Here is a 55,446-nt window from a genome sequence, read left to right on the forward strand (position 1 = left end):
GATTGGCCGACGATGTTCGGCAGCGACAAAACCTTTGTCGTCCATTTCAGCGGCACCAACGATTCGATTCGTAACAGCCAGTTCGGCGCGCTGAAAGTTAAAGATGCCATCGTGGACAGCTTTACCCGTCAGAACCTCGAACGACCCAACGTCGATCGTGAGCAGGCAGATATCCGTGTCAACGTCTGGCTGAATGACGATCGCGCCAGCATTGCGCTGGATCTCAGCGGCAGCTCGCTGCATCAGCGTGGTTATCGCCAGCAGACCGGTCAGGCACCGTTAAAAGAGACCCTGGCGGCGGCCATCGTGCTGCGTTCTGGCTGGGAGCCGACGACACCGCTGATCGATCCGATGTGTGGTTCCGGTACGCTGCTGATTGAAGCCGCGCTAATCGCCTGCGATCGTGCGCCTGGCCTGCTGCGCAAGCACTGGGGCTTCACCGCCTGGAGCCAGTTTAACGCTGCGTTGTGGCAGGACGTTAAAACTGAGGCGCAGAACCGTGCCCGCACTGGCACGGCTGCCACCCAGGCGCGCTTCTTTGGCTACGACAATAATGGTCGGGTGCTGGAGTGGGCGCAGGCGAATGCCCGCCGCGCTGGGGTCTTTGAACTTTTCACCTTCGGCCAGCAGGATCTGCTGAAGCTGACTAATCCGGTCGACCCGGCGGTTCACGGTACGGTGCTGAGTAATCCTCCTTACGGTGAACGTCTGGAGAGCGAGCCAGCCCTGATTGCGCTGCACAGCCAGCTCGGACGTCTGATGAAGCAGCATTTTGGCGGCTGGAACCTGTCGCTGTTCAGCGCCTCGCCTGAACTGCTGAGCTGCCTGCAACTGCGTGCCGATCGCCAGTTTAAAGCGAAGAACGGTCCGCTGGATTGCGTGCAGAAAAACTATAAGCTGGCGGTTAACAGTCATGAAAGCGCCGGACAGATTGCGGAAGATTACGCTAACCGCCTGCGTAAAAACGTGAAGAAACTGGAGAAGTGGGCGCGTCAGGAAGGCATTGAATGCTACCGTATTTACGATGCCGATCTGCCAGACTACAACGTTGCTGTTGATCGCTATGGCGACTGGGTGATTATCCAGGAGTACGCGCCACCAAAAACCATCGATCCTGATAAAGCGCGTCAGCGTCTGTTCGATGTCATCAGCGCGACGCTGAGCGTGCTGCAACTGCCTGCTGACCGTCTGATTATGAAAACGCGTGAACGCCAGAAAGGCAAAGCGCAGTATCAGAAGCTCAGCGAGAAGGGCGACTATTTCGAAGTTAAAGAGTTTAATGCGCGTTTCTGGGTGAATCTGACCGACTATCTCGATACCGGCCTGTTCCTCGATCACCGCATTGCCCGTAAAATGCTGGGCCAGATGAGTCAGGGCAAAGATTTCCTGAACCTGTTTGCCTATACCGGTACCGCCAGTGTGCATGCCGGTCTGGGTGGCGCGCGTTCAACCACCACGGTAGATATGTCGCGTACCTATCTGGAGTGGGCGGAGCGCAACCTGCGTCTCAACGGACTGACCGGGCGTCAGCACCGTCTGATGCAGGCGGACTGCCTGAGCTGGCTGAATGAGAGTGATGAGAACTTTGACCTGATCTTTATCGATCCGCCAACTTTCTCCAACTCAAAACGTATGGAAGAGAGCTTCGACGTTCAGCGCGATCATATGATGCTGATGCGTAACCTGAAGCGCCTGCTGCGTCGCGGCGGCACCATCATGTTCTCCAATAACAAACGCGGTTTCAAAATGGACATGGATGGCCTGAAATCACTGGGCCTGCAGGCGCAGGATATTACCCAGAAAACGCAGTCGCAGGACTTCGCGCGTAACCGTCAAATTCACAACTGCTGGCTGATCACTCACGCCGGTAAGGAATAAGCTTACATGTCATTAATCAGTATCCACGGCGCTTATCTCTCCTTCAGCGATGCGCCGCTGTTAGACAACACCGAACTGCACATCGAAGAGAACGAACGCGTCTGTCTGGTGGGCCGTAACGGTGCGGGTAAATCCACGCTGATGAAAATCATCAATGGCGAACAGCCACTGGATGATGGCCGCATTATTTATGAAACCGATCTGGTCGTGGCGCGTCTGCAACAGGATCCGCCGCGCAATATTACCGGTTCGGTGTATGACTTCGTGGCCGAGGGCGTTGAAGAGCAGGCTGAGCATCTGAAAGCCTATCACGCCATTTCCCATGTGGTGATGGAAGATCCCAGCGATAAAAACCTCAACGAGATGGCGCGTCTGCAGAGCATTCTCGACCATCAGAATCTGTGGCAGCTGGAGAGCCGCATCCATGACGTGCTGGAGCAGATTGGACTGCAGCCCGATACCGAGCTGTCGTCGCTCTCGGGCGGCTGGCTGCGTAAAGCGGCACTGGGCCGGGCGCTGGTGAGTAACCCGCGCGTCCTGATGCTGGATGAGCCAACCAACCACCTCGATATCGAAACCATCGACTGGCTGGAAACGTTCCTGAAGAACTTTACCGGCAGTATCATCTTTATTTCCCATGACCGTTCGTTTATCCGCAACATGGCGACGCGCATTGTCGATCTGGACCGTGGCAAGCTGGTCTCCTGGCCGGGCAACTACGATCTCTATCTGGAAGGTAAAGAGGAAGCGCTGCGCGTTGAAGAGATGCAGAACGCCGAATTCGACCGCAAACTGGCGCAGGAAGAGGTATGGATCCGTCAGGGCATCAAAGCTCGTCGTACCCGCAACGAAGGTCGTGTGCGTGCGCTGAAAGCGCTGCGTCGTGAACATTCAGAACGCCGCGAAGTGATGGGCAAAGCCAATATGCAGGTGGGCGAAGCGTCCCGTTCCGGCAAGATTGTGTTTGAGCTGGAAAATGTCGACTACGCGGTCGATGGCAAAGTGCTGGTAAAGGATTTCTCAACCCAGGTGCAGCGTGGCGACAAAATTGCGCTGATCGGACCGAACGGCTGCGGGAAAACCACCTTACTGCGCCTGATGCTGCAGCAGCTTAAAGCCGATCATGGCCGCGTGCATTCCGGCACCAAACTGGAAGTGGCCTACTTTGACCAGCATCGCGCTGAACTGGATCCGGACCGCACCGTGATGGACAACCTGGCCGAAGGCAAGCAGGAAGTGCTGGTCAACGGCAAACCGCGCCACGTGCTGGGCTATCTGCAGGACTTCCTGTTCCATCCAAAACGTGCCATGACGCCGGTGCGCGCCCTTTCGGGCGGTGAACGTAACCGTCTGCTGCTGGCACGCCTGTTCCTGCGTCCCAGCAACCTGATGATTCTGGATGAACCGACTAACGACCTCGACGTCGAAACGCTGGAACTACTGGAAGAGCTGATTGATGGCTATCAGGGCACCGTCTTACTGGTGAGCCACGATCGTCAGTTCGTCGATAATACCGTTACCGAGTGCTGGATTTTTGAAGGCAACGGTGAGATTGGTACCTTTGTTGGCGGTTATCACGATGCTCAGCAGCAGCGCGCCGCCTACCGGCAGCACAAGGCGGCAGCACCGGCGAAAGCGACGGGTAACGCCTCTAAGCCTGCAGCAGAGAAGGGTGATGCGAAGCGTAGCGTGAATAAACTCAGCTACAATCTGGCGCGTGAGCTGGAACAGCTGCCGCAAAAACTGGAGCAGCTGGAAGCGCGTATCGGAGAACTGCAGGCGAAGATGAGTCATCCCGACTTCTTCAGTCAGGCACACGATCAGACGCAACCGGTGCTGGATAATCTGGCTCAGACTGAGCAGGAGCTGGAAACCGCTTTTGCGCGCTGGGAAGAGCTAGAGTCACTGAAAAACGGCGCGTAGGGCAGGGCTAACGGATGTGTTCAGCAGTGAAAAGTAACGCGTGGATGCTCTGTCCACAATGCGATTTAATGATTAAGCTGCCGGACATTCCCGTTGGCAGCCGTGCGTCATGCCCGCGCTGCCACACCTCCCTGACGGCCAACTGGCACGAACCGCGTAAACGACCAACGGGCTATGCGCTGGCAGCGCTGTTTATGCTGCTGCTGGCGAATCTGTTTCCTTTTGTCTCAATGAAGGTGGCGGGGCTGACCAGCCAGATCACCCTGGCGCAGATCCCTCAGGTGATGGTGACGGAAGACTACAGCAGTCTGGCGACGCTGTTCCTTCTCTTTGTGCAGGCGGTTCCGGCCTTCTGCATGATCACCATTATCCTGCTGGTCAATCCGGTCCCGTTGCCGACGCGCCTCAAAATCGGTCTGGCACGTATCCTGTTTCAGCTGCGTAACTGGGGCATGTCAGAAATCTTTATGGCGGGCGTGCTGGTCAGTTTCGTTAAGCTGATGGCCTATGGTGAGATCGGCCTGGAGACCAGTTTCTGGCCGTGGGTCCTGTTCTGTCTGCTGCAGTTGCGGGCCTTTCAGTGCGTTGATCGACGTGGCTTGTGGGACAGTCTGTCACCCCGACCTGCGCTGCCCCATCCGCCCGAAGTGGGCATTAGTGGTTTAGAGCAGGGTCTGCGCTCCTGTCCCTGCTGTACGGCCATTCTGCCGGAAGCAGAGCATAAGTGTCCCCGCTGCGGCGTCACGGCCGAGGCACGGCGTAAGCACAGCCTGCAGTGGACGCTGGCGCTGTTGTTCACCTCAATACTGCTTTATATCCCGGCCAACTTGTTGCCGATCATGGTGACGGAAACCCTCGGCACAGCCTATCCCTCCAATATTATGGCGGGGGTGATTGTGCTGTGGGGCGATGGCTCCTATCCGGTGGCGCTGGTGATCTTTATCGCCAGTATCATGGTGCCTACGCTGAAAATGCTGGCGATTGGCTGGCTTTGCTGGGATGCCAGCGGACGCGGACAGCGTGACAGCCACAGGATGCACAAAATTTATGAAGTGGTCGAATTTGTTGGCCGCTGGTCAATGATCGACGTGTTTGTTATTGCCGTGCTCTCTGCGCTGGTGCGCATGGGGCAATTAATGAATGTTTATCCCGCGTGGGGGGCAGTATTGTTTGCAATGGTGGTGATTATCACCATGATTGCTGCCATGACCTTTGACCCGCGATTAACCTGGGATCGTGTACGCGAAAACAATATGAAGGAGTCGCGCCTTGACGGAAACTAATCACGGCCATGCAAAGGTGGAACAGATTAAGCGCTGGTCGCCGGTCTGGATTGTCCCCATCGTTACGCTGTTAATCGGCGGATGGATCCTCTTTTATCACTTCAGCCATCAGGGGCCGGAAGTCACCCTCATCACCGAAAACGCCGAAGGCATTGTTGCGGGTAAAACCACGATTAAAAGCCGTAGCGTGGATGTCGGTGTGGTGGAAAGCGCGGTGTTAAGCGACGATCTCCACCATGTGGAAATCAAAGCGCGCCTGAATGCCGGCATGGGAAAATTGCTGCATAGTGACAGCGTTTTCTGGGTGGTGAAACCGCAGGTGGGTCGCGAAGGGATCAGCGGTCTCGGTACTCTGTTATCCGGTGCCTATATCGAATTGCAGCCTGGCACTAAAAGCCAGGCACCCGAGCAGTTTAAGCTGCTGGATGCGCCGCCGTTAGCGCCACCGGATGCCAAAGGCATTCGCATCGTGCTGGACAGCAAGAAAGCGGGTCAGCTCAATCCGGGGGATCCGGTGCTGTTCCGTGGCTATCGCGTCGGTACGGTCGAGACCAGCGCTTTTGATACCGAAAAACGTATGATGACCTATCAGCTGTTCGTCGCTGCGCCTTACGATCGCCTGATTACAACCAACGTTCGCTTCTGGAAGGACAGCGGCATCGCCGTGGATATGTCCGCTTCAGGAATGCGAGTGGAAATGGGATCGCTGACCACGCTGTTCAGTGGCGGCGTCAGTTTTGACGTGCCGGATGGCTGGGAGTTGGGTCAGCCTGCGAAGAATCAGTCTGACTATCATCTGTTTGACGATCAGCGCAGCATTCAGGACTCGCTCTACACCAACCATATTGATTACCTGATGTTCTTCACCGACTCCATTCGTGGTCTGCAGGCGGGTGCGCCGGTTGAGTTCCGCGGCATTCGCCTGGGTACCGTATCGGAAGCGCCATTGATGAAAGCCGGTCTGGACCAGGCGCTGAATAATGATTACCGCGTGCCGGTGCTGATTCGCATCGAGCCGGATCGCTTTATCAGCCGACTGGGTGAGAACTTCGATCTGCAACAGCATCTGCAGGATGGTAAAAAACGTGGCCTGCGTGCGACGCTGAAAACCGGCAGTCTGTTGTCGGGTGCGCTCTATGTCGATCTCGACTTCTATGACAATGCACCGCCTTACAAAGGTCCGCAGAAAGTCTCTGGCTATGAAGTTATCCCAACGGTTAGCGGTGGCCTGAGCCAGATTCAGCAGAAGCTGATGGCGGCGCTGGATAAGATCAACAGTCTGCCACTGAACGGTATGGTCAATGAAGCGACAGGTACGCTGAAAGAGAGCCAGAAAACGATGCGTGATCTGCAGCGCACCATCGACAACATCAACAAAGTCACCGCCAGTCCGGCTATGAAAACCCTGCCGGAAGACCTGCAGCAGACATTGCGCGAGCTGAACCGCAGCATGAAAGGCCTGCAGCCAGGTTCACCAGCCTACAGCAAGCTGGTGGGGGATATGCAGCGCCTGGATAAGGTTCTGCGTGAACTCCAGCCGGTGTTAAGAACGCTTAACACCAAGAGCAATGCGCTGGTATTTGAGGCAAAACCGGGACAGGATCCCCAGCCGAAGAGGGCGAAACAGTGAATAAAGGATTAATACTTTGTGCCGCGCTGGTGTTGAGTGCGTGCAGTAGCAGCGTTGACAATACCTGGTATCAGCTGCCCTCCGGGGCGGCTTCCATGCAGGTCAGCAGCAGCCAGCTGAATGAAGCGCAACCGATGTTGTGGGTGCAGCAGGTGACGGTGCCGGACTATCTGGCAGGCAACGGACTGGTTTATCAGACCAGCGATGTCAAATACGTTATCGCCGCGAATAATCTCTGGGCCAGCCCGCTCGATCAGCAGTTGCAGCAGACATTGATTACTAACCTGAGCAAGGCGCTGCCAGGCCGGCTGGTAGCCGGTTCACCTTTGGGCGCGCAGCACGATACGCTGAATGTGACCGTGACAGGCTTCCAGGGACGCTATGATGGCAAAGCAATCGTCAGTGGCGAATGGACGCTGGAACATCAGGGCCGGCTGACTAAACAGGCGTTTAACCTGGTACTGCCGCAGACCGAAGATGGCTACGATGCGATGGTCAGAACGCTGGCGGCGGGCTGGCAACAGACGGCGCAGAAAATTGCCAATAGTGTGGTTGCGTTAAATTAAGATTGATGTGAATAAATAAGCTAAGCCCCTGACCGATTGTCGTGCTTTTTCGACAGGGGTCAGGGGCTTTTTTATGAGCTTAATCATAAAGATAGTGCTGTCGCATGCATCACAAAACGCCGTTATTTTTACCGATTAAGGTCACATTTATGACACTGGCATGAAGATTGGGCATTGATCTTTGGGTGCGCAGGAGGTAGAACATAAGGGTGGTTGAACATTAATTCACCACTTTTCTTTCCACCAGATTCCACAGACCTTACATGAGGGACACGGAGTATGAAGAGACAGAAACGAGACCGCCTCGAACGCGCCCATTCACGTGGTTATCAGGCAGGCATTACTGGACGCTCAAAAGAGATGTGTCCGTATCAGTTGATTGACGCTAAGTCTCACTGGTTGGGAGGTTGGCGACAAGCCATGGAGGACAGGTCGGTAGCTGCATAACCGGATGTCACTGAAAAGGGAATATAACCTCCGCCATGCGCGGAGGTTTTTGTTTCCGGGGGAAACGCTTAGAAAGCAGCGGTATCTTTAAACAGGCCGACTTTAAGATCGCTGGCGTTATAGATCAGATTACCGTCAACCAGCACTTCACCATCTGCCACGCCCATAACCAGTTTGCGGTTAATAACGCGTTTGAAGTGAATGCGGTAAGTCACTTTTTTCGCATCTGGCAGGACCTGCCCGGTGAATTTCACTTCACCCACGCCCAGCGCACGACCTTTACCTTCGCCGCCCAGCCAGCCCAGATAGAAACCAACCAGCTGCCACATGGCATCAAGGCCCAGACAACCCGGCATCACCGGATCGCCAATAAAGTGACAGCCGAAGAACCAGAGATCAGGATTGATATCCAGCTCCGCTTCAACAAAGCCTTTGTCATATTTGCCGCCGTCTTCGGTCATTTTGACCACGCGGTCCATCATCAGCATGTTGCCGGATGGAAGCGGCGGACCATTTTCGCCAAACAGTTCACCACGACCTGACAGAATCAGATCTTCTTTGGTATAGGATTCGCGTTTATCTACCATGTTTTCAATAAGCCTTGTTTTAGTGAATCACGAATATTAGCGAACAGTTGTACGCTGAGCAAATCGGATTAACGGTGGTTGAACCAGTTAAGCCAGCGCAGCGCCCAGGGACGTTGCGGACCGTCCGGCTGGTTGAACAGGCTAATGCGTTCCTGGATGGTATTCAGCAGGCAATCGCCCAGGCCATCCTCGGTACTCCAGATTTTACCGGTCAGCAGCGGTAGCGCTTCATCAGCACGGTCAATAGCCCAGATATGGAAATGACCCTGTTCAACTGCACTGACAACCGCCTGGCTGAGACTGAGATGACGGACATTGCTGGCGGGAATAATCACACCCTGCTGACCTGTCAGTTCTCGCTGATGGCAGATATCAAAGAAGCCTTCGATTTTCTCATTCAGTCCGCCCACCGGTTGTACGTTGCCGAACTGATCAACCGAGCCGGTCACCGCAATTTGCTGATTGATGGGCTGATTAGCCAGCGCGCTGATTAAGGCACAGAGTTCAGCCAGTGAAGCACTGTCACCATCCACCTCGGAGTAAGATTGCTCAAAGACCATTGAGGCCGAGAAGGGCAGTTGCTGATCGAGTTCCAGCTCGGCAATCAGGTAAGCCTGCATAATCATCATGCCTTTAGCATGAATATTACCGCCCAGCTCCGCTTTGCGCTCGATATCCATGAATTCACCATCGCCGGGATGTACCACGCAGGTAATACGCGAGGGATCGCCCCAGGCACGGGGATGGCCAGGATATTCAACGACCGACAGGCCATTAATCTGACCGACCACTTCGCCTTCGGTTTCAATCAGAATCTGTCGCAGCAGGATCTCGTCACGCATCCGCTCATTGAGATAATTCTCGCGCCACAAACGCGCTTCCAGCGCATCACGCAGCGCTTCAGCGTTCAGTTCATCGCCCATCAGGGCCGATTCGCGCATCTGGCGTTGGAGCCAGCGGGGGCAGAGTGGCAGCGTTTCCTGATCGCCGCTGTAGCGGACGCCTTCTTTAATCAGTTCTGGCCAGAAGTCCGCTTCCGGCTGGGGCAGACCCGCCTGTTGCGCCAGTTCGATGTTCCAGCGACACCAGGCAAGCATGTCATCTTCATCCAGAATCTGAATATTCTCTTCAAATTCAGTATAGATGGCCATTTCGTGAGCTTCGGGATCCAGCTCCTGAAATTCTGCCAGCGCTTCCCGATCGCCACACAGGACCAGTTTCAGATTGAGCGGCAAGGGAGGAATCGAAACTGGCAGCGGCCGGCGTTCATCCTGAGATGTCCACTCAACATAGCCCTGCTCAATACACTTTTTCAGGCGCAACCAGAGAATCGGCTGCGTCATCAGGCTACGCAGGGAAAGCAGCAGCGTGCCGCCATTAGCTTGATGGATCAGGCCCGGTTCCAGCTGGATGCGATCTTTATACTGGCGCACGCAACCAAACAACTGCTCCATCTCAATCCATTCAGCAAAGTGAATACCACCCTGACTGGTGAATGGGCGTTGAGGATCGGAGGGGGGCTGGAGCGTGACGTTGTCGGCCATGATATGGTAATCACCGCCGAATAGAGTGGTACTGTCGGCCATAACCCGCTCTGCGGCCTGGGCAATGAATGTCAGATAATCGCGGTTCTCCTGGCTACGAACCAGCAGTAACGGGAACCCCTGCGTCTGATGGTGTAAATGCGCCAGTGCATTCAGCAACCGGGGCTGTACCGTTGCCAGAGCATCAGTTTCTTCATCAGCAATTCGGGAGAAAACGGATTGGTATTGCGCGCTATCTGGCTGTAAGGTCTGCCACGTAAGTTGAGTGCTGGTCAAAATAATCGCATTTGTCTGTTTTAAGAAAAGCGAGATTATACAGGATTCACCCTTGTTAAGCACTGCAGACTTCCTGTTGAAGATGTGATGGTGACAGCATGTTTTTCGTTGCTGCATCCGGGAAAAAAGCTGTTATTCTTAGTTCGTTACGTGATCACGATGAGATTCCGATGAAATACCAGCAACTCGAAAATCTTGAATGTGGATGGAAGTGGAAATACCTGGTGAAAAAACATCGGGAAGGTGAACTGATCACGCGTCACCTTGAATTAAGCGCGGCGCAGGCAGCAGTGGATAAGCTGCTGGCAATGGAAAATAATCCGGTTACAGTGAATGAATGGATCGCAGAACATATTCACGCTGATCTGGATAACCGACTGAAGCAAACCATCCGTGCCCGACGGAAACGCCATTTCAACGCTGAGCATCAGCATACGCGAAAAAAATCGATAGACCTGGAGTATCTGGTCTGGCAGCGACTGGCAGGTCTGGCACAGCGGCGCGGCTGCACGCTCTCTGAAACGATTGTTCAGCTGATAGAAGATGCAGAACGTAAAGAGAAATATGCCACTCAGATGTCGAGTCTGAAGCAGGATTTGCAGGCGATTCTGGGTAACTCCGGTTCAGAGAGCGAATAATCGGGCAGGGTAATCAGAGCCTTTACTTTTCAGTCCGGTTTTATTACCGGCATAAAAAAACCCCGCCTTAGCGGGGTTTTTTATTACGTGTAAACTTAAGCCTGTGGCTGAGTTACAACGTCTTTGATACCTTTAACGTCGATTTCTACACGACGGTCCGGCGCCAGGCAGTCGATCAGGGCATTACGGCCTTTCACGCTGTCACAGGTGTTGCCGGTAACTGGGTTAGATTCACCCATGCCACGTGCAGAGATCTTGTTAGAAGGAATACCTTTAGATACCAGGTAATCTACGACTGACTGAGCACGTTTCTCAGACAGTTTCTGGTTGTACTGCTCTGAACCGATGCGATCGGTGAAGCCCAGTACGACAACGGAACCATCTTTAGGATCCATTGAGCTCAGCTGGCTGTACAGCTGATCCAGAGCCTGCTGGCCTTCTGGCTTCAGGGTAGATTTGTTGAAGGTGAACAGAACGTCAGACTTCAGAGTGAAACGCTTGGTTTCAACAACTGGAGCTGGTGCCGGAGCCGGAGCTGGCGCCGGAGCAGCGACGTCATCCTGACCGAAGCGGTATGAAACGCCTACGCTCAGCATGCCGTTGTCTGGACGAGTACCAACGGTCTGTGCATCACCGATGTTGTTAACCCACTGGTAATCCAGGCGGGTAGCCCAGTTTTTGGTCAGCGCATATTCAACACCAACAGCAGCCAGCGGAGATACGCCGGTGTCGTGGTCGCTGATGCGGCCAGTAGTTGGGTTAGTCTGCGTTGAGTCTGCACGCCATACCATGCCGCCCAGACGAGTATACACGTCCAGATCGTCATAGATTGGGTAGCTCAGTTTAGCAGCCAGCTGAACGCCCTGTGCTTTGAATGCGCCGTTAGTCACGTTGCCTTTGTTAGGCATGCGACCCAGCCAGTCATAGCCCAGCTCGAAGCCCAGGTATGGATTTGCCTGGTAACCAACGAATGCACCTGCACCCAGCTGGCTTTCATGAGTTGGACCGTCATTGTTTTCGTAACCGTTACCGTAGTAACCAGTGTCGTGATACTGAGACCAGCCCAGTTTAGCACCGGTGTACCAGGTGTCATCTTTCGGAGCGGCCTGCGCTACGGTAGCGAAGCCAGCCAGTGCCACTGCAATTGCGATAGCTGTCTTTTTCATTTTGCGCCTCGTTATCATCCAAATAGGCAATGAGCAAAAAGGTTGCTCTTGGTTTAAATCCTTCGCCGGGTCAAAACGCTCGCTTATGACTCTACCGCAAAAAACGGAGGTTATTGAGCACCCTGGCGAGCTAAAGTCTACAACGAGATTGGAAACTTACAAGTATGATGTGAGGCGCTTATGTAAAAAAACAGCGATTTATACACAATTTCTAACAATTAGGCTGGTCTTATTGCCGCGGCAAAAAGCCTTAAAAACTTGCTAAACCATTGTCAACGCTCGAACTAACAGAATCAGTGGTTTAGCTGCGACAGATAAGAAAAATAGCTTGGGAAACTTCTGATTTTTACTTAATGAAACAAATCCGACTGAATTTTTATCGCAGTTTGCGGTCTGAGAGGCGCTTCCGATGTCCCGCTTGCACGCAAAATCAATCCCAGCGCTTCACCCTCTGCCGCCGCATTTTCAAGTTGACGTCGTTCATCTTCGTCAAGATCGTAAGGAATCCATGCCAGAACGACACTGTAATTTCCTGTACGCAATGCTTTGACCATCGCTTCAACCGCATTCAGACGTTCAGAATCGGCGATATGCATACTTTTATCCAGTGGTAATCCTGATTCCTGCAGCCAGGTGCGATTCAGTTTATATGCCGGTGTTAACCACAACTGCCAGCGCGATTGCTGACTCAGCTGCTGCAATAATGGCAACAGCAACATCTGCATCATACCCGGCTGTTCGCTGTAGCGTAACTCAGTAATTCCACCGCCCTGAGAGGCCGGAACGGAAGAGGACGCATAATGATGAGCATAGCGTGAATTATTAGGATGTTGTGTTCGCATAAGTTAATCACCAGCAGTAGACTGTATGAATATACAGTACTGTCATCCTGGATAAAGATCAACCCAAATTTCGGAAAACGCCTCGCAAAATCGCGACAAGATTAGTTGAAACGCTATTTATTCGTTGAACCCGCTGAAGCTTTTTTTTATCTTCTAATTACCTGATACCCAAGGTAATTTACGATATATTTCTTACATGGAGGTGGTGCAATGAAAAAGGTGAATCCGGTTGTAGAGCGCTCCAGAGCGCGCCTGGCCCCATTAGGAACAATAGAGTCGCGCACCCAGTTCGGAGGCTATGCCCTGGCTGTAGAAAGTGTGGTTTTTGCCTTAATTAATAAAGACGAACTCTATCTGCGCGCCAGTGAACCTCTGCGGGAATACCTTACAGATCGTCCGCTGCAACCCCTGATTTTTCGCAAGCGGGGCAAGCTGGTGAGTCTCAATTACTTTCGGGTCGATGAGGCGTTATGGCGCGACCCTGATCATCTGCTGGCGCTCTCCGCTGCCTCTTTAGAAACGGCGCAGCTGGAGTTGCAGGACCGCCAATCCTCACCGCGGTTAAAAGATCTGCCAAATCTCAGCGTACGTATGGAGATGATGCTGTACGAGGCGGGCGTCATGAGCGTCAATCATCTTTACCAGATGGGGGCTAAACAGTGCTGGCTGAAGCTAAAAGCGATCAACCAGCACGTTGGGTTCCAGACGTTACTTGCGCTGCAAGGGGCCATCACGGGCCACCATGCCGCCGCGTTGCCGCAGGCGACACGGGCGGAGCTGAATGCGTGGTTCCAGCGCACGCTTTTATCAAACCCCAATCTCAGCGGCGGTGAAGGCTAATCAGTGATTAGCGTGCGGCGCAGGCGAGCCACATCGGGCATTAATGCCACCAGCAGACCGAGTTGCTGGAGCACCAGCGGCGCACGCGTATCCGCATCTGCGGCCAGTTGGCTGATTCGCTGAGCCAGTTGATGGCGCATCGTTTCAACGTGCTCATCGCTGACAACTTCCGTCTGAAGGACATCCTCCACATAGCAAACCGTATCATCCAGCAATGTCAGCAGTTCGGGTGCGGTAATTTTATCGCGATGGGCGCCCAGCGCAGAAATGTAACTCAGAAACGAATGGTTGGAGCAAAGCAGCTGAAAAGCCGAATCGCGCAGCTTCTGGCTGGTGCGGCTTTCACTGCTCATATTTGAGACCACCGACGCCAGTTCAGCATCCGCGTTATGCGCATCACGCCGTGCAATGCGATAGGCGAGACGGTTATCTTTGCCCTGATGATATTGCTCCATGATCGCGTCCAGATAGCGACAATTCGCTTTCAGCGTTCGTTCTGCCACGGCAGGTAACTGACGAAAGCGCCAGTCAGGCCAGATAAACGCGACAGCCAGCCAGGCCAGGCCACAGCCCAGTAAGGTATCCACTACCCGTGGCAGGGCAACTTCAAACCCTTCACCCAGCAGGTTAAAGCAGAGCAGCACCAGCAGAGTGATAAACAGCGTGGCCTGTGCATACTGCACCTGCCTGAAAGCGAAGAACAGTACGCCCGTGATCACTATCAGGATTAACTGACCTTCAATCGAAGGCACCAGCCATAAAACGGGCAGACCAATGGCAATCCCCGCCAGCGTTCCGCCGATGCGCAAGGCCAGTCGTCGCTGCGTTGCATTGTAGTTGGGCTGGCAGACAAACAGGCTGGTCAGCAAAATCCAGTATCCCCGCTCCAGTCCGGTTACCTGAATAAAACCATATCCAATACAGAGCACCACTGACATGCGAACCGCATGCCGGAACAGCGCCGATGCGGGAGAAAGGTGGCGGCTGAAGCGCAGTCGGATATCACTCCAGCCACTCAATCCTTCGCGTGACAGCAGATTGTCACTGTGCTGAGGATCTTCACCGGCCAGCGTCTGTTCTGATTCAATCGAAGCAAGCTGTGCGTCGATGGCGCGCAGGTTGCGCAGCAGCCAGAAAAGAGCACGGGTATGCGTAGCGTCGGGATCATGCTGCTCCAGACGTTCTATCGCTTTCTGTAATCGTTCAAATGCACGCTCAAAACGGCTGTCATGCACCCACCTTTGACGCATCAGAATGCAATGTGCCAGCTGGCGACAGGCCTGAGCCTGCATATTCAGCAGGCGCTGAAAGCGAAACAGAATTTCGTTGTAGCGCCAGTCGCCGCGCAGCAGATGATATTGCAGATGGGAAGAGCTGGCCCGTTCATGAATATCCTGCGCCACAAAGTAGTAGTGCAGACTACGGCGGGTGCCGCGCGACCCGCGATCGCCGCGCAGACGACTCTGCAGTGTGGTCTTGGTCAGATTAAGTTGCGCCACTAGCTGGCTGTTGACCATCGCCGCATCGATAAACGCGGCATCATCCTGATCGCCCGCGTCGGGATCGAAAAGATTCGCTTTGGCATCAAGGTAACGCGCCAGTTGTGAAAAACTCCCGGCCAGCTGTTCCTGCACCGGCCGGACCGGAAACATCAGATGGCCCAGTAATGTCAGCAGGTTGTACCACAGCGCGCCGACCAGCAGCAGCATCGGCTGCATATACCACTGGCTGAACAGTCCAATGCCGAGCATGGTATAGACCGCAATCAGCAGAGCACCAAAGGCGATAGTCGCGTAGCGCTGGCCAAGGGCGCCCAGCAGAATAAAGCCCCAGGTCGAGATTGCCAGCCCGATAATAAAGGCGAACGGATAGGGAAACAGTAACTCGACTGAAACCGAGGCGATGCAGAAGCAGAGCAGGGTAATCAGCAGATTCTTCAGGCGACCGGCCAGGCGATCATCGAGATCGGCCAGCGCAGCAGCGACCACTCCCAGCGTCAGAGGGATCGTCCACTCAATCTGATGCAGCCACCAGGGAATGGCGGCGCAGCCACTCAGTGCAAACAGGATCCGCAGCAGATAGCGCCACGTACTGTTAAACAGATATTTGCGCCAGCCTGGCACGGCATCCGACATCATATTAGTAGCGGCGGGCATTGGCTTCGCGTGCGGCACGCGCCTCTTCCACCGACACCACCCTGCGCCCAACCGGCCAGAGCGCGATAGCGGCGATCTTAAAGTTCGCAATTCCTACCGGAATACCGATGATACTGATGCACTGCACAATCCCTACGGAGATATGGGAAAGGCAGAGCCACCAGCCGAAGAAAATCAGCCAGAAGATATTCAGAAAGGTGCCGCCGGTATTCAGAATATGACTCTTACTTTCCGGACGCAGCACATCAATATGCACCGCCTCGTTGCCAAACGGCAGCAGCGAGAGTTTGGTGATTTCCCAGCAGGAGCGGGTCAGTGGCAGGGTAAAAATCAGCACGATGCTGATTAACGTGGCAAACAGCCAGCTCAGGGTGGTGAAAAAACCGCCCAGAACAAAATTAAGAATATTTAAAACGGTGCGCATGATCTTCTTTTCCTTTTGCATTCCGCAAGATGTGACGCCAAGTTTAGCCTGTTTTAAGGCTGGAGCGCTAAGGGTCTGACAGGTAAACTCCCCCTAATCCTATTCTCTGACGTTGGTGTCGGCGTGGAACTGAAAGCAACCTCGATGGGCAAACGGCTTGCCCAGCATCCTTATAATCGTGTCCGTTTAATGGCGGCAGGCGTCGAAGTCAGCGGCGATAAGCATGAGTATCTGATCCCCTTTAACCAGTTACTGGATATCGCCTGCAAGCGCGGGCTGGTGTGGGGCGAGCTGGAGTTTTTGCTGGCCGATGAAAAAGTGGTCCGCCTGCATGGCACGGAATGGCAGGAAACGCAGCGCTTTCACCACTATCTGCTGCAGGCCTGGCAGAGCTGGAGTCTGGAGATGAGCGCAGTGTGCCGCGAGGTGCTGCAGACGCTACGCGACGAAATCGAGGCGTTTGGCGCGCAGGATCGCTGGCTGAACCGCCACGAGTTGCAGGCGCTGAAAACCAACATCCTCAAACAGTTCGATGCGTTGCCGATGCCGCTCTCCCGCTTAAAAGATTTTGCTGACTGCCGGGATAACTGGCAATTCTGTCAGCGCTGGCTGGAGCAGGGCGAAACGGCGTTGCGGCAGCGAAACCGCGACTGGACGGCCGCCATGCTGACCCGCTATCAGGATTTCTTTGCCAGCGTCGAGAGCACGCCACTCAATCAGTCGCAATGTGAGGCGGTGGTTAATGGCGAGAATTCTCTGCTGGTGCTGGCAGGCGCAGGCAGCGGTAAAACCTCGGTGCTGGTGGCCCGCGCAGGCTGGTTAATGCAGCGCAAGCTGGCCAGCGCCGATCAAATCCTGTTACTGGCATTTGGCCGCCAGGCGGCTGAAGAGATGAACGCACGTATCCAGTCGCGGCTCTCCGCCGCTGACATCCAGGCGCGGACCTTTCATTCTCTGGCGCTGCATATTATTCGTGAAGGCAGTAATAAGCAGCCGGTTATCAGCAAACTTGAGAGTGATGCCGATGCGCGTCGCACGCTGCTGATCCAGCAGTGGCGGCAGCAGTGTCATGAGAAGAAGGCGCAGGCAAACGGCTGGCGTCAGTGGCTGCGTGATGAACTGGAGTGGGAGTTGCCCGATGGGCCATTCTGGGAGGACGACAGGCTGGCAAACCGGCTGGCGTCACGACTGGAGCGCTGGCTCGGTCTGATGCGTATGCATGGCGGTGCGCAGCCAGCGATGATCGCCGACGTGCCCGAAGAGATCCGCGATCTCTTCAGTAAGCGCATTAAACTGATGGCACCGTTGCTGAAAGCGTGGAAGAGCGCATTAAAAGAGGAGGGCGCGGTCGATTTCTCGGGTCTGATTCACCAGGCGATTGCCATTCTGGAAAAAGGACGGTTTATCAGTCCGTGGAAACACATTCTGGTGGATGAATTCCAGGATATCTCGCCTCAGCGTGCCGCGTTGCTGAGCGCATTGCGCCAGCAGAATAAGCGTACCGCACTGTTTGCTGTTGGCGATGACTGGCAGGCCATCTACCGCTTTAGTGGGGCGGAGATGACGCTGACGACGGCATTCCATCACTATTTTGGTGAGGGAGACCGCTGCGTACTGGACACAACCTACCGTTTTAACGACCGCATCGGCGACATTGCTAACCGGTTTATACAACAAAATCCGCAGCAGCTGGCAAAACCGCTGAACAGCATTACCAAAGGCAATAAAAAGTCGATTTCGCTGCTGGCGCAGGATCAGCTGGAAGCCTTGCTGAACAAACTCAGCGGTTACGCGAAGCCTGATGAGCGAATTCTGCTGCTGGCGCGTTATCACTATCTGCGACCGGATTTACTGGATAAAGCCAGAACCCGCTGGCCAAAGCTCAATCTGGAATTTATGACGATTCATGCCAGCAAAGGTCAGCAGGCAGATTACGTCATTCTGCTGGGATTACAGCAGGGTAAAGAGGGCTTCCCGGCAGAGGCGCGCGAATCGATTATTGAACAGGGCTTATTACCGCAGCCAGAAGCGTTCCCTGATGCAGAAGAGCGCCGTCTGGCCTATGTGGCACTGACGCGTGCGCGTCAGCAGGTTTTTCTGATGTTCGATAAGGCAGCCCCGTCACCGTTTGTCGATCACTTCCGCGAGCTGGGTGTGCCGGTGTTGCGTAAAGCCTGAGTTACTTCAGACGATCGGCCAGATAGCGCTGATAGTCGGGGATCATAATCTCAACGCTTTGCGCAAACAGTGGCGACTGAATGATAAAGTCAGCCGTGGAGCGGTTAGTGGCTACCGGGATATTCCATACGGTAGCCAGACGCAGCAGCGCTTTGACATCCGGATCGTGCGGCACTGCGTTGAGTGGATCCCAGAAGAAAATCAGTGCATCGATCTTCCCTTCCGAAATCAGCGCACCCACCTGCTGATCGCCGCCCATCGGGCCGCTCAGCATGGCTGTCACATTCAGACCGGTATCGCGATTGATCAGATTACCGGTAGTGCCGGTAGCATAGAGGATGTGCGATTCCAGCGCGGGCTGGTTTTGTTTCACCCAGTCAAGCAGGGCGGCTTTGCAGTGGTCGTGGGCGACCAGCGCGATATGTTTTGTGGTGCCGAGGGTACGAACAGTCTGTTCCATAAAGGCGTCCTGGTAAGGCTCATGCGCAAGAAGAGAGAGCACGAGTGTACCTCTGGCCTTTCGACTCTATCAACTCGTACGTAGCATTTTGACCAGCGTCAGAAGCTGCTGACGCGTGGCTTCATCGAAGCGGTGAAACCAGCGGTGCAGCGAGGGCAGTTCGGCCTGAGTGGTCCAGTCCAGATCGGCGGTAAGCCGGACGGAAGAGGGCGTAGCAGAAGTGGTATTTGCAAACCGGGGCACAGAGGCAATCTGGCGGGTGCGATTATAATTCAGCATCGCTTTTTCCATATCTGCGGATGTGGTGACCGGCAGGTGGTCGCGCACGCTGGTAATCTCCGTGCCTTTTTCATCCACCAGCTGAAAGTTCAGGCTGCGGTCAAAATGATAACGCTCGCGTTTTGTCTCCAGCGCAGGCAACCGAATGGTGATGGTTTTGGCTACCGCGGTGAACGTGACGATCATCGGCACCGATTGATAAGCGATGACGTTCTCTTTCTGACCTTTGCGCTGCTGCTCTACCCGAAACAGAAACTGATGCTGACCGCGGTCCAGCTCCAGGCTGTCTGCGCCTTTGAGGAGGGAGCCTGAAATTTTTCGACCATCCAGCACCAGCAAATCGATCTGAGGATCGAGCTTTAATGTGATGGCAGAACAGGACGCCGAAACGAGGAGGGTAAGTAACCCCGTTACAGCCAGCGACAGCTTCATTTCAACTCCGGTAACTGAAGACACAAAGGATGGTGTGTAGCAAATTCTTACATTATGGCAGTTAATTTACATTTAAACATATTTATTCGTGCGCGGGTTCAATTAATTTCGCTGAGGGCTTACCCGCTAAAGGGCACGCCAATCTACACTCAACACTGGCCTGAAAGGAGATAAACATGAACGATCAGACAATTCGTGAGGTGCTGACGCGCACCCAACGTATCGCCTTAGTCGGGGCAAGCGACCGCCCCGAACGTCCCAGTTACGGTGTGATGAAATATCTGCTCGATCAGGGGTATGAGGTGATCCCGGTCAGCCCGAAACTGGCAGGGAAAACGCTGCTGGGGCAGCAGGGGTATGCCAGCCTGGCGGATGTACCGGGCAAGATTGATATGGTGGATGTCTTTCGCAATTCTGAAGCCGCGTGGGGCGTGGCCCAGGAGGCTATCGCCGTGGGGGCAAAAACATTATGGCTGCAGCTGGGTGTGATTAATGAGCAGGCGGCGGTACTGGCACAGGATGCGGGCATGACGGTGATTATGGATCGCTGCCCGAAGATTGAAATTCCGCGTCTGGGAATAACGCGTCAGAAATGATGAGTGTGGCGGCAGAGCGTGCCGCCACTAATTAGTGTCGCAGATGAGGTGCCTGTAATTGCTGACGTACCGATGCTGCCAGCTCATCCATTGAAGGCTGTTCAGGGTGTTCAATGCTGGTTTCGCCGGAAAGCTGAATCTCAGCAACATAGGTATGTACCTGATCGCCTTCCTCATCTTCCATCACCACATGATACCAGGGTGCGGTGCGCATTTTCTCTTCCGCGCCAACATCTTCAATTTTAGGCTCATCTAACGAGTATTCAGGATCGACATCGACGATAACGCCCAGTACGCCGGACAAACGATGACGAACCTGCTGACCAATACCAAATTTACTGGCAATCATTGTGACCTCCCAAAAAAAAGCTCTCTTACCAATATGGGGGCAGGAGCCGTTTTTTCAAGTCACATTACGCGGCAGGCGAAACCTTTCAGGTAGAGACCTTCCGGATAGCTGGCGATCACCGGATGATCCGCGGCCTGGCGGAACTGTTCGATAAACTGTACTTCACGGCCCGCATCCAGCGCGGCATCAGCGATGATCTTCTGAAACAGATCGGTGGCCATCAGACCGGAGCAGGAGAAGGTCATTAATACGCCGCCCGGATTCAGTAACTGAATGGCAAGCATATTAATGTCTTTATAGCCGCGACAGGCGCCCATCAACTGGCTTTTGTTTTCAACGAACTTTGGCGGATCCATAATGATCAGATCGAATTTCTCGCCACTGTCCCGATAACGGCGCAGCAGTTTGAAAACATCATCACGCTCAAATTGCGCGCGGGAGAGATCCAGCTCATTGAGTTCAACGTTCTGACGGGCAACGTCCAGCGCCTCCTGTGAGGTATCCACGCTGATCACTTCTTTACAGCCACCCATCAGCGCAGAAACCGCGAATCCGCCGGTGTAAGAGAAGCAGTTAAGGACGCGGGCATCCTGCGCGTAACGACGCGTGGCGAGACGGCTGTCACGCTGATCAAGGTAATAGCCGGTTTTGTGACCGCCCTGGATATCCACCAGCAGCTTCATGCCATGTTCGGTAATCGGCAGCAGCGGCGGTGGCAGTTCACCGGTAACGGTGCCCTGCGTCAGCGCCAGCCCCTCTTTCTTACGAACGGCGACGTCAGAACGGTCATAGATGGCGCAGCCAGGGAAACAGTGCTGCAGGGCGGTGATGATCGCTGCACGCTGATATTCAGCGCCTGCTGAGAGCAGTTGCATCACTAAAAAGTTGCCAAAGCGGTCGATGGTGACGCCCGGTAAACCATCAGATTCACCGGCGATCAGGCGATAGCTGTCCAGACCATCGCGGGCCGCCAGCCATTCGCGCCACTGCTGCGCCTGTTCAAACCGGCGGACAAAGAAGGCGATATCGATGGATTCATCGGCCTGCCAGCTCCAGACGCGGGCGCGGATCTGCGACTCGGGTGAATAAGCGGCGCGAGCCAGCCATTTACCGTTGCTGTCACAAACGTCAATGGTTTCACCCAGTTGCGCTTTACCTTCCAGACGCGCAACGGCACCTGAAAAGACCCATGGATGGCGACGGAGCAGGGACTTTTCACGTCCCTTTGCGAGAATCAATCTGACTGTCATAGTTTGCTATGCTTACCTGAAAAAATGAGGCGCCATTGTCCGGTGGATAACGGGAAATTGCAACGAACAGCAGCAGGAGAGAATAATGTCAGCAGCCTGTTTTAAAGCATGGGTTCATGGCCGCGTCCAGGGCGTCGGGTTTCGTTACAGTACTCAGGCAGAAGCCAGGACGCTGGGCGTACTGGGCTATGCGCGAAATCTGGATGACGGCAGTGTCGAGGTGCTGGCCTGGGGTGAGGCGGAGCAGGTCGATGCGCTGATCGCCTGGCTTAAAGCGGGCGGGCCACGCAGCGCGCGCGTTGAAAAGGTGCTGGTGGAGCCGCACCAGCCCGCAGAGCTGCCCCGCGATTTTACGACCGGTTAATTACAGACATTTCGCCGGCTTAGGCAGGCCGGCGATTTTTGTCGCCTGTTTAGCCGGCCCTTCAGGGAACAGGCGGAACAGATAGCGGCTATTGCCTTTCTCTTCCCCATATTTCTGCGCCATCGCCTTCACCAGCATTCGCACGGCAGGGGAGGTGTTATATTCCAGATAAAAGGCGCGCACAAAATGGACCACTTCCCAGTGTGCTTCGGTCAGGGTCAGGCCTTCCTGATCGGCGATGTGGACAGCCAGTGCTTCACTCCAGTCGCCGGGATGCTTCAGATAGCCTTCGGCATCAACGGCGATTTCGTTACCGTTAAAATTCACGTGACATCCTCTTAGTAAATGACGGCGCAGTTTATCAAACCTGGCGGGCAGTAAAAGCAAAAACCCCGCCGAAGCGGGGTTTTACAGGCTACTGTCACTGCGGATTAGTTACTGCGGGCAAACCCCAGCAGGCTCAGCAGGCTGACAAAGATGTTATAGAGCGAAACATAGAGGCTAACCGTCGCCCGGATGTAGTTGGTTTCGCCACCATGAATGATGTTGCTGGTTTCCCACAAAATCGCACCGGCTGAAAACAGAATGAACAGGGCGCTGATGGCCAGATGCAATGCAGGCAGCTGCAGGAAGATATTGGCTACGACAGCAACCAGCAACACAACGAAACCTGCCATCATCATGCCGCCGAGGAAGGACATATCACGACGGGTGGTCAGCACGTAGGCCGAACAGCAGAAGAACACCAGCGCCGTGCCGCCCAGCGCCAGCGCTATCACGTCACCCATGCCTGCGGTTAAGAATGAGCTCAGGATAGGCCCCAGGCAATAACCCAGGAAGCCCGTAAAGGCAAAAGCGGCCAGGATGCCCATCGGGCTGTTAGCCAGACGGTAAGTTAAAAACATCAAGCCATAGAAGCCAACCAGCATCAGGATTAAACCCGGCGCAGGCAGGGCCAGCAGGGTGCTGGCGGTAGCCGTAACGGCTGAGAAGGCCAGAGTCAGTCCGAGAAGAAAATAGGTATTGCGCAGAACTCTGTGCGTAGACAGCAGTGAGGACTGCGATGAGGTGACAATTCTTTCCATGTTGCGCTCCTTTAAGCAGAACACCAAATATGTGCCGAGAATACGCAGGCCATTAAAGAGGGAAAAGGCGTTTTACCCTTCTTTACGCGCTAAACTGCTAATTGTTTGAGCAGAGTGGCGATTTTGACACCGAAAAATCACAATCTGGCTGTTTTTCAGGCGAATAGACAGATAGGTGCTTTACATCCCTAAACGGGGTGTTTATAGTGCGCGTCATTGCGGAGGGGTGGCCGAGCGGCTTAAGGCAGCGGTCTTGAAAACCGCCGATGGGAAACCATCCGAGAGTTCGAATCTCTCCTCCTCCGCCACTTTATCTGCCCTGGGCAATAAAGCGGCAAAAATAAATATTTTGCCAATGCAGTACAGTTTCAAAACGGAGGGGTGGCCGAGCGGCTTAAGGCAGCGGTCTTGAAAACCGCCGATGGGAAACCATCCGAGAGTTCGAATCTCTCCTCCTCCGCCACATTTTACAGGCCAGCACTCAGTGCTGGCCTGTTTCGTTTCTGCCCTCACTGTTTCTTCTTCCTGTCTGAAAAAAGCGTGTCTCTCTCTGTGACGCGTGGCTGCGCATTCATCTCTCAGGTGCATCTCTGCTATAGTCCACTCACCGTTTTTGCAAACATCTGGCGCTTTTCTGAGGCGAGCTGAGTTACACTGTTGATTACATCGCTCTGAGGCGAGCTAATCGGTTGATAGCCAGAGTGTTTCTTTACTGAATGAATGGAATAGGCACAATGATCAAGAAACTGAGTCTTTGCGCATTGTCAGTGCTCGCTGCATTGCCGGTCGGAACGGTAGCATTTGCTGCTGAGGGTGATATGCAGCTGCAACAGGTGCTGATGTTAAGTCGCCACAATCTGCGTGCACCGCTGGCTGATAATGGCAGCGTGCTGGCGCAGTCGACCAAAAAGAGCTGGCCGCAGTGGGATGTTCCCGGCGGACAGCTGACTACTAAAGGTGGTGTGCTGGAAGTCTACATGGGTAACTACACCCGTCAGTGGCTGGCACAGCAGGGCCTGGTGAAGAACGGCAGCTGTCCTGACAGCAATAACGTCTTTGTTTACGCCAACAGCCTGCAGCGCACTGTGGCCACCGCCCAGTTCTTTGTTAATGGCGCCTTCCCGGGCTGTGACGTCGCTGTCACTCATCAGGATGAAATGGGCTCCATGGATCCTATTTTCAATCCGGTTATCACAGATGGCAGTGAAGCATTCAATAAGAAAGCGCTGGCTGAGATGGCCGCTGCGAATGAAAAACTGTCGCTGAAGCCTGCCTTCCAGCGCCTGGAAAAGATTGTCGACTACAAAGCATCGCCTGCCTGCAACAATAAAAAGCAGTGTGACCTCAGCAGTGGTCAGAACACCTTCAGCGCTGAAAATGGTAAAGAACCGAATGTCAGTGGCCCGCTGAAAACGGGGAATTCCCTGATGGATGCGTTCACGCTGCAATATTACGAAGGTTTCCCGCTGGATCAGGTTGCATGGGGCCAGATCAAAACGCCTGAGCAGTGGAAAGAGCTGTCAGCGATTAAAAATGGTTACCAGGATGCGCTGTTTACCAGCCCGGACATTTCCCGTGAAGTGGCGGCACCGCTGGTGGACTACATCCGCAGTCAGTTAGTGGATCAGGACAAAGCCAACGCGCCAAAAATTACGCTGATGGTAGGCCATGACTCAAACATCGCCTCGCTGCTGAGCGCGTTGCAGGTCAAGCCTTATGAACTGCCTGATACCTTCGAAAAAACGCCGATTGGCGGTCAGGTTGTTTTCGAACGCTGGCATGATGCGAAAAATGATAAAGACCTGCTCAAAGTTGAGTACGTCTATCAGAGCGCCGATCAGCTGCGCAACGCAGACGTGCTGAGCCTGAAGAACCCACCGAAGCGCGTTACGCTGCAGCTGACGGGTTGTGAGACCGATGCAAACGGCTATTGCAGCTGGGATCAGTTCTCTCAGGTGCTGAATGCTGCGCTGCAGGGCACGCCAATGCAGCCAGCGGCGGCACCACAACCGGTAGCCCAGTCTGACAACGACAGTGCGAAAGCCGCAGCGACGAATGACGCTGCTGCTGATAAGGCTGAAGCGGATAAAGCGACCGCAGCTAAAGAGAAGGCTGACGCCGATAAAGCTGCCGCTGAGAAGTCTGAAGCGGATAAAGCCGCCGCTGAAAAAGCAAAAGCGGACAAAGCAGCAGCCGATAAAGCTGCAGCCGAGAAGGCAAAAGCGGACAAGGCAGCAGCCGATAAAGCTTCAGCCGAAAAGGCAAAAGCGGACAAAGCAGCAGCCGATAAAGCCGCCGCTGAGAAAGCGAAAGCGGACAACGCGGCAGCGAAATCAGCCAGTGCCGATAAAAGCGCGGCTGACCAGGCTAACGCCTCGAACACGCCTGCAACAGCGCGCAACGACGAATCAAAGTCAGCGGCTGTGGCAACACAGTAATCGCGCTATCCGGCCGATAATAAAAAACCCCGTCGAGACGGGGTTTTTTTATGGCTGCAAGGCGGTTAACCCGCCACGACCACCAGTTTCTGGTTAGCAAACTCTTTGATGCCCAGATCAGACAGCTCACGGCCATAACCTGAACGTTTCACGCCACCAAAGGGCAGTTCCGCTGAGGTGTCGCTCTGGGAGTTGATAAACACCATGCCGGTTTCAATGGCGGAGGCCAGTTTACGACCCCGTGCAATATCGCGTGTCCAGACCGAGCCGCCCAGACCATAGTGAGAGTCGTTCGCCAGCGCCACAGCCGCCTGATCGTCACCTATGACATAAACCTGCGCGACCGGACCGAAGAACTCCTGATAATAGGCGGGATTATCCGGGGTAATGCCAGTGAGAATGGTTGGCTGATAGTAGCAACCTGCACCGTCAACGGCTTTGCCGCCCGTGACCAGTTTTGCGCCATTGGCGACGGCTTCGTCTACCTGTTTCACCAGGCGGTCACGCGCGTCAGCGGAGGAGAGCGGGCCAAGCGTGGTCTTCTCATCCAGCGGATCGCCCAGCGTAGCGGAACTCAGTGCAGCGCTGAACTGGCTGATAAAGCGATCGGCAATCTTCTCATGCAGAATAAAACGTTTTGCGGCGGTACAGACCTGGCCGCAGTTGCTGAGGCGAGCCTGCACACCCTGACGTACCGCTTCGTCGAGATCGGCATCATCCAGCACCACAAACACGTCATTGCCACCCAACTCCAGCGTCGATTTCTTAAGATGCTTACCGGCCTGCTCAGCCACGGCGCTGCCAGCGCGCTCGGATCCGGTCAGGGCGACACCCTGCACCCGGTCGTCAGCAATCAGATCGGCGACCTGATCGGTGGAGATGAACAGGTTAGTCCAGGCCCCTTCAGGCGCACCCGCTTCACGAACCAGCTTTTCAAAGATATCGGCACAGTGCGGAACGATATTGGCATGTTTTGCCAGCACCGGGTTACCCAGCGCCAGGTTAGGTGCCAGCACGCGCATCAGCTGATAGTAAGGGAAGTTCCACGGCTCGACGGCGACTAAAACGCCAATCGGGTGATACTCAACCCAGGCTTCGCCCAGATCGCTGGGATAGGACTGCGGCTGCAGAATACGTTCCGCATTCTCTGCGTAGTAGCGGGCAATCTGCGAGCAGATTTTCACTTCTCCGCGGCTCTGACCAATCAGTTTACCCATCTCTTTACTGGCGATGGTGGCCAGTTCTTCCGCGCGGCTATCAATCAGGTCAGCCAGTTTTTTCAGTACCTGCAGACGCGGCTGAATATCACCTTTACTCCATGAAGAATGGAAAAGGCGATCGGCCACTTCGAGGGCATGGCTGACGGCGGCTTCATCGTGTGACGGCCAGCTTTTCAGCAACTGGTTGTTTGCGGGATTAATGCTTTGATAGGAAGACATAGCGTACTCCTTGGTGTGCTAAAAATTGAGGGCGGGAAAGTCCCGCCCCTGAATCAGACGTTCTTACGTTCTACGGGCTTGTCATCCCAGGTCAGGAGATCTTTATCGGTTTTTTCAAAGGCGCGAATCAGCACGTCATCACTGCCTTGCTGACGCCAGATCTCTTCTGCCAGTTTTTCATCGTAATTGGCCACTTCGAAGATGGCCTCAGCAATTTCAGGGGAGGTATGACGCAGACTGGCCCATTCGCCAACGTGATGTGCTTTTGATTGTTCAGTAGACATACTTTTCTCCTTTGATTAAATCAGTCCTGCAGTTTGACTGTCAGTCCGGCCACATGTTCACCCTGGAAACGGGCGATATTGAGTTCTGCTTCGGTAGGCTGACGCGAACCATCGCCGCCCGCCAGTGTGGTGGCTCCATAAGGCGTGCCACCGCGAACCTGAGAAATATCGAACAACTCTTTGGTGCCGTAGCCGATTGGCACAATCACCATGCCGTGATGCGCCAGGGTGGTCCAGACAGACGTGATGGTCTGTTCCTGACCGCCGCCGGTGCCGGTTGAGGTAAAGACGCTGGCAACCTTGCCAAACAGCGCGCCTGACGCCCAGAGTCCGCCGGTGCGATCCCAGAAGGTACGCATCTGTCCGGCCATGTTGCCGAAGCGGGTCGGGGTACCGACGATAATTGCGTCATAGTGCGGCAGCACCTCAGGCGTGGCTTCTGCTGCCTGCTGATCGGTTTTGCCGCCCACCTGTGCAAAGCGATCGGCCTCCATCGTTTCTGGTACCCGCAGGATATCCACTTCCGCGCCGGGAACCCGACGAGCGCCTTCTGCAACCGCGTTCGCCATTGTTTCAATATGTCCGTACATCGAGTAGTAGAGCACCAGAATCTTAGCCATTGATCTCTCCAGATGGTTTTGACGTCCAGAAAAAGTATAGAAGAGCTTTCGTTTTACGCAGGCGATGCCGAAGCCGAAGCGGAGGAGTCGGGCAATAAATCAGCAGCTAATCGGTTGTAAGTCGGCAGAGTGTTCGTTGTTTAGCCAAATTTCTGGTGATTACTCTGTTGCTAAATGTGACTGGCGGAAGAGTGAAAGGATAATCTGGCTATTATTTAAACATGGGCTGCTCCCGGGTTTCGGGCCGTCAGCCCTCTGTTTTTAATTCTTAATTATCGCACTACGCGACAGGAGCAAATCATGACAACACATCGTGGGGGTTCTGGAAATTTTGCTGAAAACCGTGAACGTGCCGCAGAAGCGGGACGTAAAGGGGGAAAAAACAGCGGCGGTAATTTTAAAAACGATCCGCAGCGCGCCGCGCGCGCGGGTGAGAAGGGGGGACGCAGCAGCCCTAAAAAACCGGACGCATAACCCCACCCTGCCGCCGGTGGAGACCGGCGGTTAACGTCGTTGCTTTTCCCCCTCGCTCTCCCCACAATATTGTCCGGACACATCATCAGGTGAATTATGTCGGACACACTCCGCGGTTTAACCCTGCGCCTGACGCGGCAGGAGCTGGTATTACTATTCATAACCATGATCTGGGGCGGCACCTTTCTGGTGGTGCATCGTGCGATGCAATATTCCGGCCCGTTCTTCTTTGTCGGCCTGCGTTTTGCCACCGCCGCGCTGTTGCTGGCGATCTTTTTCCGCCGTTATCTGGCAGGTATGACCTGGCTGGAGGTGAAAGCGGGGGCGCTGATTGGCCTGTCGATCGCCGGGGGCTATGGTCTTCAGACCTGGGGAATGCAGACCATCTCCAGCAGTCAGTCCGCCTTTCTCACCGCGCTCTATGTCCCTGTTGTGCCGTTGCTGCAATGGCTGTTTCTGCGCCGTCCGCCGGGATTGATGTCGTGGCTGGGGATTGTACTGGCGTTTACCGGCCTGCTGCTGGTGGCCGGGCCGCAGGATGGTCGCATCACTCTGAATGCGGGTGAAATAGCGACGCTGATCAGTACCCTGGCGATCGCTGCCGAAATCATCTTAATCAGCCGCTATGCCGGTAAGGTCGATGTGCGCCGTGTGACCCTGATCCAGCTGGCGGTGGCGTCGCTGTGCGCCTTTGGTCTGATGATCCCCAATGGGGAAACGGTGCCTGCCATCTCAACACCGCTGCTGCTCAGCGCGCTGGGGCTGGGTGCGGCCAGCGCCCTGATTCAGGTCACCATGAACTGGGCGCAACGCAGCGTTTCGCCGACCCGCGCCACGGTGATTTATGCCGGGGAACCGGTCTGGGCCGGCGTCGTGGGGCGTATTGCGGGTGAGCGCCTGCCTGCGCTGGCGTTGCTGGGCGGGGCGCTGATCGTCTGCGGGGTGATCGTCAGTGAGCTGCGGCTGAAACGAAAAAAAGCGGTGCAGCCTGCTGCCACACCGCTGGAGTAGTTAGTTAACCCTGCTGTCGCGCCAGTGGCTTGTCCTGCTTTGCCGCACTGCGTCGGCGCAGAATAGCATTGAGGATAATCGCGCCAAAGGTGGCGGTACCGATACCCCCCAGCGTGAAAGAACCAATTTTCAGCGCGAAATCACCAGCTCCGAGCACCAGTGTGGTCGCCACCATGATCAGGTTACTGTTCTGGCCTAAATCGACATGGTTCTGCACCCAGATGCGGGCACCCGCTACCGCAATCAGCCCGAACACCACGATGGATGCGCCGCCAATCACCGGGGCCGGAATGGTGTGGATCAGCGCACCAAACTTCGGCGAGAAACCGGCGAGGATGGCGATGACAGCCGCGGCGACAAACGCCAGCGTAGAGTAGACTTTGGTCACCGCCATCACCCCGATATTTTCGGCATAGGTGGTGACGCCACTGCCGCCTATCGAACCGGAGAGCATGGTGGCCAGGCCATCGCCAACAAAAGCGCGTCCCATGTAAGGATCGAGATTGCGTCCGGTCATGCCCGCCACCGCTTTCAGATGCCCGAGGTTTTCAGCCACCAGAATGATCGCCACCGGGGCGATAAGCACCATCGCCTGCAGATCAAAGGTGGGAGCGGTGGTGTGCGGCAGGCCAAACCAGGCGGCCTGTGACAGCAGCGTAAAATCGACCGGCTTACCCAGCCCCAGACCGTTGGTCAGTAGCGCATAGATCGCCCAGGCCAGAATCAGGCCGACCAGAATCAGCAGTCGCTGAATCATCCCGTGGGTAAACACCGCCACCAGACCGATACAGAGCACGGTCATCACCGCAACCCAGCTGTCGAATGACGAGGCGGAGACGCTGTGAACTGCAATCGGGGCCAGATTCAGCCCTATAGCCATCACCACCGCACCGGTCACGACCGGCGGCATCAGGTTTTCAATCCAGCGCGTGCCGGACTTCATCACCACCAGACCAATCAGCGTGTAGAGCAGGCCGCAGGCGATCACGCCGCCCAGCGCCACGCTGAGATTGGGATTCAGCCCCTGACCGCTGAAGCCAGTTACCGCAATGACCACGCCGACAAAGGCAGCGCTCGACCCGAGATAGCTGGGCACCCGACCGCCGGTTATAAAGAAGAACAGCAGCGTGCCTATACCCGAGACCAGAATGGCCAGGTTGGGATCCAGCCCCATCAGCAGGGGCATCAGCACCGTTGCGCCAAACATCGCCACCGCATGCTGTAAACCCAGCACCAGCGTCTGCCCCAGAGGCAGGGTCTCATCCGGGGCGATAATACCGTTTTCTGTTAATGCCGACTTCTTTTGCCATTGCGGAAACCAGGATCGTGCCATCGTCTACTCCAGAGCGTTATGAATGCCGGTGGGATTCAGGGAAGCGTTAACAGGCATCCTGCCGCAACAGGGGATGGTATCCCCGGTCAAACCACGCCAGACCGTGGGTGTCGTCATTGCGCACTAACCCCACGACTTCGCAGAACAACGTGTCATGCGTACCGACGCTGACAATCTGAGTGATGCGACAGTCAAAGGACGCGACGGCGCCGCTCAGCACCGGCGAGCCGGTCACGGCCGTTGACCACTCAGCGGCAATAAAACGATCAGCCATTGGCGTTTTGCCGCCGAACAGATTGGAGAGCGTTTCATGGCCCGCTGCCAGCGTATTGACGCAGAGCTGCATGTTTTCGCGGAACACCGGGTAAACCGAGGCAGAGCGGTTAAGACAGACCAGCAGCGTCGGCGGCGAATCCGTGACGCTGCACACCGCCGAGGCCGTAAAGCCTGCGCGTCCGGCCGGGCCTTCCGTGGTGATGATGTTGACCGCAGCACCCAGCCGCGACATCGCATTACGAAACTCAGTTTTCTCAACGGCAGGGGTAAGGGTATCCAGGCTCATCGTGTTCTCCGCGAAAAGGTTATCCAACGACGCGCTGCAGCGGCTGCACGTCATCAGTCTGATCCAGCCACTGCAGCAGCAGGGCGTTAAAGTTTTCGGGGGCGGTGACGCTCATGGCGTGGCCGCCCCAGGCCATCATCTGTTCAGTCGCATTGGGCAGGGCCGCGGCCAGCTCAGTTGAGCAGCTCCACGGCACCAGCAGATCGTCCTGGCTGGCGATTACCAGCACCGGTTGTGGAATGGCCGCAGCCCGCGCGCTGAAGTCGGCGCTCATCAGGGCGTGCAGCCGCCGCATCAGATTTTCCATCCCCTGAAAATGTGCGACGTGATGGCTATCTTCCTGCTCCAGCCGCGTCTGATGCTGCGCCATCCACTCCGCTGGATAGAGAAACAGCGGCTGAGCGCGGACAAATGCCTCGACGCCGACGCTGAGCAGCAGGTCCTGACGTACCTGAAAGCAGCGACGGGTATGGGGATGCAGCGTCAGCCAGCCATTGATCACCGCGATCCGTTCGATCCGATCCGGATAATCCAGCGCCAGCTGCATCCCCATCAGACCGCCCAGCGCGTGACCGATCAGGCTGAAGCGCAGGATGCCGTGCTGCGCCAGCGCGGCGGCCAGTTCCGCCGCCATCATCGCCATGCTGTAGCCTTCCGGCAGACTGTCAGCGCTGCGGCCGGTGCCGCGCTGGTCATAGATCACCACCCGATAGCGTGCCGTTAGTGCGGCCAGCTGCGGCTGCCAGAAACCCGCCACGCCGCCCAGACCGGATGAGAGCACCAGCGTCGGTGCATCGGGATTTTGCAGACCCAGAATATCCAGCTGCATCAGACCTCCGCTTTGCCGATGTGCGCCACGCTGGCGATCTCAATCAGCGCATCAGGCTTGACCAGACCGCACTGAATACAGAAGCGCGCCGGTTTTTCGCCGGGAAAGTACTCGGCATAAACCTGATTCACCGCGGCGTAGTTCGACCAGTCGGTGATAAAAATCGAATTAAACGTCACATCGGTCATGCTGCCACCGGCGGTCTCAATCACCTTTTTGATGGTTTCCAGCACGTGGCGGGTCTGCGCTGCGGCATCACCCACATGCACCACATTGTTGTCAGCATCAAACGGCAGCGTACCCGAGACATAGACCACGCCATCCGCCAGCGTGCCGGGAACGAATGGGGCGATGGGGGTGGTAGTGCCTGGCGGAACAATAATACTTTTCGGCATAGCGTCGTCCTTATCGTGGATTAGCGGGCATTCAGGCTTTCGCAGAAGGTATCGACATCCGATACCCAGCCAAAAAAGGTTTCGATATTGAACAGGGCAGCCTGCTGAGCAAAGGGCGGGCCGGCCTGATAAGTGGCATCTTCCAGCACCACGCCGAAGTACTCCAGAAAGAAGCCGTCGCGCAGCGTCGATTCAACGCAGACGTTGGTGGCGATGCCGGTAAACATCAGATGACGGATCCCGCGGCTGCGCAGCATGCTGTCGAGCGGGGTGTTATAGAAGCCGCTGTAACGCGATTTCGGCAGCACGATATCATCGGGTTGCGGCACCAGTTCATCGACCAGCGCGTAATCCCAGCCGCCTTTCGACAGCAGCGAGCCCTGCAGTTCAGGCCGTTTGCGCATGGTTTTCAGGGCATTCGATTTATGGAAATTGGGGGAACCGGCGTCGCCCGCTTCTACATAGTCACTGTCCCAGCCGTTCTGGAACCAGATGATCTGAACGCCTGCCGCACGGGCCGCCGTCACCGCCTGATGGATTTTCGCAATCACCGGCTTGGTGGCGGAAACATCGAAGCCCGCCAGATCGAGATAGCCGCCTTCAGTGGCGTAGGCGTTCTGCATATCCACGACAATCAGCGCGGTCTGGCCGGGCGGAAAGGCGATCGGTTCTGGCCGCGCCGGCAGTTCAACCTGTGGAACATCCGGCGTGTGAGCACAATAAACGGTAGCCATCATGCCACCTCCTGCTGTGCGTCGAGCAGGGCGCTGCGACAGGCCATCAGCGGCTGAATGTGCTGCCCGAAGTTCTCGATACCCTGCAGGAAGTCATCAAACGTCAGCAGCACGCCGTGGGTGCCTTCGACCTGCGCAACCTCATCCAGCATCCGCGCCACGCTGGCATAAGATCCCACCAGAGTGCCCATATTGATATTGACTGCCGAGGTCGGATCCGCCATCTGGCGCACATTGGTGTCGCTGCCCGATTTGGTGTCCTGCTGACTCTGGGTGGTGAGCCAGGAGAGCGCCTCTTCATCCGCACCCGCTTTGTAGTGTTCCCACTTCGCCCGCGCTTCTTCGTCCGTTTCAGCAGCGATGATCATAAACAGCACATAGGAGCCGACATCGCGGCCCGCTTTTTCAGCGGCCTGCTTCATGCGAATCGAGGTAGAGCTGAACGCGGCGGGTGTGTTAACACCTTTACCAAAGCAGAAGTTGTAATCGGCGTGCTGAGCAGAGAAGGCCATACCGGCATCGCTCTGTCCGGCGCAGATCACCTTCATCGGGCGCTGCGGCTGCGGACTCACGCGGCAGTCGTTCATGGTGAAGAACTCACCTTTAAAGTCCGATTTTCCGGTGCCCCACAGATCGCGCAGCACGGTAACGTATTCGGTCAGATAAGCGTAGCGGCTGCTGAAATACTCATCGCCAGGCCACATACCCATCTGTTCATATTCCGGTTTCTGCCAGCCGGTCACCAGGTTGACGCCAAAGCGACCGCCTGAAATGGAATCGATGGTGGACGCCATGCGCGCCACAATCGCCGGAGGCAGCGTCAGGGTGGCGGCGGTGGCGTAGATCTCAATGCGCGATGTCACGGCGGCCAGCCCAGCCATCAGGGTGAACGATTCGAGATTATGATCCCAGAACTCGGTTTTTCCGCCGAAGCCGCGCAGTTTGATCATCGAGAGCGCAAAATCGAAATGGTAATGCTCTGCTTTCAGCACGATCGCTTTGTTCAGTTCAAAGGTCGGCATGTACTGCGGCGCATTGGACGAAATCAGCCAGCCATTGTTACCAATCGGAATAAAGACGCCTATCTTCATGTGAAACCTCGTTGCGATGGGGGAAAGGTGTTTCACGCGCTGCACTGCATCCTGCATCGTCCATGTGGGCCGCGCTCAGTCACAATTCTGCAAAGTGTGTGCCACTTTTTTTATTGTTTTATATAACAATGAGTTAAAATTAACCCGAAAGAGGTAAGTGGAGTAACTGGTCCATTTCAGACCGTCTGGTCAAAATTCGCTGCACGTTTTCCATGCAGGCTGAGCAAAAAAGGTGCAGGGCGCGGATTGGGCAGCGATGAATCCCTTTGCTATGATGCGCTGACACCAGAAGGATGAGGTAAACGTGTGAATACCGATGAAAAAAAGCCAACGCGTCGTTCGCGTGCGGTCGCAGCGAAGCGGGCCGCCATACTGGAAGCGGCATTAACCTTCTTCTCACAGTTTGGCATTCACGGCACCAGCCTCGATAAGGTAGCCGAGCTGGCCGATGTCTCTAAAACTAATCTGCTCTACTATTTTCCCTCTAAAGAAGTGCTCTATGTGGCGGTGCTTAAGCAGATTCTGGATGTCTGGCTGGCACCGTTGCGCGCGCTGGCGCACGATCAGGATCCATTGGTCGCGATTCGGCGCTACATCCGGCTGAAGCTGGAAGTGTCGCGCGATCATCCTCAGGCTTCCCGGCTCTTCTGTCTGGAGATGCTGCAGGGTGCTCCGCTTCTGAAAGGGGAGCTGGCAGGCGATCTTAAGCAACTGGTGGATGACAAAGCGGCAATTATTGAACGCTGGATTGATGAAGGACGTCTGGCGGGCGTACAGCCGCAGCATCTGATCTTTATGCTGTGGGCCACCACGCAGCATTACGCCGATTTTGCCACTCAGGTTGAGGCCGTTACCGGCCAGACGCTCAGCGATCCGGCGTTTTTCGATCAGGCTGTTGATAATGTGCAGCGCATGATCATCGAAGGGATTCGCGTACGCTAATTCAGGATACATCCACGGTTCAGGTACGGAGTTAATCAATGGATTCTGTTTCGCAGCTGGTGCTGGGTGCCTCAGTCAGTGTCGCAGTGATGGGACGTCGGGTGCCGGTCTGGCAGGCCGCGCTGGTGGGCGGCGTCTGCGGCACCTTACCCGATCTCGATGTCTTTCTTGATCATGGCGATGCGATACGCAACATGACCCTGCATCGCACGGAAACGCATGCGCTGCTCTGGCTCACGCTGCTCTCGCCACTGATTGCATGGCTGGTGGCGGGGCTGTTTCGCCAGCGGGTGAAGTGGGCAGCATGGTGGCCTGCCATCTGGCTGGCGCTGATCACCCATCCGCTGCTCGATTTGATGACGGTGTATGGCACCCAGCTTGGCCTGCCGATCAGCGATTATCCTTATGCCATCGGCAGTATCTACATCGTCGATCCACTCTATACGCTGCCGCTGCTGGCAGGCCTGGGCGTCGCGCTCTGGCGGCGCAGTGATAAAGGGCTGCGCGGAAACCGGCTCGGACTGACGCTGAGTACCCTTTATCTGGTCTGGAGTGTGATGATTCAGGGCGTTGCAGGCTGGCAGATCAGAGCGTCGCTGGCGGAGCAGGGTATTCCGGACAATAAAGTGCTGGTGACGCCGACGGCCTTTAATACGCTGGTATGGCGCAGCGTGATTATGACGCCGGATCGCTATGGTGAAGTTTACTGGTCGCTATTGTCGCCCTCACGGCCACTGCAGGTAGCGTGGTACCCGCGTCATCCTGAGCTGTTCGACGCCTTTCGGGGCAGCTGGTATGCAGAACGTGTCGCCTGGTTCAGCCACGGCTTTTACGCCCTGCGTGAGCAGGACGGGCAGACGACGATTGCCGACCTGCGCATGGGCGAAGGCGATAAGTATACCTTCACCTTTGGTCTGGGCACGCCTCAGCAGCCCGATCCCCGGCCGCAGCGCTTACCTTATGAACGCCCCTCTTTATCCGCCATTTTCTCTGCGCTGGGCGATCGCCTGTAAAAAAAAAGCCCGGTCATCTGACCGGGCTTTGTTCATGATATTACCGATTAGCGGCTACGACGATTACGCAGCATCCAGCCTATACCCAGCAAGGCAAACCAGAGTGGCGTAACCATCAGCGCCTGGCGCGTATCTTCCTGCAGCGTCAGCAGCACCAGCACAAATGCGAAAAATGCCATGCAGACCCAGCACATGAATTTGCCCAGCGGCATCTTAAATGCCGACTCCGCATGGCGCTGCGGATGCTTTTTACGGTAGGCCAGATAGCTGCACAGAATGATGGTCCAGACGAACATAAACAGAATGGCCGAGACGGTGGTCACCAGCGTGAAGACCTTCATCACATCCGGGATCAGGTAGATCAACGCCACACCAATCAGCAGGCACAGGCAGGAGAAAAACAGGCCGGTAGTCGGCACCGCACGGGCAGAGAGTCGGCCAAAGGCGCGGCTGGCCACACCCTGCTGCGACAGGCCATAGAGCATACGGCTGGTGGAGAAGATGCCGCTGTTGGCTGAGGAGGCCGCAGAAGTCAGCACCACAAAGTTAACGATACTCGCAGCCGCAGGCAGACCAATCAGAACGAACATCTCAACAAACGGACTGCGATCGGCCATCACCTGGGTCCAGGGCGTTACCGCCATAATCACCATCAGCGCCAGCACGTAAAACATAATGACCCGCAACGGAATCGCATTAATCGCGCGCGGTAACACTTTATGCGGATTGTGGGTTTCAGCCGCTGCCGTGCCCACCAGTTCAATGCCGACAAAGGCAAACACCGCAATCTGGAAGCCGGCAAAGAAGCCGCTGAGGCCTTTCGGGAACATGCCGCCGTGATCCCAGATGTTGCTGAGTGACGCTGTGCCGCCGCCCGGTGAGGGGTAGTGAATCGATACCAGCACAATCCCGGTTACGATCAGCGCCACAATGGCGACAATTTTAATGATCGCGAACCAGAACTCCATCTCGCCAAACAGCTTGACGGTGGCAATGTTGAGCGCCAGAAAAACCACCACGCAGAGCAGGGCGCTCATCCAGATCGAGAAGCCCGGAAACCAGAGCTGGAAATAGGCGCTGATTGCCACCACGTCGGCAATGCCGGTTACCACCCAACAGAACCAGTAGGTCCAGCCGGTAAAGTAGCCTGCCCACGGGCCAAGCAGATCAGCGGCAAAATCGCTAAAGGATTTGTACTCAAGGTTGGAGAGCAGCAGCTCCCCCATGGCGCGCATCACAAAGAACAGCATAAAACCGATGATCATATAGACGAAAATGATCGAGGGGCCAGCCAGGCTGATGGTTTTACCGGAACCCATAAACAGGCCGGTACCGATAGCGCCACCAATGGCGATCAGCTGGATGTGACGATTGTGCAGATTGCGCTGAAGTTTATCGGGCGTTTCGTGGGTGCTTGCGGTTTCTTTAGATTGATCAACCATAGAATTGTCTTTCCTGTCGTGATGTTGTGTTCAGCTCTGCTGGCTGTTAGTCAAGGCGTTTGCCTGAGGGCAAGTCGGCATAAGATAGAGGAAGAGAGCCGGAATCGGGTAACGCTTTTTTACCAATTGTGATGCCTGCCGTCCCGGAAGCAGCAATAAAGCGCGATTTTGTTCAAACCTTCGTCAGTCTGGGTAATTATTCATCACGTTATGTCAGTCAGGCGGCGTAAAGGGCGATGGGCTTCTACACTTTTTGTTTGCTAATCATCATCCTGCGAGAGGGACTATGCGCACGTTTATCCTGTTTTTGCTGTTGCTTGCGCTGGGATGGATCAGCTTACCCTGGCTTAAGCAGCATCTGCCGCCGCAATTTAATCCCTTTACGCCACTCTCTGTTACCGATCCGCCGGGCTGGATGACGCAGATTAAGATGAAAAGGCTAGCCAGCGATCCCGACGCATGTCTGGCGGTGATGCGCCGCGCTCAACAGGCGGGCTGGGTCAGCTTCAGCGAGCGTCCGGACGTCACGGGTCACTGTCCGCTCAGTCATCCGCTGCGGGTTCAGAAATTTGGCCCGGTCAGCCTCAGCAGCAGCTTTCTGGCCAGCTGTCCTATGGCCGTCGCCAGCACCATGTATACTCTGCGCAGTCGTGAGCAGACCGCCAGAGAGTTGCACAGTCCACTGGTACGAATTACCCATGTCGGCAGTTACGCCTGCCGTAATATTTATCACCGTGCCCAGGGGCGGCTCAGTGAACATGCCACCGCCGATGCCTGGGATGTGACAGGCTTTCAGCTGGCTGATGGCCAGCGGCTTGAGGTCAGTCGTCACTGGCAACAGCCGGAAGAAAAAGCGGCAATGCTTCATACGCTGTGGCGTGGCGGCTGTGAGGTATTCGGCAATGCGCTGGGGCCGGACTATAACGCCGCTCACGCCTCACATTTTCATCTGGGTATGCGTGGTGCAGGATACTGCCGATAAATCATCAGACAGGATTAATACCGTGTTTGATTAAGAAATGTTCTTATGGTGCCAGTAAAACCCATCCAGTTATCATTGCTGAACCTGATCCCTTACTGAAATAGTCTGACAACAGGTAAGGATGCTCCTAAAAAAACCGATTTCAGGGCCATTTGTAAGAATAAAACGATGCCTGCGGGATAAAACTCTTGCGCAAATTCTCAGCGTCATTTGCTCAGCGCCTGCTGGCGGCATGATGAAATTATTTCATGATTGCGCTGGCAGAAATAAGGGAAAGGTATCGCATAAATAAAAAAGTGCGTGATTAAGAAAAGAACGGATTTTACCTGCAAATTTATTTTCAGATGATTTAGTTGCGTGACTATCGGTAAAGTGATTTAACTGATTAAAATAGAGTCAGTGCTGAGCATTACGCCGTAAATAGTGATCTCCGCCACGTATTGCGGCCAGGTAGCAGATTAAGTAAAGGTGACTATTACGGACGTGCTGTCCTGGGTCAGGTACCCGCAGTCAGATAAGTGGATAAACCACAGCAGGATATGAATCGACTGGCACAGAGCACGGTCGGGCAGGGGAGAGCAGAAAAGGTTTATTAAACAGCACATCGTTACGCTTACAGGGCTGCCACTGAAAACCGGGACAGGTCTGTAACCTGCAAGCGCGTGGCGCGGGCAGCAAGCCGGTTAGCTGCCTCAGCAGACGCCACAGGGGCTGCGGGGACGTCTGACGAAGCCTGTCCTGATGGCTGCAATGACAGAGCCGGTCTTATTTCCTGATAAAAAATATGTCAGAAATTTGCCACTGCCGCTTCGCTTATAATGGAGTAATTAACGCCTTGTTTACTCGTTATTTACCCAACAATCAGCATCGCGATTCAATATTTTCAGCAGACTTTTCAAGTCTGAGAAAAAATTGCACCGGAGGTCAGGGATTGAAATCCTATCAGAAAAATCTTATTCTTCTGGGGTGATTGAAATTGCTGTGATCGGCCTCACCTTGTAAAGGCAGGAACACTTTTTCACTCCGCTCCAACGGTGAAAGGTTAAATGCGCTGTAGATCGGGACAGGTTCGTCCTGCACGATAAATTAGTTTTCTTCTGCAAATTTATTTTATCCGATGAATCTGAATGAATATTACCGGAAGGGCGAGTGAAATTAACGCTGAGGCAATATGAGTACTGAAAATTATTTCGCCTGGCGAGCTGAGGCGAAAGAAAAATTTCAGGCATTAACGGTTTCTTCTGAATTGAAGCCGTTATTGCAACAATTTATTGAATCATTAGGCTTCGATTATTTTGCCTTTTTGATTCAGCACCCGGTGCCTTTTACCCGACCGCGTATTCATTTACATAGCACCTATCCCAAACTATGGGTTAAACGCTATGAGAAGCAGAATTATTACGCTGTCGATCCGGTGCTCAGGTTGTGTCAGCGACCGGGCAGAGGCATGGCGTGGACGGAGGAACTGTTCGCTGACGCCGGCAATTTGTGGCGTGAGGCGAGAGAATATGGGCTGCAGAGCGGATTTTCTTGCTCTGCAATGGCACCAAATCGCGTCATTGGTATATTATCTATATCGTCGCAACAGCCCATTTCTGTCCAGCTCTGCCATGCTGAACTGGAGGTGAAACTACACCTTTTAGCGGAACTAAGTCTGGATACGCTGGAACGCTTTAGCGATGATGCAATGATGGTACTAAAAAAAGAGTTTAGTCAGCGCGAGCTGGAAATTTTGAAATGGACAGCCGAAGGAAAAACGGCGGTCGAAATTTCACTTATTTTATCCATCTCTGAACATACCGTTAACTTTCACCAAAAAAATATGCAAAAGCGTTTCAATGTTTCCAATAAAACGCAGATTGCCTGCTATGCAGCGGCAATCGGACTGATCTGAACATTAAGCAACGGCTACATTTAGCTGTTCCTTTGCACAGGTCTGTTGTCTATTCTGCGCCGGGACTTTGCCAGGCTGGCGCAAAGAAATCATTGCAAACATGGGGATGTCAGAGGCGCATGATGAAAATAGTGCAAACGCAATTAAAGGATATGCCATCCTCTTTGCTTGCCGAACTCGGCAGCTACCGATACAGCGTCTTTGCGCGCGGCGAAGGGTGGTCAATTCCGCCACGTCTGAGCACGCCAGGACAGGAATATGATCGCTACGATCGTTCAGATGTCATCTGGCTGATCGCATGGAATGCGCGGGAGGGCATCAGCGGCTGTGCGCGTCTGATGCCCTGGTTCGAACCTGAACTGAGTGAAGGCATCGTACTTCCTTTCAGCCATGAGAAAGTGTGGGAAATGTCGCGCTTCTCGGCACGGCTGGATGTGGACGCTGAGCTGCCACTGAATATTCTCTGGCACGCCGTGCAGCTGGCAGAATTGAACGGTATGGAATACATCATCAGTTCGGCAACGCCGATGCTGGAGAAGATGTTTGAAGAGCATCAGGTGGTGTATGAGCCGCTGACGCCGGGACTTATTCTGTCAGAAGATAATCTGTTTGCGATCCGTATTCCGGTGGTTCAGCCAGCGCTGGCTGAAAAGTATCGGGGAACGCGGCGCTTTAGTCCGGAAGAGGTGCTGCCTACGCTGGGCGTTTCGGTTAACTGGCAGGCGCATAGTTAATTAATTTGCCCCCGCGGCTGGGGGCAAGCAAGCTTACTGACGGTAGGCTGTTTTAATCTGCTTAATGGTATTGCTGAATACTTCGGCCTGGGGCTTGTCGCCCAGCGTCTGTACATAGCGTTCCATATTGATAATCACTTTGCCGGCATCAGCCTGGCCCATACCTTTCAGGATCAGGGTGATCATCATCTTCAGACCCGCGATTTCATCCGCTAATTTCCGGGCTTCCTGCGAAGTTGCAAAATCTTCATCGCTCATGCGTTTCTCCTTGGTGAATGACAATGTGTCGGCAATCTGTCCGAGCAGCAGTGCGTGAGTATACCACAGGGGCAGTAAGTTGCTGGAGCAGCCGGTTCGCTTCGCTATAAACAGCTGGTTTGTCCAGTACAACTAATCAATCGCTGAAAGTAATTACAGGCGTTGCCGGGCCAGATATCACAAGGGCCTGCAGCGATAAGGGACAGCCATGCTTGGTGTTAATATCATGAAATACGAAGAGTTTAAGGATTATTCAGTACGCCTGTCGGTGGTAAGAAATCTCTGTTAATGCTGGCTGCACGGGACTGGAAATCGTTATGCGAAGCGTTGACTGTTTTGGTTTGTTGATGTGCTTTTGAGGTAAAAACGGGTATGATTATCGCCTGTATTCATTAATTGCTTCCTCTTTTTTTAGCCTCTGGAGTTTCCCCGTTGATCAGTGTGCTTCTTGTTGATGACCATGAACTTGTCCGTGCCGGAATCCGTCGCATCCTGGAGGATGTCAAAGGTCTGGCCGTGGTCGGAGAGGTCAACTGTGGCGAGGATGCCGCTAAGTGGTGTCGTGCCAATCAGGTTGATGTGATCCTCATGGACATGAACATGCCGGGCATCGGTGGACTGGAGGCGACGCGCAAAATCGTGCGTTACAATCCCGATATCAAAATCATCATGCTGACCATTCACACGGAAAATCCGCTGCCTGCGAAAGTGATGCAGGCGGGGGCTGCAGGCTACCTCAGTAAGGGGGCTGCGCCACAGGAGGTGATCAATGCGATTCGCTCGGTCAATGCCGGACAGCGCTACATCGCTTCAGATATCGCCCAGCAGATGGCGCTGAGCCAGATTGAGCCACAAAAAGCGGAATCCCCCTTCAGCTGTTTGTCGGAAAGGGAATTGCAGATTATGCTGATGATCACCCGTGGACAAAAGGTGACGGAAATTTCCGAGCAGTTAAATCTCAGTCCTAAAACCGTTAACAGTTACCGCTACCGGATGTTCAGCAAGCTGAATATCAGTGGCGACGTAGAGTTAACGCATCTGGCCATTCGACATGGCCTCTATAATGCGGAGCCGTTAATCAGTAGTGAATGACGTTTTTGATCCCAAAGCCTTTCTGAGTACGGTAACCAGCAAGCCCGGTGTTTACCGCATGTATGACGCCTCAGGCACCGTCATCTATGTAGGCAAAGCCAAAGACCTGAAGAAGCGTCTGACCAGCTACTTCCGCACTCAGGTCGGCAGCCGCAAAACCGAAGCGCTGGTTAGCAATATCCAGCACATCGATGTCACCGTGACCCACACCGAAACCGAAGCGCTGCTGCTTGAGCATAACTACATCAAGCTCTACCAGCCGCGCTACAACGTGCTGCTGCGCGACGATAAATCTTACCCCTACATCTTTCTTAGCAGCGATACCCATCCGCGACTGGCGATGCACCGTGGTGCAAAGCATGCCAAAGGCGAATACTTTGGCCCGTTCCCCAACGGCTATGCGGTGCGTGAAACGCTGGGATTGCTGCAAAAAGTCTTCCCTATCCGCCAGTGCGAAAACAGCGTCTACCGCAATCGCTCCCGGCCCTGTCTGCAATATCAGATTGGCCGCTGTCTGGGTCCCTGTGTCGCGGGGCTGGTCAGTGAGGAGGAGTATGCACAGCAGACCGATTACGTACGTCTGTTCCTGGCGGGTAAAGACGATCAGGTTCTCAACCAGCTGGTCAAACGGATGGAAGAGGCGAGCACGGGCCTGCGCTTTGAAGAGGCGGCACGCCTGCGCGACCAGATTCAGGCTGTGCGACGGATCACCGAAAAGCAGTTTGTCTCGAATCAGGGTGATGACCTTGATGTGATGGGTGTGGCTTATGAAGCGGGCATGGCCTGTCTCCACGTGCTGTTTATCCGTCAGGGCAAAGTGTTGGGCAGCCGCAGCTACTTCCCGAAAGTGCCCGTCGATACCGATCTGGCTGAGGTCGTTCAGACCTTTGTCGGGCAGTTCTACCTGCAGGGCAGCGAGGCACGCACGCTGCCTGGCGATATTCTGCTGGACTTTACCTTGCCAGAGCGTGAACTGCTGGCTGAGTCGCTCAGTGAGCTGGCCGGGCGTCGGGTGAGTATCCAGAGCAAGCCGCGCGGGGATCGCGCCCGTTATCTCAAACTGGCGCGCACCAACGCCGCGACGGCGTTAACCACCCGGCTGTCACAGCACTCCACAATTCATCAGCGGCTGATGGCGCTGGCGGAGTTTCTTGAGCTGGACAAAATTAAACGCATGGAGTGTTTCGATATCAGTCATACCATGGGTGAGCAGACCATCGCCTCCTGCGTGGTGTTCGACCAGAATGGTCCGCTGCGTGCCGATTATCGTCGCTACAACATCAGCGGCATTACGCCGGGTGATGACTATGCCGCCATGAGTCAGGTGCTACGCCGCCGCTATGGTAAAGCGATTGAAGAAGATAAGATTCCGGATGTGATTCTGATCGATGGCGGTAAGGGCCAGCTGTCTCAGGCGAAGCAGGTCTTCGCGGAACTGGATGTGCCCTGGGACAAAAACCGGCCGATTTTACTCGGTGTAGCGAAAGGCAGCGATCGTAAAGCCGGACTGGAGACGCTGTTCTTTGAAGCGGAAGGTGAGGGCGTTTCACTACCACCCGATGCGCCGGCGCTGCATGTGATCCAGCATATTCGTGATGACGCTCACAATCATGCCATTTCAGGCCACCGTAAAAAACGGGCCAAAGTAAAGAACACCAGCGCACTGGAAAGCATCGAAGGGGTGGGGCCGAAACGGCGTCAGCAACTGCTTAAGTACATGGGGGGCTTGCAACCGCTGATGAACGCGTCAGTGGAGGAGATCGCCAATGTACCCGGTATCTCACATGCTCTGGCAGAAAAAATATACTACTCGTTGAAACACTAGCATTGAAACGGGGGGGGCAATGTAGGAACATAGGCTAAATTCTACCTATATCCAGACAGTTACCGGCATATGCAATTAAACATCCCGACGTGTCTCACCCTGTTTCGAGTCGTGCTCATCCCGTTCTTTGTGCTGGCTTTCTATCTGCCGTTCACCTGGGCGCCGCTGGCGACTGCACTGATCTTTGTTTTTGCTGCCATCACCGACTGGTTTGATGGCTTTCTGGCGCGCCGCTGGAAGCAGACAACACGCTTTGGTGCGTTTCTCGATCCGGTAGCGGATAAAGTGATGGTGGCCATTGCGCTGGTGCTGGTGGCGGAATATTTCCACGCCTGGTGGATTACGCTGCCCGCCGCCACCATGATTGCACGCGAGATCATTATCTCTGCGTTGCGTGAATGGATGGCGGAGATTGGTAAACGCAGCAGCGTGTCGGTTTCCTGGATTGGTAAAGTGAAAACCACTGCCCAGATGTTCTCACTGTTTGCCTTGCTGTGGCGTCCTGATGCCACCGTCGTGGCGATTGGTGTGGTGGCGTTATACATTGCTGCCGTGCTGACTTTCTGGTCTATGTTCCAGTATTTAAGCGCCGCGCGCGGCGATCTGCTCGAACCGTGATCGATACGATTTAAAAAGCAGCAAACGGACGCGCTGTGAGGATAATTTTATTGACTCATTGCGTCATCTAAGTAGAATGCATCGCATCGAACGGCAGCCAGGCTGCCAGAAGATAAATAAAATCAGCAGGTTCGACGAAATTGCTGAATTGCGGGAATAGCTCAGTTGGTAGAGCACGACCTTGCCAAGGTCGGGGTCGCGAGTTCGAGTCTCGTTTCCCGCTCCAGATTCGCAGGTCAGGTTAACCTGACGGCACATCAGTTTAAGGCGCGTTGGCAGAGTGGCTATGCAGCGGATTGCAAATCCGTGTACCTCGGTTCGACTCCGGGACGCGCCTCCAGTTACACCCTGCCCGGGTGGTGAAATCGGTAGACACAAGGGATTTAAAATCCCTCGGCTGTAAGGCTGTGCGGGTTCAAGTCCCGCCCCGGGCACCATATTTCTGCCGAAGAAAATCTAATAAAATAAAAGCAATATGCAGTAATGTCGTAACCGCCCAAGGGCGGTTTTTTTGTGCCTGCCATCTGGCGGATACAGCGACTGCAACCTCCGTTTAGCGGTATAAGCCGGCATCAGCCCCGGGAGCTGAACACCAGCTCATCATCAGTATCACTCACCAGCACCATCCGTTGCGCCTCGCCGCTGGAAGAGACAAAGGTCACTTCATGTCCGATGCTGATATCATCAAAGGCGTCGGTCGGCTGTGACTGCTTCCGGATCTCCAGAACCATCCGCGAGGGGTAGGGTTTATCATTGACCTTATCAATATGATAATTGGCGGTAAAATTCAGTTCGGGTTGATCAACCACGTAAAATTGTCCTGAAGGCATAGTCTTGACCTCTGCATAATGTTGCCATAAGTCCCGGTCGGAACAGGCTGCCTGAAACTTAAGGTTAGCTGAATAATCAATGCCTACAGGCGGCGGCACCTCTTTTTTGATTTCGTACGACGGTTGCAAAAATACCTGCCGCTTGCGCTTGCCTGGTCAGAGAGACGTACTACGCTTCCTGTTCACACAGCGCGGCTTTTCCAGGCACGCCATTCGGGCATGGTATAAAGGTATTACTGCAACTCTTAACGGGTTGACGATGCGGGTTCAACTCCTGCTGCCCGGTCCCTCTCCTGCATCTGCGTAAACGCCAGCCTTATCCCTTTAGGGGTTCTGCCGATCCGTCCCAATTACATCCGATTTCACTCATTTTTGCGGCCTGTGTCGAACTCTGTAACCTGTTGAAACGGTGTGGTTTACCGTATTGTGGTAGCTATTGTTTGCCGCCGCAGAGAATTAACGCCAATGATTACACCTTTTACACCTGACTTAACTGAACCGGCGGCCCCCCCGGTTATCGGTGTTGTCGCCAGCCAGTTGCTCAATCCCTATCTACAAAAAATGCTGGACGAAGTGATGCGCCAGCTTAACGCGCGCGGTGTTATCACAGTGCTACTGAGTGCTGAAACCGACGTCACGCTGAACGCACTCATCCGGCAGGCTATACCGCTCGGGCTGCGTGGTTTGCTGTTACTCCCCGGTAACCGCGTTACTGATGCCTGCCATTTGCCAGTGCTTCAGATTGACGCTGAGCCTGAACTGCAGGCGGATGCACTGCGGGCGGGTGAGGTGACAGCGGAATTATTGCTTAAACAGGGGCATCAGCGGTTTGGCTTTATGCAGGCTCAGCCAGGCGCACTGGCGCAAAAACAGGGCTATCGCGCCACTCTGCTGGCGGCGGGCATGGCGCTGAACGCCGAACTGACTGTAGGTAGTGATGATCGTGACTGCGCTTACCAGGCGATGATGTCTTATCTGAAAAAGACACGTGCTGCTGAGCGTATCCAGGCACTCTTCTGTGAAAGCGACCTGATGGCCTTTGGTGCAATGCAGGCGATTCGGGATTTTGGTCAGGGCATCCATCTGGCAGTGGCAGGTTTTGGTGATAGTGAGGAAGCCCGCAGTTCAACCTGGCATCTTACCAGCTGGTCACCTGACATCCGGCAGATCGCTGGCCGCGCGCTGGATCGCTGGCTGGGACAGCAGGCAGGCAACAGCAGTGCTGAAGAGCAGGAGCAATTACAGCGGCGTCACTCTCACGCAGGCAAAGTGCTGCCGGGTGAGATGTCAGCCTGCGGCTGCGCCTTCCGGCATTAACCAGCCCGCAACGCAGGCTGGCAGAATATTGTCAGGCCTGCGGTTGTCCTGCCGGACCGCTGCCGCCAGGTGCGCCCACCGGCTGCTGTCCGCCAGGTGGCGGCGGTGGCGGGGCATCTCTGCCCGGTGGCGGCGGTGCACAGGCCGTAAGCGTGGCGAGGATAGCCAGTGTGGATAACAGATAAGCAGTACGTTTCATCGTAATTCCCCGATCAGGTAAGCGGAACGTTGAGTATAGAGAATCGCAACAAAATCGCCCGGAGAGGGCTAAATCATCAACACACATGGCAAATTGTCGACGATTATTTGAGACGCCTCGCAACTCGTGCATGCTGGCAATGCGTTTCAGACCGGAGCGCGCTAAGGTAGCGCTTCATTTAAGAGGAGTCGTTATGAATGGCATGATGAAGTTCGTCCGCGGGTGGCTGGTGTTCTCTGTACTGTGGGGCGTATTCATGTGGTTTATGTCATGGCATCAGCAGGGCAAAGAGCCTGGTCTGGCGATTCTGACAAGTCTCTACGCCGGTTTAATCTACCAGGCGCTGATTACCATGGTTGGCCGCTACCGCGCGCGGCGGCAACAGGCTGAGTGAGTTCTGCTGCCGGAGAGGCAGCAGAATGGCGTTTTTAGCCGAAATTACCAGTCAGGCGCTGATGGAAGTCCGTGCTGCGTGGATCCAGCCCCTCAATGGTTACCTCTGCGCCATAACGCTGATAGCGATACTCAATGCCATCCAGCGCCGCGACGCTGGACGCATCCCAGATTTGCGCGTGCGTTAAATCGATAGTGACCTTTTTAGGGTCATGGGCATAATCGAAATGCTCGAACAGATCGTTGCTGCTGGCGAAAAACAGCGGGCCGCGCACCACATAGCGCACCGACTCGCCATCTTCGCTCAGCTGACGCTCCGCATGAATAACGTGCGCAATACGGCGGGCAAACAGCAGCATAGCCAGAATTACCCCAGCCAGAACGCCCAGAGCCAGATTACCTGTCCAGACAGTCACCGCTACCGTCAGCACCATAATCAGCGTCTCTGACCACGGCATACGTTTCAGGGTAGCGGGTTGCAGGCTATGCCAGTTAACGGTTTTCACGGCCACCACCATCATGATCCCGGCCAGTACCACCATCGGGATTTGCGCCATAATCCTGCTCAGTCCGGTCACCAGTAACAGCAGCACCAGACCGGCGGCTACGGTGGAAACCCGGCTACGCGCCCGGCCCAGCTCAACATTGACGATGGTCTGACCTATCATCGCGCACCCGGCGATACCGCCATAAAAGCCCGCCAGAATATTCGCCACACCCAGACCCCAGGATTCACGACGCTTACTGGAGGGGGTATCGGTCAGGTCATCGACCAGTTTGGCGGTCAGCAGTGACTCCATCAGCCCGACAAAGGCGATGCTCAGGGCCGTGGGCCAGATAATCTGCAGGGTCTGCAGGTTAAGTGGCACCAGCAGGCTGTTAAAACCGGGCAGACCGGGACTCATCGGCCCTTCATCGCCCACGTTCGGCATGCGATAGCCCATTAACAGCGCGACGGCAGTCACTACCACAATGGCAACCAGCGGTGAAGGAACACTTTTTATCAGACGCGGCAACAACAGCACGATAGCCAGTGTGACGGCAAAGAAGAGCCACACCAGTGATGACTGCCCCCAGACGTGCGGCACCTGAGCAAAGAAAATCAGCACGCCGAGCGCATTCACAAATCCCAGCATCACCGAGCGGGGAATATAACGCATCATGCGCGCCAGACCAGCCACACCAAACAGAATCTGAATGACGCCGCCCATCACCACCGCGGGCAGAATATATTCAACGCCGTGCAGATGGACCATCGGCCCGATAACCAGCGCCACTGAACCCGCAGCCGCTGTTACCATCGCCGGGCGTCCGCCCAGTATCGACAGGGTCAGGCAGAGCACCACCGAGGCGACGAGGCTGACTTTAGGGTCTACACCGGCAATAACGGAAAAGGAGATCACTTCAGGGATCAGCGCCAGCGCGGTAATCACCCCGGCCAGGCATTCGCGGGTCAGCAGTGCAGGCGAACGCAGAACGCGCCCTACACTGATATCGCCCGCCACAACGTCGGTTGCGGCAATATCATTGGTTTGAGTCATAAAGGATTGCAGGCTCTTTAGTTATTTTGCTCCCGCGCGAGGGGCGGGAAGATCAGGATAAACAGTGAGGGGCAGATAGTACCGGGCGACTGGCGAAGATACCAGAAAAAGGCGGATGACTCCCTCCTTGGAGTCGATGCTACAGTGAAAAATCGTCCGGGGTTTTATGGACCACCAGTTCAAGCAGCTGTCGATAGATATCCAGTAATTCCCTGTCGCTTTCCAGCTCCAGCCGATGAATAAGCTTTGAGATAATCGCTTTATTGTTCACTGGCATGCCTGACTGCAAAATTTCCGCAACCAGGATACCCAGCATCTCCATCTCGCTGGCGGGTTTATTGGCGGCAGGATTAAAATAATCAGCGATTTCCTGATTGGTCCGGGGAAGAATATATTGCATGTGTAAGCCCTTCAGAACAGCCCGATTCCGGTTCGGATGTCAGGACAAAAGCGATCAAAAAAACCACCGCATGGACAGATGCGATGGTACCAGTGTCACAAATTGAACAGAAAAAATAACCTCTGAAGGTGGAAATCCACTGACACCTTCAGAGGCGACGCAAGTGCATCATTCGTTACAGAGTCGCATGACAACTCGTGGCAGTAAACTTATACAATGAAGCCCAATCTGTACAAACGAATTCTTTAACAAAGTGTGCTATTTGCCACTTATCAGCAGCTTATAAGGACTATTCCGAAACGAAAGCTGTACAAATAACCTGTACAAACGGCGGGGCTGAGGGGCGGGAGGGGCAAAAACGGGAAGCCATGGCCAGCTTCCCGCAAAAAGATTAGCTGAATAGCGCCAGTTTTGCCGTCAGCTTTCGCAGGGCTTTTTTATCGCCGACGATGGCGACGCCCAGCAGGCGCCACTGCTGACGCGGTTGCTGCCGCAGGACGGCGCTCAGCGCCTGATAATCGGTGGTGGTCTGGCCCTCTTCCGGAAACAACACCAGATCGTATTCAGCCTGTTCGCACTGTTCCCGCAATGCACTGAGCTGTTCTTCAGTCGCGGCCAGCACCGGAATCCCGGTGGTGATCAAACCTGGGGAAGGGCGCCTTTCAGCATCCTCCAGGGTGTCGCCAACCAGCGCCGGATGTCGCTGTCCCAGGGTTAATGCCATCACGGCGGCAGCATTGGTGGCTTTGCCTGGCGGCAGAGCGGCATTGAGTATCATCACACAGCGTGGGTCTTGCATTGCGCTTCTCCTGATTAAAAAAGCGCATTGTGGCAAGTGGCTTAACCCAGGTCTGGAAGATTTGTGCAGGCGTGCTGATAACGGGATGGGGTAAGCTGGCAGGCGCGTTTGAACCAGCGGCCCAGGTGACTCTGATCGGCGAAACCCAGCGCGGCTGCCACATCGGCGACGGGCTGACCCTGCGCCAGCTGACGACGCGCCTGGCTCAGCCGCCACTGCACCAGCCAGGCGTGGGGCGGCAAACCCCAGTGAGCCTGGAACAGGCGCGATAACCGGAAGCGATCCACCTGCAGGTGCTGCGCCATCTGCTCCAGGCCGGGATTATCCGCATGATGGGCAATCAGCCAGTCACGCGCCTGCAGCGCCAGCCGGGCATCTTTATCCGGTGTCTGAGCGGGCAGTGACCACTGCCGGTGCGGAGTAAGCTGACCAAACATCCGGTCCAGCGCCGCCTCTTTGATGATGGCGGGATGGTTGTGCCACAGCGCATCAAACGCATGCCAGACGGCATAAGCCAGTGGACGCTCGTCGCGCAGCGTGGCGGCAAAACGTAGCTCACGCAGTGAGGGTTTATCAGCCAGCATCGGAGCCAGGTGCTGCGCAATCTGCTGCGGCGAAAGATAGAGCATCCGGTAGGTAAAACCGCTGTCGTTGATGGCATCCCCGTCATGCAGCTCCTCCGGCTCCAGCATAAAGACCGTGCCTGGTCGGCTCTGATGCTGTTTGCGCCGCGAATGAAACTGCTGTACACCTTGCTCGGTCACGCCAATCAGATAACTGTCGTGCCAGTGAGGATCATAGGCGTGTCCGGTAAAATGGGCGCGTAGCGCCTCGATACCGCTGACGGCGTCACGGCGCAGATCGACCCAGTTTGCTGATGCCTGTTTCATGTTATCCGGCTCCCGGTTGCGGCCTCTGGACATTCTGCCGCGATCCACTAATTTTTAACAGACCGGACGCTTTTCATTGGCGTTTCGCTTTGCGTATAATAACGCCACCACTCAATTAGAACTCTTACTATTAGGCTGCTAACATTTGTCTCAGCACACGCGTACCTTTACCCACTTATTGCATCTGACCGCACATGCCTGGCGCCTGGCGGTGGATCGTCACCTTAAAGATAGCGGCTTAAGCATGAGCAGCTGGATGGCCATCGGGCTGATTGCCAGTGAGCCGCAACGCATGACCCAGACCGAGCTGGCACAGCTGCTGGGGCTGGAAGATGCCAGTATGGTGCCGCTGGTGGATCGGCTGGTGAAACAGTCACTGCTGATGCGGGTACAGCCGCCAGAAGATCGACGTAAGCGTCATCTGGTGCTGACTGAAAAGGGTAACGAAGCGTTCGCCAAAGTGAAAACCGAGGCTGACGCACTCCGTACTGAAATGCTGGCCGATATTGACCCTCAGGATCTGGCCGTGACCGAGCGCGTATTGCAACAACTCCTGAGCCGCATGGGAAGTATGTAGCAGTGGCAAAGCGAAATCCCTACGCTGCACGCGAGTGGTTGCCGCACGAAAAACCGATGCTGCCGGGATCGCCCTCGACGCCGCTGCATCCGATGCCAAAACGCCTGGCATTTGGCCTGATCGGTTTACTTATCTCGCTGACCGGTGCGCTGAGTAACGCGCTGGTCACGGCGAATCTGGTCAACCTGCAGGGTACCTTTGGTGCCTGGTCGAATGAGATTGCCTGGCTGCCTGCGGTCTATGTGATGGGCAACATCTCTATTAACCTGCTGCTGGTGAAATTCCGCCAGCAGTTTGGCCTGCGTGTCTTTACCGAGGCGTTTCTGGTGCTGTATGTACTGGTGGCTTTTTTCCATCTCTTCGCCAACGATCTCAGTTCGGCGATCATTGTGCGCACCGCTCACGGTATGGTGGCTGCGGCGCTCAGCTCTCTGGGCATCTACTATCAGGTACAGGCCTGGCCTGCGAAACATCGCCTGAAAGCGCTGGTGATTGGCCTGACGGTATCGCAACTGGCTATCCCGCTGGCCCGCTTATTCTCTTCGGAATTGCTGCAGCTCAACGAGTGGCGCGGTCTCTATCTGTTTGAACTCGGTCTGGCGCTGATTGCGCTGGGCGGGGTACTACTGGTGAAACTGCCACCGGGCGATCGCATCAAAACCTTTGAAAAGATGGATTTCGTCACCTTTATCCTGCTGGCACCCGGTATGGCGCTGCTGTGCGGCGTACTGACGCTGGGCCGTATTGAGTGGTGGTTTACCACGCCGTGGCTTGGTATCTGTACCGCGATCGCCCTGACGCTGATTGTCGCTGCGATCGTCATTGAGCATAACCGGCGCAACCCGCTGATCAATACCCGCTGGCTCAGCAGCGGCATGATGGTGCGGCTGGGCATTGTGATGATCATGATCCGTATCGTACTGGCGGAACAGAACACCGGCGCAATCGGCTTTCTGCAGCAGATTGGCTTGCAGAACGATCAGATGCGCGGTCTGGCGCTGGCGATCATGGCCGGGGTTATTGCGGGCATCGCCGCCAGTGCGCTGACCATCAAGCCCAATCATCTTAACTGGCCGATTGTCACCTCGCTGGTGGTGATGATTATCGCCTCGCTGATGGATGCGCAATCCAGTCCGCTGACCCGCGCCAGCAATATGTATTTCAGTCAGTTTCTGCTGGGCTTCAGCAGCGCCTTTTTCATGGCACCCGCGATGCTGATGGGCATTGGCAGCGTGGTGACTCAGCCGAAAAATCTGGTGAGCTTTGTGGTGCTGTTTGGCATGAGTCAGAACCTCGGCGGGCTGATCGGCTCGGCTATTCTTGGCACGTTTCAGGTCTGGCGGGAAAAATATCACTCCAGCCTGCTGGGCGATCAGCTCTCACTGCTCGATCCCAACGTCACCGAACGGCTCAGCCAGTATAATGCGCTGTTTAATTCGCTGGTGGGTGACAACGTTCTGCGCGGCGCGCAGAGCACCAGCCAGTTACAGGTAATCGCCACGCTGCAGGCCAACGTGCTCGCCTATAACGACACCTACCTGTTAACTGCCGCGCTGGCACTGGTCACCCTGATGTGGGTGATCTGGCGTTTGACCCGTCGTCGTTATCTTGACTGGCGTCAGGCGCAATTTAACCTGCGTGAGCAGCAACAGCTGGCCGCATTACAGGAATCAACGGAGAAACAATGAGTCAGCAGGATGAGCTTCAGGCGGCGGAACGCGAACGCGCGAACCGCCGTCGTATTCTTTCTATCGCCGCAGGCAGCGGCATTGTGGTGATTGGCGTACTGGTTATTCTTTATGCCTGGCAACTCTGGCCCTTCACCAGCGCAATACAAAGCACCGAGAATGCCTATGTGCGCGGTCAGGTGACCTTTATCAGCCCGCAGGTTAATGGCTATCTCACCTCAGTCGAGGTGATCGATCTGCAGCCGGTGAAAAAAGGGCAGTTGCTGATGACGATTGACGACCGTATCTATCGCCAGCGGGTGCATCAGGCGCAGGCGCAGCTGGCGATGAAGCAGGCTGCGCTGAACAATAACCTGCAGCAGCGGCGTAGCGCAGAAGCGACCATCCAGAGCAATAAAGCGGCACTGGAAAATGCCAAAGCACAGGCGCTGAAAAGCGGCTTCGATCTGAAGCGTGTCGAAAATCTCACGGCGGATGGATCCCTGTCGGTGCGCGAGCGCGATGCCGCCCGGGCCGCAGACGCCCAGGCGCAGGCGCAGGTACGTCAGGCTGCGGCGCAGATCGCCGTCGCCCAGCAGAATCTGCAAACCGTCATCGTTAACCGTGACGCGCTGAAAGGCGATGTCGACAGCGCCCGCGCCGCGCTGGAACTGGCGGAGATCGATCTGGCTAATACCCGGATTACCGCGCCCGATGATGGCCAGCTCGGCCAGCTGGCGGTCCGCACCGGCGCCTATGTCACGACAGGTACGCGCCTGACCTCGGTGGTGACCAATCACAAATGGATTATCGCGAATCTTAAAGAGACCCAGCTGGCAAATATTCGTCCTGGCCTGCCGGTGACGATTCGGGTCGATGCGCTGGATGGCAAACGCTTTACGGGGCAGGTTGAATTTATCTCTCCGGCCGCAGGCTCAGAGTTCAGCGCGATTTCGCCCGACAACGCTACCGGAAACTTCGTTAAAATTGCGCAGCGCATTCCGGTTCGCATCCGCATCAATGACCAGAATATGCATCAGTTACGCCCGGGTATGTCGGTCGAAGTCAACATCGACACCGCCGCACAACCTGCTGGTGAGGGCGCGCCATGATACGGCGCGGCTTAATGGTAAGCGCGCTGGCACTCCTTCTGACCGGCTGCACCACGCAGGTTGAAAAGGCACCCGCCTCTCTGCCGATCCCCGACGCCTGGCGCAATAGTGTGGGGCCATCTGCTGCGCCGGAGGCGGAGTGGTGGCGTGCTTTTCATGATGAAAATCTCAACCGGCTGGTGACGCAGGCGCTGCGCAATAATCCCGATATCCTCACGGCGCGATCCCGGGTTGACCAGTATCGCGCCCAGCTGCGCGCCACGCAGGGCGATAACTTTCCGACCCTGAGCGCTGGTGTGGCCGCGACCCGGGAGCGTACGCTCTCGTCAGTGACGGGCCAGCCCTATGAAACCGATATTTTTCAGGGCTTATTACAGGCGAACTACGAGGTCGATCTCTGGGGAGCACGCAGCAGCAGCATCACCGCATCGCAGGCGAGTTTAGCGGCGCAGCAGGCCGCCGCGTCTGCCGCCGAGCTGACCATCGCCAGTTCGGTGGCGTCAGGTTATCTCAATCTG

The 55,446-nt window shown here is 55.2% G+C and carries 57 protein-coding genes and 6 tRNA genes (2 of these 63 only partly in view); 34 read left to right on the plus strand and 29 right to left on the minus strand.

Features of this window, described 5'->3' with window-relative positions; all coding sequences use genetic code 11:
• The 6 genes from rlmKL to rmf form a co-directional block, all read left to right on the plus strand.
• On the plus strand, positions 1–1,878 hold the 3' portion of the coding sequence (rlmKL, locus tag FOV68_RS08290; RefSeq protein WP_033785545.1) for a bifunctional 23S rRNA (guanine(2069)-N(7))-methyltransferase RlmK/23S rRNA (guanine(2445)-N(2))-methyltransferase RlmL. 237 nt of this gene lie to the left of the window's left edge; only the last 1,878 of its 2,115 coding nucleotides appear in the window; its start codon lies off the left edge, out of view; it ends in the stop codon at positions 1,876–1,878.
• Positions 1,879–1,884: 6 nt separating this feature from the next.
• Complete coding sequence (locus tag FOV68_RS08295) at positions 1,885–3,801, plus strand: ABC transporter ATP-binding protein (RefSeq protein ID WP_031592840.1); 1,917 nt, start codon at positions 1,885–1,887, stop codon at positions 3,799–3,801.
• A 14-nt stretch (positions 3,802–3,815) separates the two neighbouring features.
• Positions 3,816–5,084 (plus strand): membrane integrity-associated transporter subunit PqiA, encoded by a 1,269-nt coding sequence (gene pqiA, locus FOV68_RS08300; protein WP_039387546.1) that lies wholly within the window; start codon positions 3,816–3,818, stop codon positions 5,082–5,084.
• Positions 5,071–6,714 (plus strand): intermembrane transport protein PqiB, encoded by a 1,644-nt coding sequence (gene pqiB, locus FOV68_RS08305; RefSeq protein WP_031592838.1) that lies wholly within the window; start codon positions 5,071–5,073, stop codon positions 6,712–6,714. The genes pqiA and pqiB overlap by 14 nt, the downstream gene beginning before the upstream one ends.
• Complete coding sequence (gene pqiC / locus FOV68_RS08310) at positions 6,711–7,280, plus strand: membrane integrity-associated transporter subunit PqiC (protein ID WP_033757190.1); 570 nt, start codon at positions 6,711–6,713, stop codon at positions 7,278–7,280. The genes pqiB and pqiC overlap by 4 nt, the downstream gene beginning before the upstream one ends.
• A 279-nt stretch (positions 7,281–7,559) precedes the next feature.
• Positions 7,560–7,727 carry a ribosome modulation factor gene (rmf, locus tag FOV68_RS08315; protein ID WP_008925875.1) on the plus strand — a complete coding sequence of 56 codons (168 nt, stop codon included), beginning with the start codon at positions 7,560–7,562 and terminating at the stop codon, positions 7,725–7,727.
• Positions 7,728–7,795: 68 nt separating this feature from the next.
• Here rmf and fabA read toward each other — a convergent pair whose 3' ends face one another.
• On the minus strand, positions 7,796–8,314 hold the full coding sequence (gene fabA / locus FOV68_RS08320; RefSeq protein ID WP_031592836.1) for a bifunctional 3-hydroxydecanoyl-ACP dehydratase/trans-2-decenoyl-ACP isomerase: 519 nt from the start codon (positions 8,312–8,314) through the stop codon (positions 7,796–7,798).
• 68 nt (positions 8,315–8,382) lie between these two features.
• A complete protein-coding gene (locus tag FOV68_RS08325) occupies positions 8,383–10,251 on the minus strand; it encodes a Lon protease family protein (RefSeq protein WP_050491346.1) in 1,869 nt (622 codons plus the stop codon).
• Positions 10,252–10,304: 53 nt separating this feature from the next.
• Between FOV68_RS08325 and matP the strand changes: the two genes are divergently transcribed.
• Positions 10,305–10,772, plus strand: coding sequence for a macrodomain Ter protein MatP (gene matP, locus FOV68_RS08330; protein WP_138919647.1), 468 nt, complete (start codon positions 10,305–10,307; stop codon positions 10,770–10,772).
• Positions 10,773–10,867: 95 nt separating this feature from the next.
• Here the strand turns inward: matP and ompA are convergent, their stop codons facing one another.
• Both ompA and sulA read right to left on the minus strand, forming a co-directional pair.
• Positions 10,868–11,938 carry a porin OmpA gene (ompA, locus tag FOV68_RS08335; RefSeq protein ID WP_010255028.1) on the minus strand — a complete coding sequence of 357 codons (1,071 nt, stop codon included), beginning with the start codon at positions 11,936–11,938 and terminating at the stop codon, positions 10,868–10,870.
• Positions 11,939–12,288: 350 nt separating this feature from the next.
• Positions 12,289–12,780 (minus strand): SOS-induced cell division inhibitor SulA, encoded by a 492-nt coding sequence (sulA, locus tag FOV68_RS08340; RefSeq protein WP_010255031.1) that lies wholly within the window; start codon positions 12,778–12,780, stop codon positions 12,289–12,291.
• Between the two features lie 210 nt (positions 12,781–12,990).
• Between sulA and FOV68_RS08345 the strand changes: the two genes are divergently transcribed.
• Entirely contained in the window at positions 12,991–13,620 is a 630-nt protein-coding gene (locus tag FOV68_RS08345) for a TfoX/Sxy family DNA transformation protein (RefSeq protein ID WP_109653163.1), read from the plus strand.
• On the opposite strand, the gene yccS is transcribed toward FOV68_RS08345, so the two are convergent.
• Both yccS and FOV68_RS08355 read right to left on the minus strand, forming a co-directional pair.
• Positions 13,617–15,776 (minus strand): YccS family putative transporter, encoded by a 2,160-nt coding sequence (yccS, locus tag FOV68_RS08350; RefSeq protein WP_052270880.1) that lies wholly within the window; start codon positions 15,774–15,776, stop codon positions 13,617–13,619. The genes FOV68_RS08345 and yccS overlap by 4 nt on opposite strands.
• Positions 15,760–16,200: a YccF domain-containing protein gene (locus tag FOV68_RS08355; RefSeq protein WP_052270881.1), complete on the minus strand. Its 441-nt coding sequence runs from the start codon at positions 16,198–16,200 to the stop codon at positions 15,760–15,762. Before FOV68_RS08355 ends, yccS begins: the two co-directional genes overlap by 17 nt.
• A 123-nt stretch (positions 16,201–16,323) precedes the next feature.
• Between FOV68_RS08355 and helD the strand changes: the two genes are divergently transcribed.
• Positions 16,324–18,378, plus strand: a complete 2,055-nt coding sequence (gene helD / locus FOV68_RS08360; protein WP_143990600.1) for a DNA helicase IV — start codon at positions 16,324–16,326, stop codon at positions 18,376–18,378.
• 1 nt (position 18,379) lies between these two features.
• Here the strand turns inward: helD and mgsA are convergent, their stop codons facing one another.
• A complete protein-coding gene (gene mgsA, locus FOV68_RS08365; protein WP_010246657.1) occupies positions 18,380–18,838 on the minus strand; it encodes a methylglyoxal synthase in 459 nt (152 codons plus the stop codon).
• A 69-nt stretch (positions 18,839–18,907) separates the two neighbouring features.
• The gene (locus FOV68_RS08370; RefSeq protein ID WP_064704751.1) at positions 18,908–19,549 is read right to left on the minus strand and encodes a DUF2057 family protein; all 642 of its coding nucleotides are present in this window, start codon (positions 19,547–19,549) and stop codon (positions 18,908–18,910) included.
• A gap of 176 nt (positions 19,550–19,725) precedes the next feature.
• On the opposite strand from FOV68_RS08370, the gene FOV68_RS08375 reads away from it, so the two are divergent.
• On the plus strand, positions 19,726–20,145 hold the full coding sequence (locus FOV68_RS08375) for a CoA-binding protein (protein WP_010669789.1): 420 nt from the start codon (positions 19,726–19,728) through the stop codon (positions 20,143–20,145).
• A gap of 31 nt (positions 20,146–20,176) precedes the next feature.
• Here FOV68_RS08375 and hspQ read toward each other — a convergent pair whose 3' ends face one another.
• Positions 20,177–20,494, minus strand: coding sequence for a heat shock protein HspQ (gene hspQ, locus FOV68_RS08380; protein ID WP_010246651.1), 318 nt, complete (start codon positions 20,492–20,494; stop codon positions 20,177–20,179).
• A 59-nt stretch (positions 20,495–20,553) separates the two neighbouring features.
• Positions 20,554–21,744, minus strand: a complete 1,191-nt coding sequence (gene rlmI / locus FOV68_RS08385; RefSeq protein WP_022625919.1) for a 23S rRNA (cytosine(1962)-C(5))-methyltransferase RlmI — start codon at positions 21,742–21,744, stop codon at positions 20,554–20,556.
• A gap of 85 nt (positions 21,745–21,829) precedes the next feature.
• Between rlmI and yccX the strand changes: the two genes are divergently transcribed.
• Entirely contained in the window at positions 21,830–22,108 is a 279-nt protein-coding gene (gene yccX / locus FOV68_RS08390; protein ID WP_064704752.1) for an acylphosphatase, read from the plus strand.
• On the opposite strand, the gene FOV68_RS08395 is transcribed toward yccX, so the two are convergent.
• Both FOV68_RS08395 and yccA read right to left on the minus strand, forming a co-directional pair.
• On the minus strand, positions 22,109–22,435 hold the full coding sequence (locus FOV68_RS08395) for a TusE/DsrC/DsvC family sulfur relay protein (RefSeq protein ID WP_010246645.1): 327 nt from the start codon (positions 22,433–22,435) through the stop codon (positions 22,109–22,111).
• A gap of 104 nt (positions 22,436–22,539) precedes the next feature.
• Entirely contained in the window at positions 22,540–23,193 is a 654-nt protein-coding gene (gene yccA, locus FOV68_RS08400) for an FtsH protease modulator YccA (RefSeq protein ID WP_003850014.1), read from the minus strand.
• Between the two features lie 220 nt (positions 23,194–23,413).
• Here yccA and FOV68_RS08405 point away from each other — a divergent pair.
• From FOV68_RS08405 to agp, 3 genes are all read left to right on the plus strand, one after another.
• A tRNA-Ser gene (locus FOV68_RS08405) sits at positions 23,414–23,501 on the plus strand.
• 67 nt (positions 23,502–23,568) lie between these two features.
• Positions 23,569–23,656, plus strand: a tRNA-Ser gene (locus FOV68_RS08410).
• A 271-nt stretch (positions 23,657–23,927) separates the two neighbouring features.
• Positions 23,928–25,631: a bifunctional glucose-1-phosphatase/inositol phosphatase gene (gene agp / locus FOV68_RS08415; protein WP_186289723.1), complete on the plus strand. Its 1,704-nt coding sequence runs from the start codon at positions 23,928–23,930 to the stop codon at positions 25,629–25,631.
• A 65-nt stretch (positions 25,632–25,696) separates the two neighbouring features.
• Here the strand turns inward: agp and FOV68_RS08420 are convergent, their stop codons facing one another.
• The 3 genes from FOV68_RS08420 to wrbA are packed head-to-tail and all read right to left on the minus strand — an operon-like array spanning position 25,697 to position 27,974.
• A complete protein-coding gene (locus FOV68_RS08420; RefSeq protein ID WP_052270885.1) occupies positions 25,697–27,070 on the minus strand; it encodes an NAD-dependent succinate-semialdehyde dehydrogenase in 1,374 nt (457 codons plus the stop codon).
• 53 nt (positions 27,071–27,123) lie between these two features.
• Positions 27,124–27,354, minus strand: coding sequence for a YccJ family protein (locus FOV68_RS08425; protein WP_010669794.1), 231 nt, complete (start codon positions 27,352–27,354; stop codon positions 27,124–27,126).
• A 20-nt stretch (positions 27,355–27,374) separates the two neighbouring features.
• Positions 27,375–27,974, minus strand: coding sequence for an NAD(P)H:quinone oxidoreductase (wrbA, locus tag FOV68_RS08430; RefSeq protein WP_022625914.1), 600 nt, complete (start codon positions 27,972–27,974; stop codon positions 27,375–27,377).
• Positions 27,975–28,274: 300 nt separating this feature from the next.
• On the opposite strand from wrbA, the gene FOV68_RS08435 reads away from it, so the two are divergent.
• Both FOV68_RS08435 and FOV68_RS08440 read left to right on the plus strand, forming a co-directional pair.
• On the plus strand, positions 28,275–28,448 hold the full coding sequence (locus tag FOV68_RS08435; RefSeq protein WP_010246636.1) for a general stress protein: 174 nt from the start codon (positions 28,275–28,277) through the stop codon (positions 28,446–28,448).
• A 96-nt stretch (positions 28,449–28,544) separates the two neighbouring features.
• Complete coding sequence (locus FOV68_RS08440) at positions 28,545–29,459, plus strand: DMT family transporter (RefSeq protein WP_109653173.1); 915 nt, start codon at positions 28,545–28,547, stop codon at positions 29,457–29,459.
• 4 nt (positions 29,460–29,463) lie between these two features.
• Here the strand turns inward: FOV68_RS08440 and rutG are convergent, their stop codons facing one another.
• From rutG to rutA, 6 genes are read right to left on the minus strand one after another with little or no spacing between them, the layout of a single operon-like run.
• Positions 29,464–30,792 (minus strand): pyrimidine utilization transport protein G, encoded by a 1,329-nt coding sequence (rutG, locus tag FOV68_RS08445; RefSeq protein ID WP_010669797.1) that lies wholly within the window; start codon positions 30,790–30,792, stop codon positions 29,464–29,466.
• A gap of 46 nt (positions 30,793–30,838) precedes the next feature.
• The gene (rutF, locus tag FOV68_RS08450) at positions 30,839–31,354 is read right to left on the minus strand and encodes an NADH-dependent FMN reductase RutF (protein WP_029518970.1); all 516 of its coding nucleotides are present in this window, start codon (positions 31,352–31,354) and stop codon (positions 30,839–30,841) included.
• 19 nt (positions 31,355–31,373) lie between these two features.
• A complete protein-coding gene (gene rutD / locus FOV68_RS08455; RefSeq protein WP_143990602.1) occupies positions 31,374–32,183 on the minus strand; it encodes a pyrimidine utilization protein D in 810 nt (269 codons plus the stop codon).
• The gene (rutC, locus tag FOV68_RS08460; RefSeq protein ID WP_031593547.1) at positions 32,183–32,578 is read right to left on the minus strand and encodes a pyrimidine utilization protein C; all 396 of its coding nucleotides are present in this window, start codon (positions 32,576–32,578) and stop codon (positions 32,183–32,185) included. Before rutC ends, rutD begins: the two co-directional genes overlap by 1 nt.
• 20 nt (positions 32,579–32,598) lie before the next feature.
• Positions 32,599–33,312: a pyrimidine utilization protein B gene (gene rutB, locus FOV68_RS08465; protein ID WP_143990718.1), complete on the minus strand. Its 714-nt coding sequence runs from the start codon at positions 33,310–33,312 to the stop codon at positions 32,599–32,601.
• Positions 33,312–34,403 carry a pyrimidine utilization protein A gene (gene rutA / locus FOV68_RS08470; RefSeq protein ID WP_010669800.1) on the minus strand — a complete coding sequence of 364 codons (1,092 nt, stop codon included), beginning with the start codon at positions 34,401–34,403 and terminating at the stop codon, positions 33,312–33,314. Before rutA ends, rutB begins: the two co-directional genes overlap by 1 nt.
• Positions 34,404–34,709: 306 nt before the next feature.
• On the opposite strand from rutA, the gene rutR reads away from it, so the two are divergent.
• Entirely contained in the window at positions 34,710–35,345 is a 636-nt protein-coding gene (gene rutR, locus FOV68_RS08475; protein ID WP_003849991.1) for an HTH-type transcriptional regulator RutR, read from the plus strand.
• Between the two features lie 38 nt (positions 35,346–35,383).
• Positions 35,384–36,358 (plus strand): metal-dependent hydrolase, encoded by a 975-nt coding sequence (locus tag FOV68_RS08480; protein WP_143990603.1) that lies wholly within the window; start codon positions 35,384–35,386, stop codon positions 36,356–36,358.
• Between the two features lie 47 nt (positions 36,359–36,405).
• Here FOV68_RS08480 and cycA read toward each other — a convergent pair whose 3' ends face one another.
• The gene (gene cycA, locus FOV68_RS08485; RefSeq protein WP_031593544.1) at positions 36,406–37,800 is read right to left on the minus strand and encodes a D-serine/D-alanine/glycine transporter; all 1,395 of its coding nucleotides are present in this window, start codon (positions 37,798–37,800) and stop codon (positions 36,406–36,408) included.
• A 286-nt stretch (positions 37,801–38,086) separates the two neighbouring features.
• Between cycA and FOV68_RS08490 the strand changes: the two genes are divergently transcribed.
• The 3 genes from FOV68_RS08490 to FOV68_RS08500 all read left to right on the plus strand — a co-directional run bounded on the left by FOV68_RS08490 (position 38,087) and on the right by FOV68_RS08500 (position 41,410).
• Positions 38,087–38,782 (plus strand): extensin family protein, encoded by a 696-nt coding sequence (locus tag FOV68_RS08490; protein WP_143990604.1) that lies wholly within the window; start codon positions 38,087–38,089, stop codon positions 38,780–38,782.
• Between the two features lie 1,171 nt (positions 38,783–39,953).
• On the plus strand, positions 39,954–40,676 hold the full coding sequence (gene sdiA / locus FOV68_RS08495; protein ID WP_010246613.1) for a transcriptional regulator SdiA: 723 nt from the start codon (positions 39,954–39,956) through the stop codon (positions 40,674–40,676).
• 122 nt (positions 40,677–40,798) lie between these two features.
• Entirely contained in the window at positions 40,799–41,410 is a 612-nt protein-coding gene (locus tag FOV68_RS08500; RefSeq protein ID WP_143990719.1) for an acyl-homoserine-lactone synthase, read from the plus strand.
• Between the two features lie 33 nt (positions 41,411–41,443).
• Here the strand turns inward: FOV68_RS08500 and FOV68_RS08505 are convergent, their stop codons facing one another.
• On the minus strand, positions 41,444–41,668 hold the full coding sequence (locus FOV68_RS08505; RefSeq protein WP_003849983.1) for a DUF2594 family protein: 225 nt from the start codon (positions 41,666–41,668) through the stop codon (positions 41,444–41,446).
• A 432-nt stretch (positions 41,669–42,100) separates the two neighbouring features.
• Between FOV68_RS08505 and uvrY the strand changes: the two genes are divergently transcribed.
• The 6 genes from uvrY (at position 42,101) to FOV68_RS08535 (ending at position 45,640) form a co-directional block, all read left to right on the plus strand.
• Positions 42,101–42,760 (plus strand): UvrY/SirA/GacA family response regulator transcription factor, encoded by a 660-nt coding sequence (uvrY, locus tag FOV68_RS08510; protein WP_010246608.1) that lies wholly within the window; start codon positions 42,101–42,103, stop codon positions 42,758–42,760.
• A complete protein-coding gene (gene uvrC, locus FOV68_RS08515) occupies positions 42,753–44,585 on the plus strand; it encodes an excinuclease ABC subunit UvrC (RefSeq protein ID WP_143990605.1) in 1,833 nt (610 codons plus the stop codon). The genes uvrY and uvrC overlap by 8 nt, the downstream gene beginning before the upstream one ends.
• Positions 44,586–44,654: 69 nt before the next feature.
• Complete coding sequence (gene pgsA / locus FOV68_RS08520) at positions 44,655–45,203, plus strand: CDP-diacylglycerol--glycerol-3-phosphate 3-phosphatidyltransferase (RefSeq protein ID WP_010246604.1); 549 nt, start codon at positions 44,655–44,657, stop codon at positions 45,201–45,203.
• A gap of 150 nt (positions 45,204–45,353) precedes the next feature.
• A tRNA-Gly gene (locus FOV68_RS08525) sits at positions 45,354–45,429 on the plus strand.
• A gap of 40 nt (positions 45,430–45,469) precedes the next feature.
• A tRNA-Cys gene (locus FOV68_RS08530) sits at positions 45,470–45,543 on the plus strand.
• A 10-nt stretch (positions 45,544–45,553) separates the two neighbouring features.
• Positions 45,554–45,640, plus strand: a tRNA-Leu gene (locus tag FOV68_RS08535).
• Positions 45,641–45,775: 135 nt separating this feature from the next.
• On the opposite strand, the gene FOV68_RS08540 is transcribed toward FOV68_RS08535, so the two are convergent.
• Positions 45,776–46,012: a hypothetical protein gene (locus FOV68_RS08540; RefSeq protein WP_227024292.1), complete on the minus strand. Its 237-nt coding sequence runs from the start codon at positions 46,010–46,012 to the stop codon at positions 45,776–45,778.
• 234 nt (positions 46,013–46,246) lie between these two features.
• On the opposite strand from FOV68_RS08540, the gene FOV68_RS24000 reads away from it, so the two are divergent.
• Positions 46,247–46,319: transfer RNA gene (locus FOV68_RS24000), tRNA-OTHER, on the plus strand.
• A gap of 179 nt (positions 46,320–46,498) precedes the next feature.
• Positions 46,499–47,350: a substrate-binding domain-containing protein gene (locus FOV68_RS08545; RefSeq protein ID WP_143990606.1), complete on the plus strand. Its 852-nt coding sequence runs from the start codon at positions 46,499–46,501 to the stop codon at positions 47,348–47,350.
• A gap of 31 nt (positions 47,351–47,381) precedes the next feature.
• Here FOV68_RS08545 and FOV68_RS24005 read toward each other — a convergent pair whose 3' ends face one another.
• A complete protein-coding gene (locus FOV68_RS24005) occupies positions 47,382–47,549 on the minus strand; it encodes a hypothetical protein (RefSeq protein WP_010246480.1) in 168 nt (55 codons plus the stop codon).
• A 193-nt stretch (positions 47,550–47,742) separates the two neighbouring features.
• Between FOV68_RS24005 and FOV68_RS08550 the strand changes: the two genes are divergently transcribed.
• A complete protein-coding gene (locus FOV68_RS08550) occupies positions 47,743–47,943 on the plus strand; it encodes a DUF6404 family protein (RefSeq protein ID WP_010669807.1) in 201 nt (66 codons plus the stop codon).
• Positions 47,944–47,977: 34 nt separating this feature from the next.
• Here the strand turns inward: FOV68_RS08550 and FOV68_RS08555 are convergent, their stop codons facing one another.
• From FOV68_RS08555 to FOV68_RS08570, 4 genes are all read right to left on the minus strand, one after another.
• Positions 47,978–49,483: a SulP family inorganic anion transporter gene (locus tag FOV68_RS08555; RefSeq protein ID WP_143990607.1), complete on the minus strand. Its 1,506-nt coding sequence runs from the start codon at positions 49,481–49,483 to the stop codon at positions 47,978–47,980.
• A 139-nt stretch (positions 49,484–49,622) separates the two neighbouring features.
• Positions 49,623–49,883: a biofilm/acid-resistance regulator YmgB/AriR gene (locus FOV68_RS08560; RefSeq protein ID WP_010246474.1), complete on the minus strand. Its 261-nt coding sequence runs from the start codon at positions 49,881–49,883 to the stop codon at positions 49,623–49,625.
• Between the two features lie 391 nt (positions 49,884–50,274).
• Entirely contained in the window at positions 50,275–50,682 is a 408-nt protein-coding gene (locus FOV68_RS08565) for a DUF2000 domain-containing protein (protein ID WP_039387486.1), read from the minus strand.
• Positions 50,683–50,723: 41 nt separating this feature from the next.
• A complete protein-coding gene (locus tag FOV68_RS08570; protein WP_031594524.1) occupies positions 50,724–51,572 on the minus strand; it encodes an AraC family transcriptional regulator in 849 nt (282 codons plus the stop codon).
• A 145-nt stretch (positions 51,573–51,717) separates the two neighbouring features.
• Between FOV68_RS08570 and FOV68_RS08575 the strand changes: the two genes are divergently transcribed.
• The 4 genes in view from FOV68_RS08575 to FOV68_RS08590 are tightly spaced (at most 2 nt apart) and all read left to right on the plus strand, a layout consistent with a single transcriptional unit that may run on beyond the window.
• Positions 51,718–52,149, plus strand: coding sequence for a MarR family winged helix-turn-helix transcriptional regulator (locus FOV68_RS08575; RefSeq protein ID WP_031594525.1), 432 nt, complete (start codon positions 51,718–51,720; stop codon positions 52,147–52,149).
• Positions 52,150–52,151: 2 nt separating this feature from the next.
• Positions 52,152–53,837 carry an MFS transporter gene (locus tag FOV68_RS08580; protein WP_031594526.1) on the plus strand — a complete coding sequence of 562 codons (1,686 nt, stop codon included), beginning with the start codon at positions 52,152–52,154 and terminating at the stop codon, positions 53,835–53,837.
• Positions 53,834–54,928 carry an HlyD family secretion protein gene (locus FOV68_RS08585; protein WP_143990608.1) on the plus strand — a complete coding sequence of 365 codons (1,095 nt, stop codon included), beginning with the start codon at positions 53,834–53,836 and terminating at the stop codon, positions 54,926–54,928. The genes FOV68_RS08580 and FOV68_RS08585 overlap by 4 nt, the downstream gene beginning before the upstream one ends.
• Positions 54,925–55,446 carry the 5' end (the start) of an efflux transporter outer membrane subunit gene (locus tag FOV68_RS08590; RefSeq protein WP_186289724.1) on the plus strand. Its footprint extends 864 nt past the window's final position, so the window shows 522 of its 1,386 coding nt (coding positions 1–522); it begins with the start codon at positions 54,925–54,927; its stop codon lies beyond the right edge, outside the window. The genes FOV68_RS08585 and FOV68_RS08590 overlap by 4 nt, the downstream gene beginning before the upstream one ends.

This window comes from Pantoea sp. paga, from assembly GCF_007558755.1.
GTDB lineage: Bacteria > Pseudomonadota > Gammaproteobacteria > Enterobacterales > Enterobacteriaceae > Pantoea > Pantoea agglomerans.

Excerpts from the sequence above, each read along its gene's own strand:
- FOV68_RS08325 (WP_050491346.1), bottom strand. The coding sequence starts at position 10,251 with ATGCAGCAACGAAAAACATGCTGTCACCATCACATCTTCAACAGGAAG.
- rmf (WP_008925875.1), top strand. The coding sequence starts at position 7,560 with ATGAAGAGACAGAAACGAGACCGCCTCGAACGCGCCCATTCACGTGGT.
- rutD (WP_143990602.1), bottom strand. The coding sequence starts at position 32,183 with ATGCAGCTGGATATTCTGGGTCTGCAAAATCCCGATGCACCGACGCTG.
- FOV68_RS08500 (WP_143990719.1), top strand. The coding sequence starts at position 40,799 with ATGAAAATAGTGCAAACGCAATTAAAGGATATGCCATCCTCTTTGCTT.
- yccA (WP_003850014.1), bottom strand. The coding sequence starts at position 23,193 with ATGGAAAGAATTGTCACCTCATCGCAGTCCTCACTGCTGTCTACGCAC.
- FOV68_RS08570 (WP_031594524.1), bottom strand. The coding sequence starts at position 51,572 with ATGAAACAGGCATCAGCAAACTGGGTCGATCTGCGCCGTGACGCCGTC.
- agp (WP_186289723.1), top strand. The coding sequence starts at position 23,928 with ATGATCAAGAAACTGAGTCTTTGCGCATTGTCAGTGCTCGCTGCATTG.
- FOV68_RS08480 (WP_143990603.1), top strand. The coding sequence starts at position 35,384 with ATGGATTCTGTTTCGCAGCTGGTGCTGGGTGCCTCAGTCAGTGTCGCA.
- FOV68_RS08490 (WP_143990604.1), top strand. The coding sequence starts at position 38,087 with ATGCGCACGTTTATCCTGTTTTTGCTGTTGCTTGCGCTGGGATGGATC.
- FOV68_RS08355 (WP_052270881.1), bottom strand. The coding sequence starts at position 16,200 with ATGCGCACCGTTTTAAATATTCTTAATTTTGTTCTGGGCGGTTTTTTC.
- yccS (WP_052270880.1), bottom strand. The coding sequence starts at position 15,776 with ATGCCCGCCGCTACTAATATGATGTCGGATGCCGTGCCAGGCTGGCGC.
- mgsA (WP_010246657.1), bottom strand. The coding sequence starts at position 18,838 with ATGGAACAGACTGTTCGTACCCTCGGCACCACAAAACATATCGCGCTG.
- pqiA (WP_039387546.1), top strand. The coding sequence starts at position 3,816 with ATGTGTTCAGCAGTGAAAAGTAACGCGTGGATGCTCTGTCCACAATGC.
- FOV68_RS08370 (WP_064704751.1), bottom strand. The coding sequence starts at position 19,549 with ATGAAGCTGTCGCTGGCTGTAACGGGGTTACTTACCCTCCTCGTTTCG.
- FOV68_RS08560 (WP_010246474.1), bottom strand. The coding sequence starts at position 49,883 with ATGCAATATATTCTTCCCCGGACCAATCAGGAAATCGCTGATTATTTT.
- FOV68_RS08425 (WP_010669794.1), bottom strand. The coding sequence starts at position 27,354 with ATGTCTACTGAACAATCAAAAGCACATCACGTTGGCGAATGGGCCAGT.
- sdiA (WP_010246613.1), top strand. The coding sequence starts at position 39,954 with ATGAGTACTGAAAATTATTTCGCCTGGCGAGCTGAGGCGAAAGAAAAA.
- FOV68_RS08550 (WP_010669807.1), top strand. The coding sequence starts at position 47,743 with ATGAATGGCATGATGAAGTTCGTCCGCGGGTGGCTGGTGTTCTCTGTA.
- FOV68_RS08585 (WP_143990608.1), top strand. The coding sequence starts at position 53,834 with ATGAGTCAGCAGGATGAGCTTCAGGCGGCGGAACGCGAACGCGCGAAC.
- FOV68_RS08420 (WP_052270885.1), bottom strand. The coding sequence starts at position 27,070 with ATGTCTTCCTATCAAAGCATTAATCCCGCAAACAACCAGTTGCTGAAA.
- ompA (WP_010255028.1), bottom strand. The coding sequence starts at position 11,938 with ATGAAAAAGACAGCTATCGCAATTGCAGTGGCACTGGCTGGCTTCGCT.
- FOV68_RS08295 (WP_031592840.1), top strand. The coding sequence starts at position 1,885 with ATGTCATTAATCAGTATCCACGGCGCTTATCTCTCCTTCAGCGATGCG.
- rutB (WP_143990718.1), bottom strand. The coding sequence starts at position 33,312 with ATGGCTACCGTTTATTGTGCTCACACGCCGGATGTTCCACAGGTTGAA.
- rutG (WP_010669797.1), bottom strand. The coding sequence starts at position 30,792 with ATGGCACGATCCTGGTTTCCGCAATGGCAAAAGAAGTCGGCATTAACA.
- rutF (WP_029518970.1), bottom strand. The coding sequence starts at position 31,354 with ATGAGCCTGGATACCCTTACCCCTGCCGTTGAGAAAACTGAGTTTCGT.
- cycA (WP_031593544.1), bottom strand. The coding sequence starts at position 37,800 with ATGGTTGATCAATCTAAAGAAACCGCAAGCACCCACGAAACGCCCGAT.
- sulA (WP_010255031.1), bottom strand. The coding sequence starts at position 12,780 with ATGCGAACACAACATCCTAATAATTCACGCTATGCTCATCATTATGCG.
- matP (WP_138919647.1), top strand. The coding sequence starts at position 10,305 with ATGAAATACCAGCAACTCGAAAATCTTGAATGTGGATGGAAGTGGAAA.
- fabA (WP_031592836.1), bottom strand. The coding sequence starts at position 8,314 with ATGGTAGATAAACGCGAATCCTATACCAAAGAAGATCTGATTCTGTCA.
- FOV68_RS08375 (WP_010669789.1), top strand. The coding sequence starts at position 19,726 with ATGAACGATCAGACAATTCGTGAGGTGCTGACGCGCACCCAACGTATC.
- rutC (WP_031593547.1), bottom strand. The coding sequence starts at position 32,578 with ATGCCGAAAAGTATTATTGTTCCGCCAGGCACTACCACCCCCATCGCC.
- FOV68_RS24005 (WP_010246480.1), bottom strand. The coding sequence starts at position 47,549 with ATGAAACGTACTGCTTATCTGTTATCCACACTGGCTATCCTCGCCACG.
- hspQ (WP_010246651.1), bottom strand. The coding sequence starts at position 20,494 with ATGATTGCCAGTAAATTTGGTATTGGTCAGCAGGTTCGTCATCGTTTG.
- FOV68_RS08565 (WP_039387486.1), bottom strand. The coding sequence starts at position 50,682 with ATGCAAGACCCACGCTGTGTGATGATACTCAATGCCGCTCTGCCGCCA.
- FOV68_RS08440 (WP_109653173.1), top strand. The coding sequence starts at position 28,545 with ATGTCGGACACACTCCGCGGTTTAACCCTGCGCCTGACGCGGCAGGAG.
- rutA (WP_010669800.1), bottom strand. The coding sequence starts at position 34,403 with ATGAAGATAGGCGTCTTTATTCCGATTGGTAACAATGGCTGGCTGATT.
- FOV68_RS08545 (WP_143990606.1), top strand. The coding sequence starts at position 46,499 with ATGATTACACCTTTTACACCTGACTTAACTGAACCGGCGGCCCCCCCG.
- FOV68_RS08345 (WP_109653163.1), top strand. The coding sequence starts at position 12,991 with ATGAAAAAGGTGAATCCGGTTGTAGAGCGCTCCAGAGCGCGCCTGGCC.
- FOV68_RS08555 (WP_143990607.1), bottom strand. The coding sequence starts at position 49,483 with ATGACTCAAACCAATGATATTGCCGCAACCGACGTTGTGGCGGGCGAT.
- yccX (WP_064704752.1), top strand. The coding sequence starts at position 21,830 with ATGTCAGCAGCCTGTTTTAAAGCATGGGTTCATGGCCGCGTCCAGGGC.
- pgsA (WP_010246604.1), top strand. The coding sequence starts at position 44,655 with ATGCAATTAAACATCCCGACGTGTCTCACCCTGTTTCGAGTCGTGCTC.
- FOV68_RS08435 (WP_010246636.1), top strand. The coding sequence starts at position 28,275 with ATGACAACACATCGTGGGGGTTCTGGAAATTTTGCTGAAAACCGTGAA.
- FOV68_RS08505 (WP_003849983.1), bottom strand. The coding sequence starts at position 41,668 with ATGAGCGATGAAGATTTTGCAACTTCGCAGGAAGCCCGGAAATTAGCG.
- rlmI (WP_022625919.1), bottom strand. The coding sequence starts at position 21,744 with ATGACAGTCAGATTGATTCTCGCAAAGGGACGTGAAAAGTCCCTGCTC.
- wrbA (WP_022625914.1), bottom strand. The coding sequence starts at position 27,974 with ATGGCTAAGATTCTGGTGCTCTACTACTCGATGTACGGACATATTGAA.